The 57,671-nt window shown below is 43.8% G+C and carries 43 protein-coding genes (1 of these 43 only partly in view); 22 read left to right on the top strand and 21 right to left on the bottom strand.

Going from position 1 to position 57,671, the window contains the following annotated elements; all coding sequences use genetic code 11:
* Positions 1-477, bottom strand: partial view of a peptidylprolyl isomerase gene (locus tag ACRN9H_RS10525; protein ID WP_432313607.1) — the 5' portion only. 159 nt of this gene lie to the left of the window's left edge; 477 of the gene's 636 nt are visible here — the first part of the coding sequence; the start codon lies at positions 475-477; its stop codon lies off the left edge, out of view.
* Between the two features lie 549 nt (positions 478-1,026).
* Between ACRN9H_RS10525 and ACRN9H_RS10520 the strand changes: the two genes are divergently transcribed.
* From ACRN9H_RS10520 to ACRN9H_RS10510, 3 genes are all read left to right on the top strand, one after another.
* Complete coding sequence (locus ACRN9H_RS10520; RefSeq protein WP_432313606.1) at positions 1,027-4,077, top strand: EAL domain-containing protein; 3,051 nt, start codon at positions 1,027-1,029, stop codon at positions 4,075-4,077.
* A 139-nt stretch (positions 4,078-4,216) separates the two neighbouring features.
* Positions 4,217-5,635 (top strand): DEAD/DEAH box helicase, encoded by a 1,419-nt coding sequence (locus tag ACRN9H_RS10515; protein WP_432313605.1) that lies wholly within the window; start codon positions 4,217-4,219, stop codon positions 5,633-5,635.
* Positions 5,636-5,859: 224 nt separating this feature from the next.
* On the top strand, positions 5,860-6,966 hold the full coding sequence (locus ACRN9H_RS10510) for a CobW family GTP-binding protein (RefSeq protein WP_432313604.1): 1,107 nt from the start codon (positions 5,860-5,862) through the stop codon (positions 6,964-6,966).
* 66 nt (positions 6,967-7,032) lie between these two features.
* On the opposite strand, the gene ACRN9H_RS10505 is transcribed toward ACRN9H_RS10510, so the two are convergent.
* The gene (locus tag ACRN9H_RS10505) at positions 7,033-7,830 is read right to left on the bottom strand and encodes a substrate-binding periplasmic protein (protein WP_432313603.1); all 798 of its coding nucleotides are present in this window, start codon (positions 7,828-7,830) and stop codon (positions 7,033-7,035) included.
* Between the two features lie 358 nt (positions 7,831-8,188).
* Between ACRN9H_RS10505 and ACRN9H_RS10500 the strand changes: the two genes are divergently transcribed.
* Positions 8,189-8,707, top strand: coding sequence for a DUF3087 family protein (locus ACRN9H_RS10500; protein WP_432313602.1), 519 nt, complete (start codon positions 8,189-8,191; stop codon positions 8,705-8,707).
* A 104-nt stretch (positions 8,708-8,811) separates the two neighbouring features.
* Here the strand turns inward: ACRN9H_RS10500 and ACRN9H_RS10495 are convergent, their stop codons facing one another.
* Positions 8,812-10,353: an MFS transporter gene (locus tag ACRN9H_RS10495; RefSeq protein ID WP_432313601.1), complete on the bottom strand. Its 1,542-nt coding sequence runs from the start codon at positions 10,351-10,353 to the stop codon at positions 8,812-8,814.
* Between the two features lie 392 nt (positions 10,354-10,745).
* On the opposite strand from ACRN9H_RS10495, the gene ACRN9H_RS10490 reads away from it, so the two are divergent.
* The 4 genes from ACRN9H_RS10490 to ACRN9H_RS10475 all read left to right on the top strand — a co-directional run bounded on the left by ACRN9H_RS10490 (position 10,746) and on the right by ACRN9H_RS10475 (position 15,052).
* Positions 10,746-12,101 carry an MATE family efflux transporter gene (locus ACRN9H_RS10490; protein ID WP_432313600.1) on the top strand — a complete coding sequence of 452 codons (1,356 nt, stop codon included), beginning with the start codon at positions 10,746-10,748 and terminating at the stop codon, positions 12,099-12,101.
* Positions 12,102-12,368: 267 nt separating this feature from the next.
* Complete coding sequence (bdpA, locus tag ACRN9H_RS10485) at positions 12,369-13,880, top strand: BAR domain-like protein A BdpA (RefSeq protein ID WP_432313599.1); 1,512 nt, start codon at positions 12,369-12,371, stop codon at positions 13,878-13,880.
* A 209-nt stretch (positions 13,881-14,089) separates the two neighbouring features.
* The gene (locus ACRN9H_RS10480; protein ID WP_432313598.1) at positions 14,090-14,455 is read left to right on the top strand and encodes a glyoxalase superfamily protein; all 366 of its coding nucleotides are present in this window, start codon (positions 14,090-14,092) and stop codon (positions 14,453-14,455) included.
* 87 nt (positions 14,456-14,542) lie between these two features.
* Complete coding sequence (locus ACRN9H_RS10475) at positions 14,543-15,052, top strand: hypothetical protein (RefSeq protein ID WP_432313597.1); 510 nt, start codon at positions 14,543-14,545, stop codon at positions 15,050-15,052.
* Between the two features lie 380 nt (positions 15,053-15,432).
* Here ACRN9H_RS10475 and ACRN9H_RS10470 read toward each other — a convergent pair whose 3' ends face one another.
* The 7 genes from ACRN9H_RS10470 to nadK form a co-directional block, all read right to left on the bottom strand.
* Positions 15,433-16,611, bottom strand: a complete 1,179-nt coding sequence (locus tag ACRN9H_RS10470) for an AAA family ATPase (RefSeq protein ID WP_432313596.1) — start codon at positions 16,609-16,611, stop codon at positions 15,433-15,435.
* Between the two features lie 631 nt (positions 16,612-17,242).
* A complete protein-coding gene (locus ACRN9H_RS10465) occupies positions 17,243-17,812 on the bottom strand; it encodes a LutC/YkgG family protein (RefSeq protein ID WP_432313595.1) in 570 nt (189 codons plus the stop codon).
* Position 17,813: 1 nt separating this feature from the next.
* Positions 17,814-19,208 carry a lactate utilization protein B gene (locus ACRN9H_RS10460; RefSeq protein WP_432313594.1) on the bottom strand — a complete coding sequence of 465 codons (1,395 nt, stop codon included), beginning with the start codon at positions 19,206-19,208 and terminating at the stop codon, positions 17,814-17,816.
* Between the two features lie 10 nt (positions 19,209-19,218).
* On the bottom strand, positions 19,219-19,962 hold the full coding sequence (locus ACRN9H_RS10455) for a (Fe-S)-binding protein (protein ID WP_432313593.1): 744 nt from the start codon (positions 19,960-19,962) through the stop codon (positions 19,219-19,221).
* 307 nt (positions 19,963-20,269) lie between these two features.
* Complete coding sequence (locus tag ACRN9H_RS10450; RefSeq protein ID WP_432313592.1) at positions 20,270-23,074, bottom strand: FAD-binding and (Fe-S)-binding domain-containing protein; 2,805 nt, start codon at positions 23,072-23,074, stop codon at positions 20,270-20,272.
* A 64-nt stretch (positions 23,075-23,138) separates the two neighbouring features.
* Positions 23,139-24,782 (bottom strand): L-lactate permease, encoded by a 1,644-nt coding sequence (locus tag ACRN9H_RS10445; RefSeq protein ID WP_432313591.1) that lies wholly within the window; start codon positions 24,780-24,782, stop codon positions 23,139-23,141.
* A gap of 824 nt (positions 24,783-25,606) precedes the next feature.
* Positions 25,607-26,485 carry an NAD(+) kinase gene (nadK, locus tag ACRN9H_RS10440; RefSeq protein ID WP_432313590.1) on the bottom strand — a complete coding sequence of 293 codons (879 nt, stop codon included), beginning with the start codon at positions 26,483-26,485 and terminating at the stop codon, positions 25,607-25,609.
* A gap of 100 nt (positions 26,486-26,585) precedes the next feature.
* Here nadK and grpE point away from each other — a divergent pair, with 100 nt between their 5' ends.
* Positions 26,586-27,206: a nucleotide exchange factor GrpE gene (gene grpE / locus ACRN9H_RS10435; protein ID WP_432313589.1), complete on the top strand. Its 621-nt coding sequence runs from the start codon at positions 26,586-26,588 to the stop codon at positions 27,204-27,206.
* A gap of 170 nt (positions 27,207-27,376) precedes the next feature.
* On the opposite strand, the gene dxs is transcribed toward grpE, so the two are convergent.
* Genes dxs through xseB form a run of 3 tightly spaced genes read right to left on the bottom strand, consistent with a single transcriptional unit; the run spans position 27,377 to position 30,390 of the window.
* The gene (gene dxs / locus ACRN9H_RS10430; RefSeq protein ID WP_432313588.1) at positions 27,377-29,245 is read right to left on the bottom strand and encodes a 1-deoxy-D-xylulose-5-phosphate synthase; all 1,869 of its coding nucleotides are present in this window, start codon (positions 29,243-29,245) and stop codon (positions 27,377-27,379) included.
* A 21-nt stretch (positions 29,246-29,266) separates the two neighbouring features.
* On the bottom strand, positions 29,267-30,148 hold the full coding sequence (ispA, locus tag ACRN9H_RS10425) for a (2E,6E)-farnesyl diphosphate synthase (RefSeq protein WP_432313587.1): 882 nt from the start codon (positions 30,146-30,148) through the stop codon (positions 29,267-29,269).
* 2 nt (positions 30,149-30,150) lie between these two features.
* Positions 30,151-30,390, bottom strand: coding sequence for an exodeoxyribonuclease VII small subunit (xseB, locus tag ACRN9H_RS10420; RefSeq protein ID WP_263190129.1), 240 nt, complete (start codon positions 30,388-30,390; stop codon positions 30,151-30,153).
* A 315-nt stretch (positions 30,391-30,705) separates the two neighbouring features.
* Between xseB and pomA the strand changes: the two genes are divergently transcribed.
* From pomA to thiI, 3 genes are all read left to right on the top strand, one after another.
* A complete protein-coding gene (gene pomA / locus ACRN9H_RS10415; RefSeq protein WP_220773478.1) occupies positions 30,706-31,473 on the top strand; it encodes a flagellar motor protein PomA in 768 nt (255 codons plus the stop codon).
* A gap of 3 nt (positions 31,474-31,476) precedes the next feature.
* Positions 31,477-32,397 (top strand): flagellar motor protein MotB, encoded by a 921-nt coding sequence (locus ACRN9H_RS10410; RefSeq protein WP_220773477.1) that lies wholly within the window; start codon positions 31,477-31,479, stop codon positions 32,395-32,397.
* Positions 32,398-32,728: 331 nt separating this feature from the next.
* Positions 32,729-34,183 carry a tRNA uracil 4-sulfurtransferase ThiI gene (gene thiI / locus ACRN9H_RS10405; RefSeq protein WP_220773476.1) on the top strand — a complete coding sequence of 485 codons (1,455 nt, stop codon included), beginning with the start codon at positions 32,729-32,731 and terminating at the stop codon, positions 34,181-34,183.
* Between the two features lie 145 nt (positions 34,184-34,328).
* Here thiI and ACRN9H_RS10400 read toward each other — a convergent pair whose 3' ends face one another.
* The gene (locus ACRN9H_RS10400; protein ID WP_220773475.1) at positions 34,329-34,565 is read right to left on the bottom strand and encodes a hypothetical protein; all 237 of its coding nucleotides are present in this window, start codon (positions 34,563-34,565) and stop codon (positions 34,329-34,331) included.
* Positions 34,566-34,739: 174 nt separating this feature from the next.
* On the opposite strand from ACRN9H_RS10400, the gene ACRN9H_RS10395 reads away from it, so the two are divergent.
* From ACRN9H_RS10395 to rlmM, 4 genes are all read left to right on the top strand, one after another.
* Positions 34,740-35,651: a transcriptional regulator GcvA gene (locus ACRN9H_RS10395; RefSeq protein WP_248937968.1), complete on the top strand. Its 912-nt coding sequence runs from the start codon at positions 34,740-34,742 to the stop codon at positions 35,649-35,651.
* Positions 35,632-36,306: an alpha/beta fold hydrolase gene (locus ACRN9H_RS10390; protein WP_432305441.1), complete on the top strand. Its 675-nt coding sequence runs from the start codon at positions 35,632-35,634 to the stop codon at positions 36,304-36,306. The genes ACRN9H_RS10395 and ACRN9H_RS10390 overlap by 20 nt, the downstream gene beginning before the upstream one ends.
* Positions 36,307-36,334: 28 nt before the next feature.
* Positions 36,335-36,727: a DUF423 domain-containing protein gene (locus ACRN9H_RS10385; RefSeq protein ID WP_076496856.1), complete on the top strand. Its 393-nt coding sequence runs from the start codon at positions 36,335-36,337 to the stop codon at positions 36,725-36,727.
* A 179-nt stretch (positions 36,728-36,906) separates the two neighbouring features.
* A complete protein-coding gene (rlmM, locus tag ACRN9H_RS10380; RefSeq protein WP_220774303.1) occupies positions 36,907-37,992 on the top strand; it encodes a 23S rRNA (cytidine(2498)-2'-O)-methyltransferase RlmM in 1,086 nt (361 codons plus the stop codon).
* A 167-nt stretch (positions 37,993-38,159) separates the two neighbouring features.
* Here rlmM and ACRN9H_RS10375 read toward each other — a convergent pair whose 3' ends face one another.
* Complete coding sequence (locus ACRN9H_RS10375) at positions 38,160-39,167, bottom strand: isocitrate dehydrogenase (RefSeq protein ID WP_220774304.1); 1,008 nt, start codon at positions 39,165-39,167, stop codon at positions 38,160-38,162.
* 252 nt (positions 39,168-39,419) lie between these two features.
* Here ACRN9H_RS10375 and ACRN9H_RS10370 point away from each other — a divergent pair, with 252 nt between their 5' ends.
* Positions 39,420-42,254, top strand: coding sequence for a prolyl oligopeptidase family serine peptidase (locus ACRN9H_RS10370; RefSeq protein ID WP_432313586.1), 2,835 nt, complete (start codon positions 39,420-39,422; stop codon positions 42,252-42,254).
* 123 nt (positions 42,255-42,377) lie between these two features.
* Here the strand turns inward: ACRN9H_RS10370 and ACRN9H_RS10365 are convergent, their stop codons facing one another.
* The 5 genes from ACRN9H_RS10365 to ACRN9H_RS10345 all read right to left on the bottom strand — a co-directional run bounded on the left by ACRN9H_RS10365 (position 42,378) and on the right by ACRN9H_RS10345 (position 49,040).
* Positions 42,378-42,800 (bottom strand): DUF3192 domain-containing protein, encoded by a 423-nt coding sequence (locus ACRN9H_RS10365; protein ID WP_432313585.1) that lies wholly within the window; start codon positions 42,798-42,800, stop codon positions 42,378-42,380.
* A gap of 115 nt (positions 42,801-42,915) precedes the next feature.
* Entirely contained in the window at positions 42,916-43,698 is a 783-nt protein-coding gene (xni, locus tag ACRN9H_RS10360; protein WP_432313584.1) for a flap endonuclease Xni, read from the bottom strand.
* Positions 43,699-43,761: 63 nt separating this feature from the next.
* Entirely contained in the window at positions 43,762-45,117 is a 1,356-nt protein-coding gene (ppnN, locus tag ACRN9H_RS10355) for a nucleotide 5'-monophosphate nucleosidase PpnN (RefSeq protein ID WP_432313583.1), read from the bottom strand.
* Positions 45,118-45,173: 56 nt separating this feature from the next.
* Positions 45,174-46,730 carry a GGDEF domain-containing protein gene (locus tag ACRN9H_RS10350; protein WP_432313582.1) on the bottom strand — a complete coding sequence of 519 codons (1,557 nt, stop codon included), beginning with the start codon at positions 46,728-46,730 and terminating at the stop codon, positions 45,174-45,176.
* A gap of 153 nt (positions 46,731-46,883) precedes the next feature.
* Positions 46,884-49,040, bottom strand: coding sequence for a tetratricopeptide repeat protein (locus tag ACRN9H_RS10345; RefSeq protein ID WP_432313581.1), 2,157 nt, complete (start codon positions 49,038-49,040; stop codon positions 46,884-46,886).
* Positions 49,041-49,174: 134 nt separating this feature from the next.
* Between ACRN9H_RS10345 and ACRN9H_RS10340 the strand changes: the two genes are divergently transcribed.
* Positions 49,175-50,986, top strand: coding sequence for a M61 family metallopeptidase (locus tag ACRN9H_RS10340; RefSeq protein ID WP_432313580.1), 1,812 nt, complete (start codon positions 49,175-49,177; stop codon positions 50,984-50,986).
* A gap of 171 nt (positions 50,987-51,157) precedes the next feature.
* Here ACRN9H_RS10340 and rdgC read toward each other — a convergent pair whose 3' ends face one another.
* Entirely contained in the window at positions 51,158-52,072 is a 915-nt protein-coding gene (gene rdgC / locus ACRN9H_RS10335; RefSeq protein WP_113941038.1) for a recombination-associated protein RdgC, read from the bottom strand.
* Positions 52,073-52,363: 291 nt separating this feature from the next.
* On the opposite strand from rdgC, the gene ACRN9H_RS10330 reads away from it, so the two are divergent.
* From ACRN9H_RS10330 to ACRN9H_RS10315, 4 genes are all read left to right on the top strand, one after another.
* Complete coding sequence (locus ACRN9H_RS10330; RefSeq protein ID WP_432313579.1) at positions 52,364-53,332, top strand: porin; 969 nt, start codon at positions 52,364-52,366, stop codon at positions 53,330-53,332.
* Between the two features lie 186 nt (positions 53,333-53,518).
* Positions 53,519-54,208: a phosphate regulon transcriptional regulator PhoB gene (gene phoB, locus ACRN9H_RS10325; RefSeq protein WP_432313578.1), complete on the top strand. Its 690-nt coding sequence runs from the start codon at positions 53,519-53,521 to the stop codon at positions 54,206-54,208.
* Positions 54,209-54,289: 81 nt separating this feature from the next.
* Positions 54,290-55,594 carry a phosphate regulon sensor histidine kinase PhoR gene (gene phoR / locus ACRN9H_RS10320; protein ID WP_432313577.1) on the top strand — a complete coding sequence of 435 codons (1,305 nt, stop codon included), beginning with the start codon at positions 54,290-54,292 and terminating at the stop codon, positions 55,592-55,594.
* 222 nt (positions 55,595-55,816) lie between these two features.
* Positions 55,817-56,788: a PstS family phosphate ABC transporter substrate-binding protein gene (locus ACRN9H_RS10315; protein WP_432313576.1), complete on the top strand. Its 972-nt coding sequence runs from the start codon at positions 55,817-55,819 to the stop codon at positions 56,786-56,788.
* Positions 56,789-57,671: the final 883 nt, after the last annotated feature.

Here is a 57,671-nt window from a genome sequence, read left to right as displayed (position 1 = left end):
GCTAGTGGATGCATCCAATTGGGGATTATCTAACACATTGATATAGAACTGCGACGCTGCAGTATCTGGCGCTTGACTCCTTGCCATTGCGATAGTGCCGCGTTTATTGCTAATGCCCACAGCGGCTTCATTTTTAATTGAAGCACTGGTGGGTTTACTTTTAAGGCCTGTGGTAAAACCGCCACCTTGGATCATAAAGTTGTTGACCGTTCTATGGAATAAAGTGCCGTTATAGAAAGACTTATCAACATATTGTTTAAAATTTTTGCCTGTAATTGGCATATTCGTTAAGTCAATCGCGAGGGTGATATCGCCCTTCGTTGTTTTCATCAAATAACATACATCAGCAGATAATGCCGGTGGCGTCGGTGACGGTTTTGGGGGGACGGGATCGATGTTGTCATCAATGCTGCCATCACAACCTAGCAGTCCTAGACTTAAACTAGCAGTGAGTATTAATCCGGTAAACTTGTTCATCTCATATCCTTATTTATTTTGGTCATTTTTTACAATGTGGGCTGCGAGTATCAACTTGTTAGTACATCAGCAATATCGATAAAATTCAGATGTTGCGAGTATGTTTTTATTTTGTTTGTTTTTGGATGATGACAGAGGTGTAAGCTGTTATTCAAGATAAAAACACTTTTGATACAAAGTGTTGCATCAGTCTGCGTTCGTGATGAGATGAGGTGCTATTAAGTGAGATTGCAGACTTTGCCCTTATGGAGATGAAAATGGCTTTCATATGCCATTTAACGCTATAGGTTAATGATCATCTTGATTGATGGCTGCGCCGCTGTAGTCATTCAAGGTTTCTTATTAAAGCAAGTTCGAGCCGTGGGGGGATAGTGAGATTAAATATGATTAACGCTGCAGTAAATTTTGAGGTAACTAATAGAATTAGCGCATGATTTATAAGTGATTCTGCTACACTATCCAGTGAAATATTAAACCAGTAAAATATTAAATCAGTGAAATATTAAAATAGTATTAGCCCATTTATTTTTTGGAGTCGCTCTCTAGGTTATGGATAAAGATATTATCTTTCCGTTGGTACAAAATGCAGCTTTAATGCTGGCATTGGTATTTTTGTATGACGTGATCCCTAAAAAACAGCAGCGGCAACAGTATTATTTATTGTGGCGCATTGTGATAGGGCTGCTTATTGGCGGCATTGGCATCACAGTGATGAGTACATCTTGGGTATATCAACCTGACTTTGTGTTTGATACTCGCTCGGTTATTTTGTGTGTTTCAGGCCTTTTTTTTGGCGGTGTTCCGACCTTTGTTGCCATGGTGATAACAGTACTGTATCGCATCAGTATTGGTGGCACTGCGATGTGGCTCGGTATTGCTACTATCATTTCATCTGGCGTCATTGGAATACTATGGCGAAAATACAGCAAGCCTAAATTAGCCAACATTTCAGATTTTGAGATCCTTCTTTTCGCCTACATAGTCCATATCGTAATGTTATTGTTGTTGTTCTTCTTTTTATCCCGTACAACCGCCTTAGTCATACTCAGTAACGTCGCCTTACCGGTATTAACCATATGTCCCATCGCAACCTGGCTTCTTAGTCGTTTATTATCAAGGCGTTATGAGCTTGAGCGCGATGAGCAAATTCGCCTGCAAGATGATTTTTTATTTCGCAGTCAATTTAGCATTGGCAATATTGGTATTGCGATAACGGGTGTCAACCAGCAATTGATAAAAGTGAACCCCCGTCTGTGTCAAATGTTTAAATATTCTGAAGATGAATTACTGCAGATGACCTGGTCTGCCATTACTCATCCCGACGATTTAGAAGCTGACTTACTTAAATTTGAATTAATGCTTAATGGAAAAATTGACAGCTACGAGATGGGTAAACGTTTTATCAGTAAAGATGGCTCATGCGTTTATACCCATATGACCGTCTCCTGTAAGCGTGCTGACCATCAAGTGCTGTTAGTGATTGCCGGCTATTTAGATATCACGGCGCAAACCTTAGCCGATCAAGAAGTGCTTGCGAGTCGTGAGCAACTCGAGTTGGTGTTAAGCAGTAGTGAACTTGGGGTATGGGATTGGGATATTCGTAACGATCGTATTGAACGCAATACCCGCAGCGCCGATATTTTGGGCTGTGACATTGACATGCTTAATGCCAATAGCCGTCAATGGATAGATGCCATCGTCGCCGAAGATAGGCCTAAAGTATTGCACTCTATTGAAGCCCATATTCGTGGTGAAACAGCGCAACACAGGATGGAATATCGGCTTAATACCCTTAACCGTAATGTGCGTTGGATTTTAGACACTGGCAAAGTGGTGAGCCGCGACTCGCATAACAACGCTTTGCGGATGTGTGGCACTTATTCTGATATTACTGACGCTAAGCTGCTTGAAGAGTCTTTAAAACTGTCAGGGCTGGTATACGATAACAGCTCCGAGGCTATGAGTGTTCTTGATGAAAAAGGTCTGATCATTACCGTAAACGCCGCTTTTAGCGAGATGACAGGTTATGGTGCCGCCGAAGTTCTGGGCCAGCATATTCGATTATTGTATTGCGACCTTAATAGCCGTGATTTTTATACTCAAATGAATCATGAAATCCGTGACAGCGGCCAGTGGCAAGGCGAGGTGTTGCAGCGACGTAAGAGTGGCGAGGAATATGTTATTTGGCTCACCATTAATACGATTAATGATAAAGAAGGTAAGCCTTACCGACGTGTCGCCTTGTTCTCTGATATTACCGATAAGAAGCAAAATGAACATTTAATTTGGAAGCAGGCCAACTACGACACACTGACAGGCTTACCGAATCGACGTATGTTGTTGGAATATTTAAGTAGCGAAATTAAGCATTCAGACCGCAATCGTAACCATTTTGCTTTGCTATTTTTAGACTTAGATTTCTTTAAAGAAGTGAATGACACGCTAGGCCATGCCATGGGTGATTTGCTATTGATAGAAACCGCTAATCGGTTGAAATCCTGTGTCCGCGACACCGATGTGGTGGCACGTCTTGGTGGCGACGAATTTACGATAGTACTAAGTGCGATGAATGATCATTATGGTATTGAGCGCATTGCGGAAAATATTCTACGCCGCATTGCTGAGCCCTATGTGTTAGGGGAAGAAACTGCATTTATTAGTGTCAGTATTGGTATTACTTTATACCCAGATGATTCCAACAGTATTGAAGGGCTGCTCAAGCATGCCGATCAAGCTATGTATGCGGCGAAGGAGCAAGGACGTAATCGTTTCAATTACTTCACCCCATCAATGCAGGAATATGCCAAATACCGCATGCGCTTGATTCAAGATTTACGTCAAGCCGTCGCTAATAAAGAATTTGAACTGCATTATCAACCCATTGTTGCACTCGCAAGCGGTGAAGTGACTAAGGCTGAAGCCTTGATCCGCTGGCACCATCGCGAGCGTGGGGCGGTGCCGCCATCTGAATTTATTCCAGTAGCGGAGGATACGGGATTAATTATTGAAATAGGTAAATGGGTGTTTGAACAAGCGGCGCGCCAAAGCGCCGCTTGGCGCCATGATTTAGGCGTCGATATTCAAATTAGTGTGAACAAATCGCCGATTCAATTTCGCGATGAGGGCACGCAGCTCAATGATTGGCTGAAATTATTACAAGAGCTCAATATTACGGGAGCAGGCGTGTGCGTTGAAATCACCGAAGGTCTGTTATTGGATGCCAGTATGGGAGTCACCGAAAAGCTACTGGCCTATCGCGATGCGGGTGTGCAAGTGTCACTGGACGATTTTGGTACGGGTTATTCATCGCTAGCGTATTTGAAAAAGTTTGATATTGATTATCTTAAGATTGATCAATCCTTTACCCGTAATATTGATACTGATGAAAACGATCAAATACTGTGTGAAGCGATTATTGTCATGGCCCACAAGTTGGGAATTAAGGTGATAGCCGAGGGTGTTGAAACCGAAGCACAGCGCCAAGTGCTATTAGCGGCGGGTTGCGACTATGGCCAAGGTTATTTGTTCTCTAGGCCGATACCCGCGAGCGAATTTACTCAACAATATCTGCAGAGCCGCTCTGTTATTTCGGATCTTTGATTGCCGATGTCGGATGCGATATTAAGCCTAAGACGATAATTGCCTATAAAAACGCCGCGGATTTTGCTAGACTCCGCGGCCCCGCGTTGGGGCATTGTTACCTTGCATCAAAGTTTTACTACTTAGCTAAAGAGTCCCTATGAAATTTGAAACACTCGGTTTATCTTCCCCTATTTTGAATGCGATAACTGAGTGCGGCTATCAGCAACTCACTCAAGTGCAAGAGAAAGTGATCCCGCTTGCCTTTGAAGGTAAAGACATTATGGCCTGTGCCCAAACGGGTACTGGTAAAACAGCTTCCTTTGCTCTGCCTGTACTTGAAAAGCTGGCGGCTGAATCTTTAGCTAATGACAGCAATAACAAACCCATTTTACGTGCTTTGGTGATGACGCCAACTCGCGAGCTTGCGATTCAAGTTTGTGAAAATATCCAAAAATACAGCCAGTTTCTGCCACTGAAAACCCTCGCGGTTTATGGCGGCGCCAATATGAATCCCCAGCGTAAAGGGGTAGAGCAGGGCGTTGATATTTTGGTGGCGACACCAGGTCGTTTATTCGACATTATTGGCCAATTCCAGTTAGATTTGTCGAGCGTCACGACCTTAGTGATCGATGAAGCCGACCGCATGTTAGACATGGGTTTTGTGCGTGATATTGAAAAAGTGAAACGTTTAATTGCAGCGCAGCATCAAACCATGTTGTTTTCAGCGACCTATAGCGATGCGGTGAAATTACTCGCTGAGAAAATGCTGAATGAACCTCAGTGGGTGAATGTTGCCGATACGACAACGGCATCTACAGTAGTACAAGAAGTGTATCGTGTTGATAAACGTCGCAAGGCCGAGTTATTGTCTGAACTGGTAGGGCGCAACAATTGGCGTCAAGTGCTGGTATTTGCCAGCACTAAAGAAAGCGCCGAGCATTTATTACAAGAATTAAAGCTTGATGGCATAGCAGCAGGCGTATTCCACGGTGATAAAACCCAAGGGTCGCGTAATCGGGTATTGGAAGAATTTAAAACCGGTAAATTACGCGTGCTGGTGGCAACCGATGTGGCAGCTCGTGGTTTAGATATTCATGCCTTGCCTATGGTCATTAACCTTGAACTGCCGTTCCTTGCCGAAGATTATATCCACCGTATTGGCCGTACTGGTCGCGCGGGATTAACGGGGCGCGCTATTTCATTTGTAGCGCCTGCTGACGATGAGATGCTTGCTGAAATTGAAGCCTTAATAGAGCAAAAGCTGCCCGTGTCGGTACAACCCGGTTATGAAGAAGGCACGCCTTTGCCTGCCCGTTATCGTGACTTGCCCGCCGCGCCAATTAAACCAATTGGAAAATGGAGCCATAAAGCACCGCAGGATCGCACCATTGGTCAGTCCCGTCAGGGCAAGTACGCCAAAGGTAAGTCAGTAGACAGTAAAGCGGGCGACGACAAATATTCTAGCCGTGCTAAGCCAGTTTCTGGCTCAGGCAAACCGTTTAACGCCACTAAACCTAAGTCGAACTTAGTGAGCAATAAGTCTGGTTTTGGATCTCGGACCAATAAGTCAAAATAAGCTAGCACAACAATTAAGGCTAATAAGTGCAAAGTGCCTATTAGTTTAGCCGTCTAACGGTTGCCTAGTTTGTTGATTTAACTATTGAATAGTCAGTTGCATATTTTGCTACATAGCCTGTCGCTATTCTAAAAGCGCATCCTCACCGATGCGCTTTTTGTTGAGCTTCAAAGCCAATACTTCTACACTCGAGCGCCAAGCTTTCTATTCGAGCGAGTTTCCTTATGATTATCAAAGCGATTCCCACCAATATCATTACAGGTTTTTTAGGCGTAGGTAAAACCTCTTTGATTAAACAATTGCTGGCGACTAAACCCGCGGATGAGACTTGGGCTGTGCTGGTTAATGAGTTTGGTGAGGTCGGCATTGATGCGGGGTTACTTAATTCCTCTGATAACGGCATACAAATTCGTGAGGTTGCGGGTGGCTGTATGTGTTGTGCAGCGGGCGTACCGACGCAAGTCGCTATTAATCAATTGATTGCGAAAGCGAAACCTGACCGCTTATTGATTGAACCGACTGGGCTTGGCCATCCCAATGAAATTATTAAAGTGTTGAGTGCCGCTCATTATCAGAATGTGATTTCACTACGCAGCACCCTATGTTTAGTGGATGCGCGCAAAATTCATGATCCTCGCTATCGCGAACATGCTAATTTTATCCAACAACTGCAAGTGGCCGATGTGATTATCGCCACGAAATCCGATTTATATGATGCTGAAAATACCAAGTTACTCTATGAGTTGCAGACTTATTTAAGCCATATTGAACGCACTGATATTCCTGTGGTGAGCCACTCTAATCAACAGTCTTTACCTAGCGCTTTGCTGGACTATCTTAATCAACCAAGGCGCGTGTCACTCAATATAAATGGACATGCTAGCGCGGGCCTAAAGATGGGTAGTCTACCGACGACTCCCCCAAGCTTGTTTCGTGCTGATGGTTCGCGTTTGAGTGAGTTGAGCCTCTTTGCCGAAGGTGCAATCGAAGTCGCACTTGATTTTGATGATCGCGGTATAGTGCGAAAGCAGAATCAAGGGGAAGGTTATTTTAGCTGCGGCTGGGTGTTTGAACCGAGTCAAGAATTTGATTTTGATAAATTAATGGATTTTATTCAGCGGCAAGCTCAGTCATCCGACGTTGGGCAAGTGTTGCTTAGATTAAAGGCTGTGATGATCACTGCTGATGGAATTGCGGGGTTTAACTGGATTGACCATGAGTTTACTGTGGTTGAACTTGATGACACCTTAGATTCCAGACTAGAAATGATTACCATGGACGAAGTTAATTGGGACGAGATTGAGCTGCAGTTGATTGCTTGTCTTAGCTAACTGTCTTTTCCGCATTATCGTTTATCACACATGGAGCATTGGTAAGCCAAGGCCTGTAAGGCGGGGTTAATAAGGCGGGGTTAATAAGACCGGATCGTAAGGCAGGCTCACTCGATATTTTTGGCCGAGTGTAGTGAGCGTGCCATTTTGGATTATCTCCTCCAAGAAGCTGTTAAAACGAGTTCTTAGGGGATCAAATTGTCCCTGTTTAGGGAAGGCCATAAAGCCATCTTGTATATCAATAATGGGGAATATAGGTTCGATAGTATTCGAGATTTTTAGTTTCCATTGTTCTGTATTTGTATCGCGTTGATTCGTGGCGAGCAAATCGAGATCGCCCCGGGATAAACGCTCAATTCCACTCTTAAGATCGACAAACTCATTAATTGTTAGCATTTCGGTTTGTTCGGTAAATCTGGCGCCATAACTCCAGCCTTGCATTTTACCTATGCGTTGATTTTTGATGCTATGGTACTCACCATTCCAACTGTTTATCTTGTCCTTACGGGCATAAAACACGATTTCATCTCGAAAAAATGCTTTTTCGGAAAAGGCTAAAAGTGCTTCCCGTTCCTTAGAGTAATAAGGGCCAATAAGAATATCGGCTTGACCGTGCTCGACCATAGATTGCGCACGGCGCCAAGGAATAATTTGATAGTGAATGGTCACATTGGTTTGCTCAGCGAAGCGATTCAAAATATCGACACCTAAACCCGTATATTCGCCATTTGGCTGTAGTTCAAAAATTTGATTAAAGCTAGTGCCCACCGCGAGCAGCTCTTTGCTCTGCGTGGTAACGCAAAGGCTGCAGAGTAATATGAGTGTGAATAGTCCAATCTTTACAAAAGCTGTGCTTAATATCATCACTAATCCTTGTTCTATTGATGCATCAGTAAAAACACCGTCGCGAGTATTGAGCGCTTGCGTTAAGGTTAGTCCATTTTAGAGTGACTTACCTATACACGTAAAACTGCTATCTTATCTAAAAAAGTGAATGTCTTTGTTTATGATTTCAGAGAAATCAAGTCTATTTTATTGATATATAATGCTTTTAAATTAATTTAATCGTATGCGGTGTTTTAACTCTGGGTGGTAGTTGGCTTTAAAGGTCTATGTATGCAATTGGTTTAAATCAATTAAGGTCGAATAAAGGGGATTCGGGTATGATTTACCACTAATTATTGATACGCCTACTCAGGGCGGGCTATTCGAGCATAATGTGATGAAGCAGCAAGAAATAGATAAAACCCGATACCGTAAGAACATGAATTTATTGATTGTGATTTTAGTGCTCAGTTTAGTGGGACTTTCATTGGCTTTCGGGTCTGTATTGATAGCCCTTTTTGGAGCGGCACCCGTACCTGGCGAGCCGACGGGTAATTTTCATTTAAATCTTTTGGGGGTGATCTTAAGTGTGGGCTTGTGTGGTGCTGTGTTGCATCACTTTAAGGAGCGGCCTTTTTTTCGCGAGATTTATTACGTTTGGCGATTAAAGCAGTTACATAATCGTATTTATCGTAAATTAGTTAAAATTAAAGCTGCTGCGGCGACAAATGATGCCAATGCGTTGATTACGTTGCTATTTTATTACACTAGTTTAAGGCAAGTATATTTACTTGATGATAATACATTGACCTTGCCTGCGTTGACCCAAGATTTGAATCGTTTAAACGCCCAAATCGATAGTTTAGGCTTATTGCTCTCACCGGAACAATTTACCCCTGAAATGCTAAATTTATAACGCTAAAGTTTATAAAGCTAAGGTTTATAGTAAATCAAGACTAAAAGTGAGTATAAAAATACGCACTTTTAGTCTGATATTAGCGCTTTTCAACGGAAAATTTATTAGGCTGCTCGCTGGGCTTTTTGCAGTGTGAGTAGCCACTTACCATAAAGATAAATGCCGACTGCTGAGATAGTCCCTATGGCGGCGATGATATACCATGCCATGCCGATATTATGGCTGTGATACAAAAATTGGGTGAGTTGTTCGGCACTTTCCCCCGTAAAACTCACCAAGGTAGTGAAGGCTTCACCTTGGGGAATGGCGTTCACATCAACGGCATTCATGCCGCGCTCTAATAATAAATCCCGCGAAAACAGCTCCTTTGATGCATAAATCTCATACAGCTTAGGGCCAAAGTAGCCTTCTAAGCCCCAACCTATGCCTTGGGGTAACATCACAAATCCTAAATACATGGCTTTTTTCCCTTTAGGTGCAATATTACCCATGAACTCATTTTTCTTTGGGCTAATCATCATTTCGCCAAGAGAGAACATGGCAATCGCGAGCACAATAAACCAAGCGGTATGGAAAGCGCCAATAAACACAAACGCCAAAATACTCAGCAAACAGCCAATAAGCATGGCAGTAGTTATACGATATTTGGCTGTGAGCGCCGCAACAATAAAGCAACTTGTCATGATAAGGCCGGCATTAAGATTGAGCATGCCTTCGGGCATCACCTTAGTACCATCGTTATTTAGTCCAAGCCAAAATTGTAGAATACCGTTACTGGTACCTTCGGAGCCAAAGAGGGTAGTGACGATTACGCTGGTATCAACCCACTCAGAAATATGAATCGGCAGTACATCAAATAACGCGTTGAACAAAAACCAAAAGCCTGCAAATACCAACATATAGTAAATCACGATTGGCTTTTTCAGTTCATGCCAAGCATCGCGCCACAGAGCTTCTTGCTTGATTTCACCCGATTGAATTTGCTTATTGCGCGCCAACCGCTCAGCTTTGCCAGGCTCCGTGTAGGTCAGTAAAAATAAGAAGTTGAGTGAGATAATCGCAGCGCAGGCGAAGAACACATTGTCCCAAGAGAGTTGGCGCATATGCACGGCCACTAATGGCCCGAGAAAACCGCCAATATTAACGACTTGGTAAAAAATCCCCCACGCCATTGAAGTGTTATTACGTTGGGTAGACAGCACTAAGGTGCCTTGAATGCCGGGCTTAAATATTCCGGTACCGGTAGCAAGTAGCAAGGCTCCGACAAGAAATCCCCAGAAACTTGGGAAAAACGCCATCACTAAATAACCCAATATTTTAATAATGGTGGAGCCAAAAATGGTTTCTTTGTAGCCGACGCGATCAGACATACCACCGGTAAACACGGGGATAAAAGTTTGCATTATGGCCCAAAGGGAAATAATGATGCCGTAGTCACTTAGGCTGATGCCTAAGCCGCCCGCAGATTCGGGTGCTTTTGCATAAAGCCCTGCGCTGGCCTTAACACCGTAGTAGGCGATACGTTCAACGAGTTCCATACCGCCGACCAGCCAAAAAATATACCCTAAGCTGGTAATTGAGGCCCACATACCGAGTTGTTTAACTTCCTGCAGATCATTGTCTGCATTTGGACTATTTTGGCTCATGTCCTTCCCTTACTGTTTTTATAGGTGTTATTTTGTATTAACCCATTATTAATCAACTGATTAAATTTAACGTATTAATCGTTTTATCTCGATAAAATGCAAGAATGGGTATGCTTGAGTTGATACTTTACCTAATTTAGCTTTAAACACCAAAAAAGTAGCAAAAAATGATGAGTTACCCCATATCTGTTATTAAACTGTGTTTGGCTTGTGAGCTTGGCGGCAACTGCGCTATTTTCACTTAACCCATTGTGATAACTAATCTTTACGGCTCATTTTTCGACTTAACGGGCTTTGTGTTCCGAGTAGATTTAGGTACAATCCTCTGCCGCATTTTTGTTCGCCCGATCATTTTCCTGTGGCCCTTGCCTTTTATTTTGTGAGAAATACGAATGACAGCAACAACATCTAATCATGTTCCAGCGGATATGAGCTTGCTTGAAGAGCCGATTACTAAACTTTTTTGGCGCTATACCATACCCACCATTGCCTCTATGTTGGTGACGGGCGTGTATGTGACGATTGATGGTATTTTCGTTGGGCACTATTTGGGTGAAACGGGCCTAGCGGGGATGATGTTAGCATATCCTGTCGGCGCTATTTTGTATGCGATTGGCGCCATGATAGGCATGGGTAGCGCGGCATTAGTATCAATCAACCTTGGTCAAGGTCATGTCGCTAAAGCCCGTAAACTCATTGGTAATGCCTTTAGTTTATGTTTATTGGCTGGAGGTTTTTTTGCCCTTGTGGGTGGGATATTCTCGCGGGATATTTTAATCGCCCTCGGGGCGCAAGGTGAAATACTCGAAAATGCCAACCAATACCTATTCTGGTATTTCGCCCTGTGTCATTTCCCGATTATTTCAATGACCTTTACCACACTGTTGCGTAATGACGGCCGCCCCTCGATGGTGACTTGGGTGCTGGTTTTGGGCGGGGTATTAAACACTCTGTTAGATTGGCTGTTTATTGTGGTTTTCCCTTTTGGTTTAGCAGGCGCCGCGATTGCGACTATGCTGTCGCAGGCGGTGACGGGGCTGTTATGTTTGCAGCATTTTTTCGGCCCTCGCACTCAGCTTAAAATCAACCTTGAGCAGATGAAGCTCAAACTCGACAATTGCATCAACATTGCCCGCGTGGGTTTACCGAGCTTGTTGATGAACCTTTATCTATCGATAGTCTTAACCCTGCACAACATGGCTTTTTTATGGGTTGGCGGCCCCTTGCACGTGGCAGCTTATGGCGTGGTCAGTTATACCGAGGCGTTTTTCTATTTGATTTTTGAGGGAATAGCCCTTGGCACTCAACCTATTTATAGCTTTAACGCTGGAGCAGGGCGTTTTGACAGGGTTAAACAAGCGCGCAATATTGCCTTTGGTATGACGCTGCTCACTGCTGCTTTAGGCTTAGCACTGATTTATTCCCGCCCAGAGTGGTTAGTGTATTTGTTTGCTGGCGATAACCCTAACCTAACGCCCGTGGCGATTGAAGGTATGTACTGGTATTTCTGGGGCTTACCAATGGAAGGCTTGATTTTAGTCGGTGCGAGTTTCTTCCAAGCGATTAATTGTTCGAAACAAGCCTCTATGCTCACGGGCGCTAAGCTTATTTTGATTTCCGTTATCATCTACTGTTTTGCTTGGGCATTTGGCGTTATTGGTGTGTGGGTGTCGCTCGCGACTTGTAGCACTATCCTGACGATATGGATGTTTTACGCCATGAAACGAGTCGAGGCGCGGCTGCATTAATACGTCACTCTTATAGTTAAATATTTATCTTTTGCGCCAAACACGACTTAGCGCTAGCGTGGGATGGTGGCCTCTGGTACATTTCGCTGGTTTAATCAGCTATCAAAAATAACTCATTCAAGCGTATTGGCTTTTCGAGGCAATAGCCTTAGTAAAGGAGCTGGGTTCGCTGATAACCTTGGGTTAGTTTGACTGTTGATATAACTGGGTATTGAGCCGAAATGACTCGCTCGTTAATTTTAGTAATTTATGTTTTATGAGGCTATTATGCGCACCACTGCAGTCATTTCAATGCTGTTGCTTGGCGTGTTAACCACTGTGAATGCCAGCGCCAAAGAGAATGAGTTAGTGTTTGCCAGCGACTTTGAAGGCAATCGTTTATCTCAACCTTGGTCGTGGATCATGGGTTGTCAATTTGAAGGCGCTGAACCACACAGTGGTGAAAGTGCGCTGCTGTGCGCCGAAGGCAATAGCAGTATCGTCAGTAAGTACCCTATTTCTGAAGCGGGGCTATTAGAGTTTTGGGTCAAAACCCAAAATACTCAAACCCAGTATCGAATCAATGTATTAACTTCACCCGTATTAAAACTTGATGCCCAGTGGCAGCATGTTGCCTTAATTGATATCACACCGGGTGCTAATGAGTATTTGGCGCACCGCGTCTCTATTGACGACCCCAGCCGCCAGTATATTCGCCTCGACATTGAGGCCATTAATGGCCCCATCAGTCTGGACGATTTGAGCTTAGACAAAATTCGCCTCGATATGGCATTGCAAAAAAATGAGCAGAAAATTATCGGCGGAATTTTAGATAAACTCAAACAAGACAAAAACTACGACGTGCAGTCGGAGTCGTTCCGCACCTTAGGTAAAAACTACGCCGCCCAGCTTGAAAGCCAAAGACAATACCTTGAATACTCGAATGCTATTTATTCAAGTATCACTTTTGTGCTCGCGACATCTGAGCGCAATAAGATGTCTAACCCTATGGGATATAGCACCTTTAGGTCGGTATTGACCGACACTAAACGGGTGGCATCACCTATCCAGCAGGCGCGTTTAGGCTCTATGGTTAAACCCTTTGGGGACTTAGCCACAGCCACCTTAAACGTGGTCAGTGCTGGTGCTTATTCCGCCTTTGCTGAACCTTTTAAGTCATTTGTAGCGGCGACGTTTGATCGTTCCAACTATGACAATGGCGATTTGAGTCGCAGCGATCGAAAATTTGCTGAAGAAAATGGCCTGAAAATTTATCAGCAAGCCGAACGTTTTATGTCTGAAATCGAAAAAGAGCTGCAATTAGTCACTGCGCTAGATAATGACTTAGTTAACATGCAGAAGAATTTAGATGCGTTTCGCCGCGATCTTGATAAACACTTACGCAGTTATTTACAACATGCCAGCATTGCTCGTACGCCTGAAAATTACAGCAAAGTCATGAGTAAAGACGAGCAAACTCGTGCGCTGGTGATTGCCGAGGCGAGTGCCAATATCAGTGCTAAAGCTGAGGCGCTATTGGCTTCGAACAGCAATGCAGAGTTAGTGCAGTACATGATTAAAACCACTGAAAAGATTGATGAATTTCAAGAGTTCAAGGAGCGTTTTAATCAGATCACGTCGGCCATGCTGACCTTCTACGACAAATTTGAGCGCTCAATTGCCGCTGAGCAAAACCCCTTTACCGATCCTAGCGATCGCGCAGTGTGGGAGCAGCACGCCAAAAGCGCACGTAACTATATTCGTCAGTCGAAGGAAGCGTTTACCAAAGCGTTTATGTAGCGGATTGTTGTAGAAAAATCGACTGAGCTTTTTCATCGAAATGGCAGCGCAAGTCTTTTTCGCTGCCATTTTTTATATCCACAATTTACCAAAGCGCTCGTTTAATAAGCCATTTTAATCTGAGCGTGTTGTAGGCAAACCGAAAGTACATTATGTTGTCGATTTGGAATAGCCAGTTGTGTGGTTTTATCAGTGATGGAGTCGTTGTCATGGAGTTTCAGGCAATCCCTATTATGCGGATTTTTGATGAAGATAAAGCCAAAGCGTTTTATCTTGGCTTTCTTGGCATGGAATTAGATTGGGAACATCGTTTTGAAGAGGGTTACCCCATTTATATGCAAGTGTCGCTTGGCGATTTTGTTTTACATCTAAGTGAACATTCCGGTGATTGCATGCCAGGCAGTAAGGTTTTCGTTAATGTTAGCAACCTAGATAAGCTTTTTGCACAAATTACTGCAATGCCATACAAATATAATAAGCCAAGTATTGAAGAGGCTACTTGGGGTGCAAGGTGTTTCACTGTGACAGATCCATTTTCAAACAAGATATTGTTTAATGAATCATCAGATACATAACAAACAAATTTTATCGCCAGCGAAAAGCGCTGGCTGCGACGTCAACCCGCCGCTATACTTTTCGCGCTAAATCTGGGCGTTAAATATATGCATATCGAACGCACATTTTTCTATTACGAAAAAAGCAGAAAACAACAAGCCAAAGTGCTCGCTTTCAATATGCTGCTTTTGCCACTTATCCTTTGGCTTATTTTGATATTGATTTCAAAAAATGAACCTTTTTATAACGAATTCTTGTTTTATATAAAATATATTGTTGTGGGTTCAGAGCTTGTACTATTGTCGCTAGCAGCATGGTTACTTACTCATCCAGCAAGATTTTATATCAAGCTTACAAATTCTGAGTTCAGCTCATTTCATCCTACTTTTAAAGAATGGACGTTCACCGTAAATCCTCAAGAAATTATTGAAATTGAGCACAGTACAGATATAGGAGCAAACGCTAGCCTCATTTCAGTGAAAATGAATAATGGTTCATCAGTTTTATTGAGTCCAAACTATCCATATAAGCGAAATGAACTATACGATGCATTGCGATTAGTTAATCCAAATATAAAAATACCTAAGAACACTTGGTCATTTCCTTACAAAAGGTAAAGTAAAAAATAGCAATTATTGACTTGCCTAGCTTAAAAAGAGTATGTCTAGTCATGTCTTAAATACACCAATTTTTTAATGAGTTAGCTCATTTTTATGCATCAGCTTTAGCCCTTCAACTTTTGATGACTCTAATTTAAGCAATTTTAGCTCGTACAAGTTGTAGACAAACCCAAAGTGCATTATGTTGCTGATCTATAATGGATGACCTGATTTTTTATTTTTGTTTAAAAATTCTCAACTAAAAGTGTCCAATTTGGGGTGACCTGTACACAGTTAAAGGGTCTGAGGAAAGTTTACTCAGACCCTAATAAGTAATCGGTTAAAGCGGTGGCCAAATAGAGTTGACCGTTGAATGAGTTTATTTAGGAGGAAGAGGGTTACACTGGCTTATAACACACACCATATCTTAAGTTTGCTCTGCGATGGAGTTCATAGACTTCACAACCTAACAATGGCTCAGTTCTATTAAGAACGGCGCCAAAACGCTCAAAGTAGTCTTCATTAACTTGTTTTGCACTGATAAGTGGTACTTCAATATTGACATCTACACGACCTTTACGTATCAACGCTGGGTCAAGATTATCAGGATGATTTGTGGTCATTATTACAAGGCAGTCATCAAGAGGAATGATTCCGTCTAACGCGTTTAGAACGCCACCTAAAGTGAGTGGTGGGTTATCTGCATTACTTTCAGCAGTACGTGATACCGTAGCCTTTACACAGTCACAGTCCTCTATTAACAACATAGCTCCGGGCGGTACCTTTCTAATAGCCTTATGAATAGTGGCATCATTGACAGTCGATAGATTCAATATGTATAGATCGCGATGATACTCAACAGCTAAGGCTCTCGCTATACCCGTCTTACCCGTACCCGTTTTTCCATGTAACAGTATGGTTAGCTTACTGACAACCGATTTCCCTCTACTTGCGAAGTTATCAACTTCCCCCATCAACTTCTGCTTAAACCCTTCATCTAGCACTAATTCACTAAAACCCGATGATTTCAATGTGCCATAGCGACACCATTCGGTTTCTTCGAAAATATTAACTTTTGGCTCTGTAGAGATGTCTCCACGAGTATCTTCTAAAAAACTATATAGTTTATCTTTTGCCCACCATGGTGCATTTACAGTAATAGTATCGTATGCCATCGTACTATCGACCTTAGATCGGGTAGCCAACATGAAACAACCACCGTATTTAAACAGGTGCATACCATAGCCGATAGACTTAACACTGACACGCCCGTCGTAACTCACACTATAGTCATAGTACACAGCCTCAGAGATAGAGCGTGAAAAAAACGGAATAGTAGTATTACTGATCAAAAAGGACAGTTTATTGAATACCTCTGTGCGCGCCTGATGGCTATCGTCGATAGTGAGCCGCACAAACAGTAGGCTACTGAGCCAACTTAACAGCTTCGCGGGGACATCTTTTAGCATGTAGCCTACGAGTCCAATTAACGTTAATGTTAATACTCCAACAATGACAGCCGTCAACAAAGGATCGCCATTGGTGAGCGCCTTGATTTGTAGTAATACCTCGTTCATTTACTCACCTTTACTATAAATGCCTCATGGACATAATCGAGAATACTATCAACCGAGTCGAGGATACGACCAAGGCATCCTCAGTATGTGCGCTATCGCACGTGGTTAAAGCGACTTGATAAAGATCCCCTTCTTATCACTAACGATTGCCTTAGGTCGTAGCGATATCACACTTTAAATCAACATCTTAATATTAAATTTATATTTAAGCGCTCACTAACGTGCGCAAATAAATGTCAGAGATAGCGCCGTTCATCAAAGAGCAGGACGGGGCGACCCTGCATCTGCGGATTGACTTGAACAACATCCGTGTTTAACTGCTGCCCGTTCGCCATCTGATAGGCAGGACGCCTGAATGTCGTGCAATGCAGGGATACATGAGAACGACCATGGCTCTCGTTCATAAGTTTGTCGTTCATAAGCTTAGAGGTCCTAGGTTTCTATTCACCGAGTCGGCGAGCGAACGCCATGGCAAGCCTGTATCTGTAGGTGACATAACCCTTACAAATCAAATATCTCAAATATCGTTATGCTAAAGTTTAAATAAGAAAGCCGCCGATAAAGGGCGGCTTTCGTGTTTCGATTGTCCTGTAACCTTTGCGTTTTCTTGGTTACATTAAATCTCGAGGCATTAGAGCAAATACACGTTCAAGCTGCAGGCGCCGTGTGCGCCGACGACGAGGGCTTGTTCGATATCGGCGGTTTTTGATGGACCCGCGATAAACACCCCGAACTCCCCTGAGGCTAACGTGATTTCTTTAGCTGCCTGATGTAGGGTCGGCACAATCTTATTCGTTGGCAGGGCTAAGATCAGGTTTTCACAGATAAAAGGTGTCACTCTGTGGCCTAGATTCTTATTGTTAACCCAAATGGCACCGTTTTCGGCAACGCCAATGTCACCCGGGATCACTGCATAATCTATGTTTTTGAGCTCGTGGGCAGTGGGTGGCATTTCACGGTTTGCCGTGACACCCTCTACAAGGGAGATGACCTGTAACCCTTGGGCGATAAGTTCATCGACTTTGGCTTGCAGGGCGACTAGGCCACCTTCTTTATGCAGCGTACCCGCGACAGTATTGAGGTTGGTCTCGAACTGGCCGACGAGGTTTTCGAGCCTTGGCGTCACATCTATGCTCGGCATAGGATGATTTGTTAAGGCCGACAGTTTGAGCGCATTGAGAATTTCAAGTTTACTAGACATCTTATAGGCTCCTGTGTTTCTTAAACCAAGCTTCGAAGCTGGAGTTCGGGGCAACGGGCAGTTCACGGTATTTACCCCATGCACCGCTAAAGGGTTTTAACAGACTACCCGGTAGAATGCGCAGCGCAGTTCTCGCCACACTCATAGAGCAGTTCAGCATGGTTTCGCTTGCCATAAATTTACCCACTAATGGCATGTAACTGTTTTTGCCATAGGGGAGTTTTCCGGCTTCAGCCTTAAGGCGTCTGTGGTGGAAAATAATCTTATCGAGCGGCACCTTAGTTGGGCAGATATAGGTACAGCTACCACACAAGGTACAGGCCCAGGCAATCGAGTTAGTGTCATCAATCTTAGCGCCCACTGCGATACCAATTGGGCCAGGAATGGTGTAGTTATAGCTGTAACCGCCAGAGCGACGATACACAGGACAGGTATTGAGGCAACCACCACAACGGATACACTTCAATGATTCTGCAAGGATTTTATCTTTGAGCATCTCAGTGCGGCCATTGTCGACGATAATAATGTGCATCTCACCTTCGGGCTGTGGGCCACGGTAAAAGGCGCTATAAGTCGTGACAGGTTGACCCGTGGCATTGCGCGCCAGTGTGCGTAGCAAGACGGCTGCGCTATCGACATCTGGCACCACTTTTTCGATTCCCATTGAATGCAACTGCAACTTAGGCAAGTTAGCGCCCATGTCGGCGTTGCCTTCGTTGGTACAGACTACGACGGCGCCTTTATCGGCAATCGCCATGTTCACGCCTGTCATCGCTGCATCCGCGGTAAGGAACTTTTCACGCAAATGCGCGCGGGCAGCGCGGGTTAAATACAAGGGATCGGATGCCCCCGCTTTAGTGCCGAGTTTTTCATGGAAGAGGTCGCCGACTTCTTCCTTTTTCATATGGATAGCAGGCACGACTATGTGTGATGGTGGCATTTTGGCGAGCTGGATAATCCGCTCACCTAAGTCGGTATCGATGACTTCAATGCCACGTTGTTCTAAGTACGGATTGAGGTGGCATTCCTCGGTCAGCATAGACTTAGACTTCACCAACTTTTTGACGTTATGGCGCGATAAAATGTCATGCACGATGTGATTGTGCTCGGCGCCATCTTTGGCCCAATGGACTTGTATGCCATTGGCGATACAGTTTTGTTCAAAGGTTTCAAGATATTGAGCAAGATGGGTTAGCGTGTGGAGCTTAATTTCTGAGCCTAACTGACGCAGTTGCTCCCATTCTGGGATGCTACCCGCGGCGCGGTCGCGTTTTTCTCTGAGCATCCACAGCGCTTTTGAATGCCAGTCGACACGGGTTTCGTCGCGGCAAAAAATATCGGCTTTATGGGCATGGACCTGTGAGCCTTGAGCCCCGTGATTATGATTGTAAGCCATGGTGAGTCTCCTAGAGCGCGGCGTTCAGCACTTGCGCTATGTGGCGAATTTCAATCGGCAATTGCTGTCTGCGGATCATGCCATCGAGGTGCAACAGGCATGAGGGATCAAAACCCACCACATACTCAGCACCCGTTGCGGCATGGGCTTGGGCCTTGTCTTTGCCCATTTTGGCTGACACTGCGCCTTCATCGACGGCGAAGGTGCCACCAAAGCCGCAGCATTCGTCACGGCGGTCGGGATACACTATGTCTATGCTGGTAATATTAGCGAGCACGGCTTCGACTTTGTTGAATCTTGGCCCCATTTGCTCACTCGGAGTGGCGAGGTTCAACATGCGGATACCATGGCAACTCAGTTGCAGGCTGATCTTATGCGCGAAGGGCTTGGTAAAGGCGGGGATCGGCGCGATATCGTGTAAAAATTCGGTTAGCTCATAAAGTTTGTTGATCACAGTTTGTGCTTCTGGGCTGCTATCAAACTCGTGGAAGTTTTCTTTGGCGGCCACTAAACAAGAGGCGGCAGGACAAACAATGGCGTCGCATTCCACTCCCTTAAAGGCGTTGAGCAATTTAAGGGTGGTGCTGCGCGCTGCATCGAAGCAACCTGAGTTTGTCATCGGCTGACCACAACAGGTTTGACCCGCAGGTAGAATCACTTGGTGTCCGAGTTTCTCTAATAATTCTAAGGTGGCAATCGCGACCTCAGGCATCATTTGATTGACGAGACACGGGATGAAAAGGGCGATTTTCATGGTGTTTTCTCTTTCTTATTAGTGAACGACATTGCCTTGCTGCATGACCTAAAGTCCATACAGATTATAAGGTGGTTAATCCAATATAGGCGGTTCTTAACAGAATAAGTAGCGCTAATTTAGTAAATAATCTTGTTGATATTCTCATAAGTGAGAATATTTAAAGTGTTGATTTTATTGATTAAAATAATTTACTTTTTGATTTAAATTTATGTAAACAATTACGTTGTCAATAAATGAGAATAATGGGCTGATATGCCTAAACGAGGCAAAATATTGCCTCGTTTCCGGCGGTTGTTATCCTACATTAGCGGCTACACTCTTCGAGCAGATAAGCCAAGTGGCGATAGGAAATGCCGCTGTGTTGGGTCAAACCGACTTCGCACATACGGTTGGCGTAATAGCCTTCTTTAATCTCGACAGGGATCAGTTTTTTGATATTACGCAGTGCGCTGGCGTTGATTTCAGGCTTATACAAGCCTTTTTCACCCGCGTAACCGCAGCAGTCAATTCCCGCAGGTTTTAGCACTTGCGCAGAGCAGGCATCGGCGATTGCTTGCATCTTAGGTTCAAGTTTCATCTTGCGTGCGCTACAACCTAAGTGCAGTGCCACATTGACTTTTTTGCTGATATTGAGCTTAGTCAGTAGCTTGTCGTGCATAAACTCAACTAAGTCGATAATTTGTACTTTTGGATTACCCGACAAAGTGCGGTAGGTGCAAGACAAGGCATCGACGATCACCGGCAGCTTGCCACCATTGGTCATTTTGCTCACCGCATCGATAAGTTCTTGGCGTTTGGCATCGGCGTTTTTAAAGTCGCCCTTAGATTCCCACATCTGGCCGCAACATAAATCGCGGGTTTTTGCTGGCGTGATGACGTTATAGCCTGCGCGTTCTAGCAGCGTGACGACCACTTCTGGCAAAGTGCGGTTATCGGGATCTTTTGGCGTCGGACCAAAGGTTCTGCCGCCACAGGCTGGGAAGTAAACTACCGTTTCTTGGCCCACTTTTGCAGGTGATGGTGTTGGTAGTTTGCCGCCTTTCGGGAAATCTGGGTTCCAATAAGGCACTTCTTTAGAGATCAGGCGGCCGGTTTTCATCAGCGCACTGGTGATGCCATCGCCGGTGATCTTGTGGATCACGCCAAGCATGTCAAAACCTGAACTGATAACCTGGTTAACTGCGCCAAAGTGTTTGGCTTGGAAATCTAAGACTTTTTGTTCAGTCGTGCTGATGTACGGCGTGCGCAGTTTACGTACCAATTGGCCCATGCTGTTATCCACTGGACACGCAATGGTACAAAGCTGACACGCGGCGCAGGTATCAACTACATCGTATTTAGCGGCGGCGCGCATTTCGGCTGCTGCTGCTTTATCACCGGACTGCTCTAAGCGCTCGATTTCACGCAAGGTGGCAATACGTTGGCGCGGTGAGAAGTTAAGTGCCGATGTTGGACAGGTTTTTTCACAAAATCCACATTCAATACACTTATCTATAAAATCATCGACCACAGGGCAGGGCTTAATGTTTTTTACATGCACTGTGCTGTCATCGTTCAAGATAACGCCGGGGTTGAGCAAGCCTTGTGGGTCAAAAATATGCTTGATGCGCTTCATTAAGGTGTAGGCATCGGCGCCCCATTCCATTTCAACAAAGGGCGCTACCGCGCGGCCTGTGCCGTGTTCGGCTTTCATCGAACCGTCGTATTTATGGATCACCATTTCAGCGACATCTTGCATAAAGCCTTGGAAACGTTCGATATCGGCTTGCGATGCAAAAGTCGGCGTGATGATAAAATGGAAGTTACCCGCTAAGGCATGGCCGTAAATCACCCCTTCTGGGTAACCATGTTTGTTAAACAATGCGGTTAAATCCGCCGCCGCTTCGGCTAAATGCTCAACGTTAAAGGCGACGTCTTCAATAATAACTGAGCTGCCCTTAGGGCGCTCGCCGCCAATAATTGGGAACAAACCTGAGCGCATTGCCCAGTATTTGCTGTAAACACTGGCATCGCTACTGAAGGTAATGGGGCGTTCAGTTTTAAGATGTGCGAGTTTAGCTATAACATCTTGGGTATAACTTTCTAGTGTTTGTGCATCATTGGCGCGAGATTCAATCAGCAAAATGGCAGCGCCTTCTGGCAATGTGCTGAGCCAATCTGGCATGCCTTTTTTACCGGTAACGGCTTGGATAGATGCCCAGTCGAGTAATTCGGCGGCGGCAACACTGTGACCGATAATCGGTGGAATAGCGCTAGCGGCATCGACCATATTAAAGAATACTGCCATAGCAGAGGCTTTAAACTTGGCTTCATCGACTGTGTTGTAAGTGACTTCTTCAACAAAGGCTAGGGTACCTTCGGCGCCCACAATCAAGTGGTTGATGAGCTCGAATGGCTCTTCGAAATCAACCAAAGAGTTGATGCTGTAACCTGTGGTGTTTTTGATGGAATATTTTTTACGGATACGCTGGGTGAGGACTTCATTACTGCGAGTGAGTTTGGCTAATGCGGTCAATGAATCTAATAATTCGCCGTGGGATTGGCTAAAAGCCGCCTTGGATTTGTCGCAGCCAGTATTTAATTCAGTACCATCGGCAAACAGTAACTTAGCCGAGGCGATAGTTTGATAACTGTTTTGCGCCGTGCCGCAGCACATACCTGAGGCGTTGTTTGACACGATACCGCCCACCATTGCCGAGGCTAATGTGGCAGGATCGGGGCCAATTTTTTTGTCGAGTGGCCGCAATACGGCGTTGGCATCTGCGCCAATAACTGCCGCGCCGAGGGTGATTTTTTGACTGTCGGCGCTGACTTCAATTTGTCTAAAACCGTCGTGGCCTAACATCAGCAAAATGCCTTCACCAATGGCTTGGCCCGATAAACTGGTGCCTGCTGCGCGAAAGGTAACTGGCACCTTGTAGGCGCGGGCAACTGCAAGGGTGTGTTTTACTTGTGTAAGGTTATCTGCATGCACCACGATTTCAGGCACAATGCGAAAATAACTCGCATCGGTAGACCAAGCAAAGCGGCGGACAGGATCATTGGATACGGCAGATTCACCGTGCTGTTTAATCAGGTCCTGATATACAGCGGTATAATTAATGGACATAAGGTTACTCTCTTAACGCAATAAATGACCAAAGCCGCCGAAGCGGCCTTGGATTTCAGTGGGCTTAGAAGCCCCCCCATAGTGTGGCAATCGTACCGGCCAATAATGCATAACCAATGGCAACGGGCATTGTCTTACGAATAATCTCAGACTCTCGTCCTGCCATACCCACGACCGTTGCGGCCGCAACTACGTTCATTACACACATCATGTTGCCTGCGTTGGCACCTATGCCCTGTAGGGCTAGCACTAATGCGTGATTCATGCCGATATTATCGGCCACACTGTATTGTAGGCCTGAAAACATCATGTTGGAGAAGGTTGCAGAACCCGATAGAAAGGCGCCGAAAATACCGACAATAGGCGACATCCAAGCCCACACAGAGCCCATTGAGTGCGCCAGCATGTCGGCTAATGCAACTGGCATTGAGGCTAAGCCTGCTCCATTGACACCAGAGTTTAAGAATATTTTCACCATAGGCACTGACGCGCCGAGTGAAATAATGGTGGGTAACATGGATTTACATGACACACCTATCGTTTGTTTAATCGCAGGGCTTTTCATTCTGAACAGGAAGAAACCTAAGATACACACCACAATGAAGAAAATACCGGGTGCATATAAAGTGGCAAAACTGGCCTTAAGTTCAGTGCCCATTAGACCTGTCCAACTGATGTTAAAGCCTGATAACCATGCTTTTAACGGTGTAACTGTGCGTGATAACACCAGCAGCGCCGCCATAATGATATAAGGCGTCCAAGCGGCTATTTGTGAAAAACGGGCGGTTGTTTCAATTTTTACACCTTCTTGGGCATCATTCTCAGCAAAATCATTCCAAGGGGTTTTAGGCAGTAAATAACCTTTACGAGCAATAGGGATCACTATTGCCATACCGACTAAAGAACCTATAACCGAGGGGAATTCTGGGCCAGCAATATAGTTGATTATCCAAGCTGGGACGGTAAAGGCAAGGCCTGCAAAAATCGCAAACTTCCAAATCGCTAGGCCTTCTTTAAAGGATTTATTTCGACCAAAAAAGCCTGTTAACATAGCGACCATAACCAGTGGGATTAAAGAGCCAGTAATTAAGTCGATAGTGATCATGTGCATAGCGATAAACTGCGCGAAGTCAGCGTAGGTGCCGCCATGTTCAGCAATTTGTGCAGAGGCCATACTTACGCCACCTTGCATTAAGCCTTGCTCCATACCAAAGAGTACGGGTAAACCAATTGCGCCAAAAGACACACTCGCCGAGTCCGCAATTAGCGCGACCACAGCTGCGGCAATAGGGGGAACACCTAATAATACTAACAGCGGCGCACCAATCGCAGCGGGGGTACCAAAACCTGCGCTGCCTTCAATAAAGGCACCAAATAACCAACAAATGATGATGACTTGCACACGAGCATCGGCACTGATGTTAGTAAAACCTGCGCGGATAGTATCCATTGCCCCTGAATATTTCAGGGTGTTAAGTAAGAACACTGCGCCAAAAATAATAGTGAGTGGTGTAATTGCCGATAACAGTCCCTCAAGGACCGATGCCGCTAGTAATGTAGTATCCATTTGCCAGATAAACACAGCGGCGAGCGCAGTGACTAGCATTGAAATGGGCATCGCTTTTGATGCAGGCATTCTGAGTAACACTAAAAATAGCATTACGCTGATTACCGGCGTCAAGCTGGCGAGGAGTTGAAGTATTGTCATGCTTGCCTCTTCATCAAGTGGTCTGTCTTATTATTAATATTAGGGTTTCATCAGCTTTGATGTCGACTTTCCAGACCGATAAAACAGCAATTAATGTTGCAAGTTCTTATGGTCTCGACATTCTGTGTTGTGTACTAGACGTCTTTGTGAGTTTTACTAATATGATCTAGATCATTTTCACCGCTATATGAAATGCTAATTTACCGTGTTGCGGGATACTTCACTCAATAGATGCTGCTATATGTGAGCCTGGTCACTTAGATAGGTTGGCGCATGTCGACTTTGGTTATATCTATTTTTAATTACCATGATTTTTGTTATAAAAACTGACTTGTAACACGCGTATTTAGCTATAAATGCAATAAACCGATCTATTTATTTCATTAATGAGTGGTTTTGGTGTGTTAATTACACATTAAATATGTGATAGGTATCGCATATTTTAAGATTTTTAAATATAAAACCCTAATGGATTTGTTTTTAATTATTTGTTTTTAAATGTATTTTTATTTTTGTTGGTTGCTTTTGTTGTGTGATGTAGGTCACTTATTTAATGAGTGATACTTTGTTGTGATGAGCGTCACTTAATTAAATCTATATTATTTTGAAATTAAATTACCGTTAATTAAGTTATGTTTAGCTTTTTAATGAGTCACTAAACCCTATCAAGAATATGTCTAGCGCGAAATAAAACCTAGGGCGATAGAGTCATATTGATGCTAATGGGAATTGAATATTTGAATGTGGTAGAGGGAAGAATTTATATTAATAAAAAAAGAGACGGTATGTCTCTTTTAGAAGGGTATTAATAACATGATACTGACTTAAAATAATTTGCTGCCCCAGCCTAATTTGGTCCGCAGCACGTGGAAATAGTTGTGTCCTTTAGGATGAATAAGCCGTAAACGTTCTGAGCTGCGGCGCACTATGATTTCATCGCCCGGTAACACGGCTAAATGCACGTGGCCATCACAGCTGACTTCGAGGTTTTCACCATTCTCAGGTGAAACCACCATCTTAATGGTGCTGCAAGCATCAACCACAATCGGACGACAAGATAATGTGTGTGGAAACATAGGCACCAAGATCAGAGCTTGTAGATTAGGCGTAAGAATCGCACCTCCTGCAGAAAGCGCATAGGCCGTTGAGCCCGTTGGCGTGGACACTATCATGCCATCGGCACGTTGGCTGTACATGAATTGATCGTCAATATAGACTTCAAATTCAATCATGTGAGCAATTTTACCCGGGTGGAGTACTGCTTCATTCACAGCAGTGTTACTCGCTTTAAGCTCTCCGTTGCGATACACCTCAGCTTCAAGTAAGAACCTATGCTCGGTATCAAACTCTCCGTCGAGTACTTTGGCAAGAGCTTCTTCGAAGGTGTCGGGGGGTAAATCAGTTAAAAAGCCCAAATTACCGCGGTTGACGCCAATGACGCCTAAATCGAAACGGGCTAATACCCTTGCAGCACCGAGCATATTACCGTCTCCACCCACGACTATGGCTAAGTCGCAGCGCGCACCAATTTCGAGTAAATCAACGGCCTCTATGCTCGGTCCTAATTCGGCTGCAACACGCTCTTCAACTAATACCTCAAAGCCTTGCATTGTCAGCCAATAGTGCAGGCGTTTTAAGGTTTGGTTAGTCCCTTGATGATGAGGTTTGCCGATTAGGCCGATAGTGTGAAACTTTGTGGTCATATTTATGCTAGATCTGCCCTTAGGCCTTGAAACATCAAAATTGATCCCCATAATATGCCCAGAGTATTTCAGAAACAAAGCATTTTTAGCTGGAGTGAAAATGAGCAACGAATCGATTAAAGTAGAACAGGATCTGATCCAAGAGGGTGTAGAGTCTGAAGTATCTACCACAGAGGCAAGTCTTATCGATGAGCTTACCCAGGCAAATTTCCGCATTGAAGAGCTAGAACAGTTACTCGCTGAAGCTTTGGCGAAAGTTGAAGAACAGAAGGATTCAGTGATCCGCGCCGCCGCCGAGGTCGATAATATTCGTCGTCGCGCTGCAATGGATGTGGAAAAAGCGAATAAGTTTGCCTTGGAAAAGTTCGCGGGTGAACTTTTGCCAGTACTTGATAATATGGAACGCGCTTTAATGGGTACAAACCCAGAAGATGACGCGACGAAAGCGATTTATCAAGGCGTTGAGTTAACTCAAAAAAGCTTGCTTACTGCGGTGGCTAAATTTGGTGTTAAGCAAATTGACCCACAAGGTCAGTCATTTAACCCTGACCAACATCAAGCGATTGGCATGCAACCAAGCAGTGAATTCCCTGCTAACACTGTGATGTTGGTGATGCAAAAGGGTTATGAGCTGAACAGTCGCTTACTGCGCCCAGCGATGGTGATGGTGTCACAGGGTGGCCCTAACCAAGAAAGCGCAACGATAGATATCCAAGCTTAAGCTTTATTGGCTAGGCAGCTGTTATAAAGACAGCAATAAAAAAGGACTGCTATTGCAGTCCTTTTTTATGGGCGAAATATTATGAGAGTAGCTTACGTTTTACAAACTAGCACCTTACAAACTAATGTCTTACAAGAAAGCACCTCTGAAACTCGATAAACAAGCCCAGCCTATTGCGACAAATATGTATTAATTTGTGCCAGTATGCCTTCTGCATCCAGTTGTAAGTCGTGGATCACTTCTTCTGGCGAACCGTGCTTAATAAACTCGTCGGGCAAGCCGATTTGTAATACGGCCTTAGGCATTTTTAGCTTTTGTAGCAGCTCAAGTACCCCGGAGCCCGCACCACCCATGATGGCATTTTCTTCGATAGTCACCAGTACATCGTGGGTTTGCGCCATTTGTGTCACCAGTTCGACATCGAGTGGTTTCACAAAGCGCATATCGACGACTGTGGCATCAAGACTCTGGGCGGCGGTTAATGCCGACGCTAAGGTCGTACCAAAGTTGAGAATGGCAACGCGTTGACCAACACGTTTCACTACGCCTTTACCTATCGGTAAGGCTGTCATCGCTTCGACTTGGGTTTCACCTGTAGCAGAGCCTCTAGGATAGCGCACTGCACTTGGGCCAGCGTTATAGCAATAACCGGTATAGAGCATTTGGCGACATTCATTTTCGTCCGAAGGCGCCATAATGACCATGTTTGGTATGCAGCGCATAAAGCTTAAATCAAATGCGCCCTGATGGGTTGGCCCATCCGCACCGACAATACCGCCGCGATCAATGGCAAATAATACCGGTAATTGTTGCAGTGCCACATCATGAATCAGCTGATCATAGGCGCGTTGCAGGAATGTGGAGTAAATCGCCACTATCGGTTTGTAACCTTCGCAGGCAAAACCTGCCGCTAGGGTAACAGCATGCTGTTCGGCTATCGCAGCATCAAAATATTGTTTTGGGAAACGCTGGGAAAACTCCACCATGCCCGAACCTTCACGCATGGCTGGGGTAATCGCTAATACTTTTTCATCTTGCTCGGCGATGTCGCATAACCATTTACCAAACACTTGCGAAAAGGTCGGCAAACCAGGTTTTGTGGCCGGTTTTTTAAACTGTGTAGGATCAAACTTAGGCACAGCATGCCAACCGATAGGGTCTTTTTCTGCCGGTTCATAACCACGACCTTTCTTAGTCATGATGTGCAATACCTGTGGACCTTTAAGATTACGCATATTGCGCATGGTCTCGACCAGAGCATCAACATCGTGGCCATCGATTGGGCCAATATAATTGAAACCTAACTCTTCAAATAAAGTGCCAGGAACAACCATACCCTTAAGGTGTTCCTCTGTACGCTTCGCCATTTCTTTGATGACTGGCATGCCTTTTAACACTTTTTTACCGCCTTCGCGCAAAGTGGTGTAGAACCGGCCTGACATCAGTTGTGCTAAATGATTATTAAGAGCGCCCACATTTTCAGAAATCGACATTTCGTTGTCATTCAAAACAACAAGCATGTCATTGTGTAAGTCGCCTGCGTGATTCATGGCCTCAAACACCATACCGCCGGTCATCGCTCCATCACCGATTACGGCAACCACTTTACGACCTGCTTGCTCTTTTTCAGCGATAATGGCCATCGCCAGTGCTGCGCTGATTGAGGTACCTGAATGGCCAACACTGAAAGTGTCGTACTCACTTTCTTCGCGCCATGGGAAAGGATGTAGACCGTCTTTTTGCCGAATGGTCTGCATTTTATCGCGACGACCCGTGAGGATTTTATGGGGATAAGCCTGATGGCCCACATCCCAAATCAGCCTATCAAAAGGGGTGTTGTAGACATAGTGCAGCGCAACAGTGAGTTCCACTGTGCCGAGCCCAGAGGCAAAATGTCCGCTGGATATGCCAACAGACTTAAGAAGGAACTCGCGTAGTTCGTCGGCTACTTGTGGTAAAAGTGCCTGAGGAAGCTGGCGGAGTTCATTAGGGGTGTTGGCCTGTGCCAACACGGGAAACTGAGAAATGTCCAAACTCATAGCGAGATACTTCGACTCTTATTATATTCTTCGCTCAATGATATAGCGGGCGAAATCTGCAATTAACTGGCTATTGTAGGGCAATTTAGCCAGCACTGATAGTGCCTCTTGGATCAGTTGTTTGGCGGTGTCTTGTGCACCTTGTAGTCCAAGTAGTTGTGGAAAAGTACTCTTATTTGATTCTGTATCAGAGCCTTGCGGCTTACCTAGCTCTTCGGTAGTGGCTATGATGTCGAGAATATCGTCTTGTACTTGGAAGGCGAGCCCGATGGCGTGGGCAAAATCCATCATAGCAGTATAGTGAGCTTTAGGTGCGTTAGCGGCAATTAAAGCTAACTCAACGGCACAGCTGATAAGGGCGCCGGTTTTCATATTGTGTAGCTTAGTGAGCTCGTTAATATCAATATTTTTATTGGTCGAGGCTAAGTCTATTGCTTGACCACCGCACATACCACGATAACCGGAAGCTTTAGCTAATACTCTGACCATAGCAATATGTTGTTCACTACTGATGCCAGGCACGGCTTCGGTAATAATTTCAAATGCTAAGGTTTGCAGCGCATCTCCTGCTAAAATAGCGGTCGCTTCATCATAAGCGATATGCACTGTGGGCTGACCACGGCGCAGCTCATCATTATCCATGGCGGGTAAATCGTCATGAATAAGTGAATAAGCATGGATACATTCAATCGCAGCCGCGCACGCATCTAATTTCTCGAGCTCGACACTAAACATGCGACCGATACTGTAAACCAGGAATGGACGAATGCGTTTTCCACCCAATAAAGCCCCATAGGCCATGGCGGCTTTTAATTGTGGCGCAATATCTTCAAGCATACTAAAGCGCTGTTTTAATTGATGATCAATGCGTTGTTGATATTCTTGAATAGCACAGGTTAACATGCTTACTCGCCCTCAACGGCATAGGAAGACAGCGGCGCATTTTCATCTGGCTTCAATAAGATGGCAACTTTTTGTTGAGCGTGTTCGAGTTTAGCTTGACTGTTTCGAACCAGACTAATGCCACGTTCAAATTGTTTTAATGCATCATCGAGTGAGATATCGCCTTGCTCTAAATCGGCGACGATGCGCTCTAGCTCACCAAGGGATTCTTCGAAACTGAGATTTTCGGGTTTTTTAGCCACGTGTATATTTCCTTTAATTTAGCGGACACAAGGTATATCAGGGCGACACGAGGGTCAAATTCAGACAATAAATATTTGCTCAATAGCACGCTTTGTAACTGAATTTTTTCCAGAAAATATAAATAGTCGCTAAACTTGCTTAGTGTATGTCCGATAACTGACAATAGTATCATCATTTGTATCGTAATTTTGAACTCGATACACAAAGCTCGCACGTGGGCTTAGTCGGATTCTTTAACTCAGTCGGTTATCTGAGTGCCATTGCTTACTCGGGGTAAGTATGATGTTGTTTATGACAAAAATTGAGGAGCCGTCGTGGATTTAGCAACAATAATTGGAATAGTGGGTGCCTTTGTTTTTATTCTCGGCGCTATGGTGACCAGTGGCGGTTTAATGATTTTCGTTGATGTGCCCTCGATCCTTATTGTGTTTGGTGGGTCTTTCTTCGTAGTTATGATGAAGTTTAATCTTAAGCAATTTTTGGGTGCAGTAAAAATCGCAGCGAAAGCCTTTATATTTAAGATTGATAAACCTGAAGATTTAATTGAGCAAGCCGTCACGATGGCCGATGCGGCACGTAAAGGTGGCTTTTTAGCCTTAGAAGAAGCACAAATTACCAATAGTTTTATGCAAAAAGCCGTCGATATGCTTGTTGATGGTCACGATGGCGAAGTCGTCCGTGCAGCATTAGAGAAAGATATTTCCCTGACCGAAGAGCGTCATCGCACTGGGGTTGCCATATTTAGAGCCATTGGTGATGTTGGCCCAGCAATGGGGATGATAGGTACGCTCGTAGGTCTTGTTGCTATGCTGTCTAATATGTCGGATCCGAAATCGATTGGCCCCTCTATGGCGGTTGCGCTGTTAACCACATTATACGGTTCCATGATGGCAAATATGGTCGCTATTCCGGTTGCAGATAAATTATCGCTGCGAATGGGGGAAGAAATGCTTAATCGTAATTTGATTATGGATGCCGTACTTGCTATCCAAGATGGACAAAACCCCCGCGTAATTGAAGGTTTCTTAAAAAATTATTTAGCTGAAAAAAATCGTAAAATCGATACAACGGACGGAGAGTAGCCCATGGCTAAGTGCAACTGTCCACCGCCAGGAGCACCGGCCTGGTTGGCAACATTTGCCGACTTGATGTCGTTGTTGATGTGTTTCTTCGTCTTGTTATTGTCATTCTCTGAAATGGACGTGATGAAGTTTAAGCAGATCGCGGGCTCGATGAAATATGCTTTTGGCGTACAAAATAAAGTTGAACTGAAAGACATACCTAAAGGGACTTCGGTTATTGCATTAGAGTTTAGGCCCGGCCGTCCTGATCCCACGCCGATTGAGATTATCAATCAACAAACCAACGAAATGACTGAGCCCGTGCTGGATTATAAAGCGGGTGAAGACGATAGTTCTGGTGGCTCACAACAACAAGATGGTTCTCAGCGCGGTGGTGAGGCAAGTGCTACGACGCAAGATATTGCCAAGGCGGTTGAAGCTGAAGCAACCGCTGCACAGGACAAAATCAACGAGCAAGTTAAAAGAATGGCACTAGAGCTCAATAAAGAAATTATTGATGGTTCGATTGAAATTGAGTCTTTAGGTCAGCAGATTATTATCCGTATCCGTGAAAAGGGCTCGTTTGCCTCGGGATCAGGTTTTTTGCAACCTCGCTTTAAACCCGTAGTACGATCTGTGGGTGAGCTTTTAAAAGATGTGCCAGGTATTATTACCGTGTCAGGTTACACCGATGATATGCAAATTAGCGATGAGCTCTATAGCTCTAACTGGGATTTATCCAGTAAACGTGCGGTCGCCGTAGCCCATGAGTTATTGCAGGTTAAAGGTTTTGATTCGAAACGAATGAAAGTCGTAGGTATGGCCTCGAACAACCCGATAGTGCCAAACGATTCACCGGATGATCGTGCCCGTAACCGTAGGGTTGAAATTGCCATTGAGCAAGGTAAGGCGAAAGAATCGGAAGAAATCCAAATAGGAAAGTAACCGCTAATATACCTATTTACGTTTGTGCTAAAGCCGCGATAATATCGCGGCTTTTTTTATGCGCAAAATAGGTGTTTTTATCTTTTGGCGACGATTTTTAGGGCCAAAATAAAGTGGAATTCAGTTTATCCTATTGCAATAGAATGTTAATTTTGGAGAGTTTTCAGTGCTTAAATCGACTTAAATCCGGCTTAGTTTTAGGCTCGAAAATGTCTTAAATTGCGACGATGTAAGCATGCTGAAACTCGCATTTTTAGGTCGTTTGGGTATATAATCCTCCGATTATTATTTTAGCCAATTTTACTGTTTAAAAATTGCCCGCGGAAATCCCATGAAGTTTATTGTAAAGCTGTATCCAGAAATCATGATGAAGAGCAAACCGGTTCGTATGCGCTTCACCAAAATGCTCGAAACCAATATTCGTAATGTGCTGAAAAAAGTTGATGAAGACGCTAAGGTCCAACGTCAATGGGATCGCATTATGGTAATGGTACCTAAGGACAAACCTGAGTTAGCCCAAGCCTTTGGTGAGCGTCTGGCATGTATTCCGGGTATTGCACACGTTGTGCAAGTTGATGAATACAGCTTTGAATCTGTGGATGATATTTATCAGCAAGTTTTACCAGTTTATCGCGACCAACTTGCGGGCAAAACTTTTTGCGTGCGAGTGAAACGTTCTGGCGATCATGATTTTAAGTCGATTGAGGTTGAGCGTTATGTTGGTGGCGGCTTAAATCAGTTTACTGATGCTGTTGGCGTGCGTTTAAAAAATCCAGATATTACCGTTAACCTCGAAATTGACCGCGATAATCTGTACATGGTCACTAAGCGTATTGAAGGCTTAGGCGGTTTCCCAATGGCGACACAGGAAGATGTATTGTCATTGATTTCGGGTGGTTTTGATTCAGGGGTCTCTAGCTATCAATTTATCAAAAAAGGCGCTCGTACCCATTACTGCTTCTTTAATTTGGGCGGCGCTCAGCATGAAATTGGTGTTAAGCAAGTTGCCTACCATTTATGGAAAACCTACGGTGAATCGCATAAAGTTAAATTCATTTCAATCCCTTTTGAACCTGTTGTAGAACAGATTTTAGAGCGTATTGATAACGGTCAAATGGGTGTTGTGCTTAAGCGTATGATGATGCGCACTGCGGCGCGTATTGCTGAACGTATGGGCATTCAAGCACTGGTGACCGGTGAGAGCTTAGGCCAAGTGTCTAGCCAGACGTTAACCAACCTTAACGTGATTGACCGTTGTACAGAGCTGTTAATTTTACGTCCGCTGATAGCCATGGATAAGCAAGACATTATTAATGAGAGTCGCCGAATTGGTACTGAAGACTTTGCTAAATCGATGCCTGAATACTGCGGCGTTATTTCGCAAAAGCCTACGGTGAAGGCGGTACTCGCTAAAGTCGAAGCGGAAGAGAAAAAATTCTCAGAGGACTTGATTGATCAAATCATCGCTCAATCTGTCACTATCGATATCAGGGAAATAGCTGAACAAATGGATACTCAGATAACTGAGACTGAAACGGTTGCCAGTATTGATGCTAATGAAGTGGTTATTGATATTCGCGCTCCCGAAGAAGAAGAGCGTAAGCCGTTGCAAATTGAAGGGGTAGAGATCAAACAAATTCCTTTCTTCAAATTAGCGACTCAGTTTGCCGATCTCGATAAGCAAAAGACTTATTTATTGTATTGTGAGCGCGGGGTGATGAGTAAATTGCAGGCGCTGTATTTAATTGAGCAAGGTTACAGCAACGTGAAAGTATATCGCCCATAAAACTGTGTAGATGAGCTTATTGTGCGGAGAATGAACCGTAGCAGTAGGACTTTTAGTCCGATTAAACACAAAAAATAAAAAACCGCATATTAATGCGGTTTTTCTTTGGGTCACTTTTATAAAATAACCTGAAATTTGTTATCAACTAGTCGGCTTTAACAACTTGCGGGGTGGGAATCGCATCATCTTCAGCAATCAACAGGGTGGCTTCTTGCAGTAGTTCTTGATGCATTTTATCCATCGCGGCACTTAAGTCTGCAGTAATACTTGTTTGTAAGTCGCTAGTATCGATGACGATTTCATCAACGAGCACATTAGCATTGGCATTAAAACTGAGTGCTGAGATAAAGACTAACGCAAACGCCGATTTTACATTGAACATAGTCGCCTCCGGGCTGACAAAATGACCTTGTCAGACATTCCCATCACCGATTCGAGATTGTCTAACGTGTGTTTCTCTGGCACAAAATTTAACCAAAATAGCTGGCCTTTACAAACGATTAAATGTAACAATAAGGATTAGAAAAACTAATTAAAAAATGAGATAGAGATCACGATGTCAAGACGATTACCACCGCTGAACGCGGTTAAAGCATTTGAAGCCGCGGCGCGGCACTTGAGTTTTACCCGAGCGGCGGAAGAATTGTTCGTTACCCAAGCTGCGGTAAGTCATCAAATTAAGGCATTAGAAGATTTCCTCGGATTAAAATTATTTCGCCGAAAAAACCGTTCTTTATTATTAACCGAAGAAGGGCAGAGTTACTTTCTTGACATCAAAGATGTCTTTATTCAACTCGCCGATGCCACTGACCGACTATTAGCCCGCAGTGCTGTAGGCTCGCTCACTGTGAGTATGTCACCGAGTTTCGCTATCCAGTGGTTAGTGCCTCGTTTAGCCAAGTTCAGTGAAAAAAATCCTGATATTGATGTACGCATTAAAGCGGTCGATAGTGAGTCGAGTTCTTTAACGGACGACGTCGATGTCGCCATCTATTATGGTTTAGGCAGTTGGCCTGGTCTGCGCGCTGATAAGCTCAGAAACGAAGTGCTTATTCCAGTGTGTTCACCCATGTTACTCAATGGTACAAAGCCACTATCACAACCGAGCGATTTGAAATATCACACACTCTTACATGACATGAACCGTCACGATTGGCAGGCATGGTTTCGGCAGTGTGGGATTACTGATATTAATGTGAACCAGGGGCCGATATTCAGTCATTCATCTTTGGTATTACAGGCCGCAGCCCATGGTCAAGGTGTGGCATTAGGCTATAGCGTACTAGCACGTCCCGATATTAAAGCGGGGCGACTTGTGTGTCCATTTGAAGAAGTATTGGTGAGTAAGGATGCATACTACTTAGTTTGCCATCAAAACCATGCTGAGCTGGGTAAAGTAGTGGCGTTTCGTGAATGGATGTTAGATATGTTTGCCGAGGAGTCACGTAGTGAGTTGTTGCCCGGATAAGCCCAGTTATATCGTAGACGGGCTGCCTGCAAGTAGCTTGATTTTATTTGCCCATGGCGCAGGGGCTAACATGGACTCAGATTTTATGCAGGCGATGTCGGCGGGGCTTGTAGCTAAGGGTTTTCAAGTCATGCGCTTTAATTTTCCCTATATGCAGACGAATGCTGTTGACGGTAAAAGACGTCCACCGGACCGTACACCTAAATTACTCACTTGTTTGACACAGATGCTCGATATTGCTCAATCATTGCCAGCAGTTGAGCGTGTGATACTGATGGGGAAATCTATGGGCGGACGCATGGCGGCGCTATTAGCGTGTGATCCTGTATTAGCCGCGCATATCGATAGAGTGATTTGTTTAGGTTATCCCTTTGTACCGCTTAAAGGCGGCGATCCTAGGTTGGAGCCGTTGAATGAATGCCAAGTTCCTGTATTAGTCGTGCAGGGCGAGCGGGATAAGTTTGGTGGCAAAGAGCAAATACCGAACTGGCCGTTGAAACCCGAGATTAAACTCGCTTGGTTAACTGATGGTGATCATAGTTTTACTCCAAGAAAGTCGTCAGGTACTACAGAAGCCGCAAATCTTGCACGTGCCATTGATTTATCGAGTGATTTCATTGGTGAGCAGAATGTTGCTTGCATAAATATTGAATGAATTAAGTCTATTTCAGCAGGAGTGTTAAATGCGTAAAGGTTTATTATTACTTGCCGCCATGAGCGGATTTTTAGCGGTTGCTTTAGGCGCTTTTGGTGCCCATGGCCTTAAGGCTGTAGCACCACCAGACTTAATTGAAGTGTTTAACTTAGGTGTGCAATATCATTTCTATCATACTTTTGCCTTGGTTATGGTCGCGTTTTCGGGCCAATGGTTGACGTCACGTTTGTTGGACTGGGCGGCATACCTATTTATTGTGGGTATTATGCTATTTTCTGGTTCGTTATATGGATTGGCACTTATCGGCACTAAATGGCTTGGGCCCATTACTCCAATTGGTGGCGGGTGTTTTCTACTCGGTTGGTTGTTATTTGCTGCGGCGGTATGGCGTCATAAAGTGGTGGATGGTCATGAATCTTAATACAAAATAATAAATCCCGTTTTAAAGCTTGAAAATTAGCTTAAACGTTTTAATCGGTAAGATACCTACGCCCTGTTTGCATTGACGGCAAATAGGGCATTTTTTTACTTAAATTGTTATACTGGCGCCCAAATTGATAGTCAGCCAGAACTTTGGCTTGGATTTCTCAGGGATCCCCCATGAAAAACCTATTTTTATTTTGCCGTGCTGGCTTTGAAAAAGAATGCGCGGCAGAAATTCAGCAACGCGCCGCAGAGCTTAATGTGGGCGGCTTTGTTAAAGCGAACAATAATGACGCTTATGTGGTATTCCAAGGCTTTGAAGACGATGCAGCTGAGGCGTTAGTTAAGCAATTACCACTCGCTTCATTAATTTTTGCTCGCCAAATGTTTGCCGCCAGCGATTTATTAGTCGATTTGCCAGAAAATGACAGAGTGACGCCAATCGTTGCCGCCTTAAGCGATGTCAGTAAAGCGGGTGAATTACGCGTTGAAACGCCAGACACTAACGAGGCCAAAGAGTTATCGGCTTTTTGTCGTAAGTTCACCGTACCGTTACGCCAGCATTTGAAAAAGGCGGGTAGTTTGCTCGCCCAAGAAAATCCAAAACGTCCAATTATCCATGTGTGTTTTGTGGGGCCGGGTCGTGCTTATGTGGGATATTCTTATAGTAATAATAGCTCTCCCCATTTTATGGGTATTCCACGCCTAAGAATGGCGGCAGATGCACCGAGTCGTTCTAGCTTAAAGCTTGATGAGGCCTTTGGTCAGTTCGTGCCCAAAGAAGAGCAAGAAGAGCGAATTCGCAGTGGTATGAACTCAGTCGATTTAGGCGCGTGTCCTGGCGGTTGGACTTATCAACTTGTGCGTCGCGGTATGTTTGTCTCTGCGGTAGATAATGGCCCTATGGATGAGAAGTTAATGCAAACGGGGCAGGTGAAACATTTCCGTGAAGACGGTTTTCGTTTTGAGCCACAGCGCAAGAATATCTATTGGTTAGTGTGCGACATGGTTGAAAAACCCGCGCGCGTAGCCGAGTTGATTGAAGCATGGGCGATTAATGGCTGGTTTAAGGAAGCAATCTTTAACCTTAAATTACCGATGAAGAGTCGTTATAAAGAAGTCATTGCGATTCTTGAAACTATGCAGACTATTTTAAAAGAAAATGGTGTTACCGATTTTAAAGTACAGTGTAAGCATCTTTACCATGACCGAGATGAAGTGACTGTGCATTTATGGCTGCGTCCAAATACTGCATGGAATTAACCCCTGCGATTATCTTGCACTAAATTGACGCAGGTTTTAAAAGTGACATAACAAAAAGCCCCAAAGGAAACTTTGGGGCTTTTTAGTGTCTGTTCATTTGAGTTTTAAACCGAAGCTTAAGATTGAACAAGCCCGTTATAGATTAGTCTGTAACGCACTAGACATTATTACAGACGCTCAAGTACCGCTTGAGTGAAATCAGTCGTGCCGTGTGTACCACCTAAATCGTGAGTTGTACGGTCGCCTTCTGCAATCACTGCCGATACGGCTTTACGGATTTGCTCTGCTTTGTCAGCCATGCCTAAGTATTCCAGCATTTGGATAGACGCTAAAATGACTGAGGTTGGGTTTGCGAGATTTTTGCCAGCGATATCAGGTGCACTACCGTGAACGGCTTCAAAAATTGCTGCGTCACGGCCAATGTTTGCACCGGGTGCCATGCCTAAACCGCCGACTAAACCTGCACACAGATCCGATAAAATGTCACCAAACAGGTTAGTTGTGACGATCACATCGAAGTTTTCTGGGTTCATAACTAACTTCATACACGTTGCATCGACAATCATTTCTTCTGTTTTGATGTCAGGGTAACGTAGGCTTACTTCACGGGCCACTTTCAGAAATAAACCTGAGGTTGACTTCATGATGTTAGCTTTATGAACGATAGTGACTTTTTTACGGTTTTCTTTACGAGCCAGCTCATAAGCGAAAGTGGCGATTTGCTCAGCACCTTGACGCGTAATAACACTGGTCGCTTCAGCCGTTAATCCATCTTCAGACACTTTTTGACCGAAACCTGAATACATGCCTTCGGTGTTTTCACGGACTGTGATGATATCGATATTTTCGTAACGAGCCTTGGTGCCTTTGAAAGATAACACTGGGCGCACGTTAGCATAGAGACCGAATTTTTTACGCAAAGTGACGTTGATTGAAGTAAAACCTTCACCCACAGGCGTTGTTAGCGGACCTTTTAGTGTTATGCGGTTTTTTTCAATCAGATCCAGCGTGCGCTGCGGCAGTAACTCACCTTGTTTTTCAAGTGCTGTAAGGCCGGCATCGGCAAATTCATATTCAAAATCACAGCCTACTTTATCAAGAATTTGTAAGGCTGAATCAATGATACTTGGGCCAATTCCATCACCTGGAATTACGGTTATCGTTCTTTTTGACATGGAGAAGTCCTTCCACGGTTCGTGGTTACTGCAATTGTCTGCCCCAGGTTAACTGGATGACAGGACTATGAAATGGGTATTTTTTCTGCGCATTATTTTACCCACCTTTGATCAAACTTCACAGGGAATAGTGAGTAATATCACGATTTTTTATATGGTATAACTTGTAAAAAGACAAGCTTCTCACCATGATGGAAACCCAATGGTTAAAAAGTCTACTTTAGTCTAACAAATATATAAAAGAGGAAGACATTGAAGTTAATATCTATTACATCTGCGATGCTATTGTCTATCGGGATATTGCCGCCAGTACTAGCGGGAAATAGTACTAAGCCGCTTACCTTAACTGACATTATGCATTTTGAATCCCTCGGTAAACCGGTTATTTCAGATAAAGGACAGGTTATCGCGGTTGAGTCATCGCCTGATCGTGGCAATAGCCATGTCATTGTAAAAAATATCTTGTCGCAACTAGCCTATCAAGTTGCTGGTGGCTCAGATCCGCAAGTGAGTCATGATGGTCGTTATGTTGCTGTGGCGGTCAAACCGAGTTTACTCACGCTTGAAACGAGTGATGCTAAAGCGAAGAAAAAGCTTAAATCTGCCATGGTATTACTTGATACCCAGACGGGCACACAAACTCGCTTTGAGCGCGTGCAAGAATTTACCTTTAGTGACGAAGGTAAACATCTGGCTATTTGGTTTGAAGCCGACGAAGAGTCCAAAAAAGAAGTTGAGCCAAAAGTTGTAGAAACATTAGTCGAAGTCGGCACAGCAAGCACAGCAAAACCGGCGAAACCAAAGGTGGACAAGTTTGACCAAGGCCGTCGTTTTACTTTGCTCAGCTTAGAAAATCAAACTCAGCAAATCGATATTGAGCAGGTTACCGGTTATGTATTTGATAAAGGTAACCGCAGGCTGGCATTAGCGGTAAATGATATTGCCAATAAGCAACATCAGTTGCAGTTAGTAGATTTAAATACTAATAAAAAAACAGTTGTCTTTGACTCACCTAGCCAACAAGTTGGGGCTTTGGCATTGGCTAAAAATGGCCGTTGGCTGGCGTTTACTCAAGGTAAAGACAGTGAGTTACCCTATGGTCGCAGCTATCAGTTATCCTTAGTCGATTTATCATCGGGCAAAATCAATAAAACTCCAGAGTCGCCCGAATGGAAGCTCAATCGTTATACTCATTTAAGCTTTTCATTGGACAGCGAACGGCTGTTCTTCGGCCGTGTGCCAGAGGTGAGTCAGCAGCTGAGTTTGCAGAAAATCACCGAAGAAAAAGATTTATTTGATGCCGATATTGTCACCGCGCAGCGTGGACTTAAGGTGTGGCATGGTGATGACCCACGTATTAAACCCCATGAAATCAAGCAATATGAAGACGAGCAAAAGCGCAGCTATCTTGCGGTATTGCATTTAGGCTCCAATAACCTAGTGCAACTTGGTGATAAAACCGTGCCGGATGTGACGATTTCACAGCACAAACGTTTTATGTTAGCCAGTTCCGATTTGCCCTATCGCAAGATGGCAACTTGGGCTGGGTTTTATCAAGACTATTATCTGGTTGATATTAATACTGGCCTCAAGGTACCATTTTTGACCCAGCAGCCAAGTGATGCTGAGCCAAGCTTATCGGGTAATGGTAAGTATGTTGTCTATTATCAGCAGGGTAATGTGTATCTTTATGATATTGCACAGGCGCAACGTTCCAACTTAACCAGATCTTTAAAGGTCAGTTTTGCCGATGAAGATCACGATTATCCTTCTAGCGCGCCGGGATATGGGTTTGGTCCTTGGCTTAAGGATGACGCCGGGATATTGGTTTATGACAAATACGATGTTTGGCAATTTAATACCGAATCTAAAGCCGGTTTTACCTTAACAGAGGGCAAAGGTCGTGCTCAGAAAATCCAATATCGACTAGCGGGCTTAGTCGATAAGCCCGACGAGCCGACTGAGCTTGCCTACAACGCAACCATTTTACTTCATGGTTATAGTGATAAAACCAAAGCTGATGGGTTTTACCAAGCAAGATTGGGCGAGGCGGGCGTTAAGACACTGATGCAAGGCGAGTATAAGCTGACCGTATTAGGCCGCAGTCACGATGCTGATACGATAGTGTTTTCTAAGGAGCGTTTTGACGTATTCCCCGATTTGTATACGGCGAGTTATAGCGCGCCGCAAAATGCAGTTAAGCAGACCGATTTAGATAAGCAGCGCCAAGCGTTTAATTGGAGCCAAGCTGAGTTAGTTCACTGGACCAATGGCGATGGTAAGCCGTTAGATGGTGTGCTGATTAAGCCGACTAATTATCAAGCGGGTAAGCGCGTTCCTGTATTGGTTTATTACTATCGCTTTATGACCGATAGACTGCATGCGTTTCCGCAAATGAACATCAACCACCGACCTAATTTTGCTTGGTATATCAATAATGGCTATGCGGTGTTCCTACCTGATATCCGTTTTGAGATTGGCTACCCTGGGGCAAGTTCAGTACAGGCGCTGACATCTGGCGTGCAAAAACTCATTGATATGGGCGTTGCCGATCCCGATGCCATTGGCCTGCAAGGTCATTCTTGGAGTGGTTACCAAACAGCGTTTGCCATTACCCAAACTAAGATGTTTAAGGCGGCAGTAGCCGGTGCTCCAGTATCGAACATGACCAGCGCTTACAGCGGTATTCGCCATGGGACGGGAGTGGCGCGTCAGTTCCAGTACGAAACGGGCCAGAGTCGTATTGGTGCCAGTTTGTTTGCTGCACTGCAGAAATACATTGAAAACTCACCGGTATTTTACGCTGACCGTATTCAAACGCCTTTAATGATTATGTTTGGTGATAAAGACGATGCAGTGCCTTGGGAACAAGGTGTTGAAATGTACTTAGCCATGCGCCGCGCGGGTAAAGATGTGGTGTTCTTACAATACGAGGACGAGCCACATCATTTGAAAAAATACCCTAATAAGCTCGATTACAGCATTCGTATGATGCAGTATTTTGACCATTATCTGAAGGGGACACCTGCGCCCGCATGGCTCAGTAAAGGTGAAGCTTACGTCGAGTACAAACCCGATGATGAATAAGCCGCCCGCTGACATTTACCGAGTTTATAAGTGAGTTGCTATATCGCTACTAAGTGACTTCTCGATTGTGAATACAAAAACGCCACCTATTCGGTGGTGTTTTTATGTTTTTGTTCGCTGTGTTTATTCGTTAGTCAAGATGTTGTTGGGTGAGCTGATCGTCGTGTCTGTGCCCACATCAAAATATTGCTTATAGGTATCTTGGCCCCAAGCGATTAATTTATCATTTTCAAAAATGAGTGGCGTGCATTCTTCTTTTGTCGTCACTCCATCTGATTTGCCATGATGGGTGCGATAAAACATTACCTGTAACTTAGTTTCTTTTAGTGCTTTTGCCTCGGAAAAGTCGGCTTTACCCAGCAAATTTTTTACTGAGATAATATCTTGCCCTAGAGTTAAATCGCTCATTTTTTGGCTGTTGTATACCTGTCTATCTTCCCAATTCATATCATCGGGTGTCGGCTCATAAACCAGTACAACTACAGCAACAAAGGCAACATAAGCGGCAAAAATACTACCGATAATGATCGATATTTTTGATTTCATTTTATCGTTATTTCCTTATCTCATTCGATGAGTGATTTAAGCTCGTCCATAAAATACGTTGTTACTGTTCTTAGGTAAATGCATTTGTTGTAACTGAGTTAACAGAAGTCTAGTCTTAATTGCTGGGGTTTTCAGGCGGGGAATAAATAACACGAAAGTCTTTTAAATTAATATTAAGCGGTAAGTCCGTTTGTAGTTGCGCTAACTTATAGCTCAGTCTAGCCATCTCTTTTCCTTCGGCGAGTTTTTTCGCCTGCTTAGCGCCTAAGTTTGATAATGATGAAAACAACGTGGGTAGAGTTCTGAAGGTTTTCAATAATTCGGCTGCAGATTTAGGGCCAATACCGGCAATCCCAGGGATTTTATTACCACTATCACCTGCGAGCGCCATTAAATCTAGAAACTGACTACGTTCGACACCAAACTTGTGCTCAAGCGCGGCGATATCAAGGTATTGCTGATTAAAATGATCCCACTGAGTGATATGGCGATGGTTGAGTTGGCTAAAACCTTTATCGGTGGACACAATAATCGCTTCACCTTGGGCTTTAGCCATTTTTATTGCCAGTGTTGCAATCACATCATCAACTTCTGCAGCGGCGTAAATTGAGCCTATATTTAACGCACTTAAGTGCGCTTGCAGCGCCGCCAAACCCATTGCCAACGGTTCAGGCATAGGTTTTCGGCCTTTCTTATAATCGGGGTAAAGTTGTTTGCGCCAGGAGATTTCATCACCATCCCACACCATAGCCACATGCGTTGGGCGATGGACTCGCAGCAGTTTAGAGCACGCCAGACTTACGCGCTCCGTCAAACTTTGCATATCAGTGTCATCTGGGATCGCCGCATAGATGCGGCGAACCAAGTTGAGAGCATCGATGATTAAAAACTTGTTCATGGTGATGTGCTTATTTCACTCGCGACTTTATTTTATTGTTTATTCAATGGTGTATTTTACGGCTTATTTGACTATCTGGTAACAAGGAACATAGGCACTGCCGGGAAGTTTCATTCTTTGTTGTTGTACAAATGCACTCAAGAGTTTATCCATCATGTCCATGAGTTTCGGATCGCCTTTCAATTGGAAAGGGCCATCGCGCTCAATCTGTTTGATAGTGTCCGATTTAACGTTACCCGCCACTATACCCGAAAACGCTTTACGAAGATTGGCTGCAAGTTTTGCTTTATCAGTTTGAAAGTGTAAGTCTAAATTTGCCATCACTTGATGACTTGGGATGAAAGGCAATTGAAATTCTGCCTCAATTTTTAATGCCCACTGATATTGATAAGCATCGCCGGTTGAGCGGCGATAAGCTTTGACTTGCTCCATGCCTTTTTTCATCATACGCGCCACTTCAGTGGGATTGTCTATAATGATTTGGTACTTCTTCTGCGCCTCAGACCCTAAGATTGAGCCGATAAACTCATCAATTTTAATGAAGTAATCAGCACTTTCTAAGGGTCCGGTGAGTATCAGCGGATACGGAGTGTCTTGATTATCTTCATTTAGTAAAATACCCAATATATAGAGCAATTCTTCAGCCGTGCCAGCGCCACCGGGGAAAATAATAATACCGTGGCCTAAGCGTACAAAAGCTTCTAGGCGTTTTTCTATATCGGGTAAAATCACCAGTTCATTGACGATTTGATTGGGTGGCTCAGCGGCAATGATACTTGGTTCAGTCAAACCTATATAACGCGCATTTTTAATCCGTTGCTTAGCATGGCCGATTGCCGCACCTTTCATTGGGCCCTCCATCGCACCGGGGCCGCAGCCGGTACAAATGTCGAGTTCCCTTAAACCAAGCTGATAACCTACTTCACGGGTGTATTGATATTCGATGGCATTAATACTGTGTCCGCCCCAACAGACGACCACATTGGGATCTTTCATGGGGGCAATGGCACGTGCGTTTCGCAGAATATCGAAAACTACATTAGTAATGTGGTGAGCATTGGTTAGGTTGATGTGCTCTAGTGCGCTATATCTATCGCTAATATAAAGGATGTCGCGTAAGACAGAGAAAAGATGCTCTTGAATGCCGGTGATAATTTGGCCATCAACAAAGGCTTGTTCGGGGGGATTAACTAGCTCTAATTTAACACCGCGTTCTCTTTGTAATACATGGATGTCGAAATCGTGATATTGCTCAAACAGGGCTTTAGAGTTATCTGTTTTTAAACCAGCGGCAAGTACCGCTAATGAGCAGCTGCGATATAGCTGGTATAACGGGCTTTGGGCACTTTTTTTGAGTCGATCTACTTCCAGTTGTGAAAGCTGATCCATACTGCCTTTAGGGCTGACTTTTACTATCATTTACCACTCCTTCGTGTTGACAGGAGTGATAAGGGAAAACGTATAGTGAGGCTTAATTATACGTCAATCACAACCCTGTCTCTGCTTTCGTGTTTTGCTTTATAGAGCGCTGCATCGGCACGTTCGAAGGTCTCATGTATAAGCTCGCTTCCTATCACTTGTGCAGCACCTATAGACACTGTAACCGTAATTCTCTGATTCTTAAATTTAAATGGTATATTTTTTACTTTTTCACGCACTCTGTTTAAAAGTTGAGCAATATCAGCTGGAGCGACATCAGGCAAGAGCAGTACAAACTCTTCACCGCCATAACGAGCCACAAACTCAGTGTTACGTAGTGAGTTTTTTAATGCCATTGCAATGACCTGCAGGGTTTTATCACCTGTGCTATGACCAAAGCTGTCATTAATGGCTTTAAAATGATCTATATCAGCAATCGCTACCCATAACGGTGTTTTATGGCGCTGATAGTTACGATATTCCATATCCATGCGTTCTTCTAAGGCAGCACGGTTAGGCAATTGAGTTAAGCTATCGAGCAAATTAAGTTTCTGTTGTTCGAATAAACGCTCTTTATAGGTGTTTGCCTCATAACTTAATTCATTGAGCTCTTTACGCATGGTCTCCATTGATTTAAGTAACAGTGCTTGATCTCTTTGTTCTAAGGCTTCTTTACGGGACAATGTTGAACGGATAGAAACCAACTGAGTTGTCAGCTGGGCTTTCAGTGCAACGATATCGTTAGACTCAATAATGAATTCACCGACGTTATCGACGTAGGTGTTAATCTCCCGATTAAGTTGTGTTTTGAGTTGGAAGCTACGTTGATTGCGATTGTAGGATTCACTGACCACTTCACGTACTGCCGCTAACGCATCATTGAGTGCAAATAAAAACTCTTGTGATGCTGACTTTTCACGGGCAATGTTATCGAGTAACAAAGCTAAAATGGTGTGGTATGCATCGAGTAAAGTATCAATTTCAATTTCAGAGGCAAGTATTTCTTTAATCACTAATACTTGTTCACGCTGATCTTTGCGAAACTCTATTTCTGAAATCATTTGTGCTAGCTCATGGGCTAGCTGCCGGTGTTTTGGCTGCACATCAAGTTGTTCAGACTCACCAAATTGTTGTTGTAATATCGTTTCGTAGAAACCAATAATCTGTTTAACTTTAGGAATATATTCCCACAGTGTATGAAAAGGCTTATCTAGATCTTGCTTGAAATATTTGATTTCTTTTTTGAGCTGTTCGGGGGCCGAATTAACGCGTTGAAGCTGACGGATAACACGAGCCAAACATGACCGACTCTCTTCGAGTTGTATCATGGCATGATAATATTGGCCTTTTAGCAGACGTTCGACATCCACTAATTCAGGTAACGCCTCATCGACTCGTTCAAACGTATTTAAGTTATGACGAAGTTTGGCAAGTTTATTATCCAGCTCAAGATTTTGCCCTTTGCAGGCGAGACTTAAGTGACCAATAAATTGCAGTAGTATTTGTAACTTTGCCTGTCTATCTTCATTCACTTCATCAAGGGCAAGTTTTGCCGAATGAAGTTTCTGTTGCAGCAAAGCAAGTTGTGAAACCGTAGCGCCTGAATCCTTCATCCTGAGTATTGTCCTAACTCTATAAGGCTAAAAAACATGACGATCCTTTGTCTTGAGATTAGCGGTTAACTCATATGCTACTAATGTTATAACACGAGGCGTAGAGTGCAAATGCGATTTAACGATGACTCTGTGATTAATTACTGATATTGATCAAATATTTTCCAGTAATTGTCGGTTTTGGTTGTTTTCCCAGCAAGGCCAGCGAATATCCTCTTTAGTCCCGTTGGTTTCTAATCTTATTAAGCCCCGTTCGATACCTTTTTCAAGGTGTAAAAATAGCGGATTTGCAAATAAGCTCAAAGGTACAAAGTCGAGCGCTCTGAAGGCGACATAATAGTCATTATCTCCTTCTAAACTGCAAGCACATGCGAGAGCCATTTGTACCGCTTCAAATTTTAGCTTAGCCGCCATTTTGATTTCTGATTTGGCCAAAAAGGGTAAATGTGCAAAACCTAGGCGCAAAGGTTGCTTTATTTGCTGTTGATCAAGTGTATGCCGTATTTGCTCAATAACTTGCATGGGCTCTATCGCTTGCTTGAACCTAATGGCAAATACGCCTTGGCGAATTACATAAACCGGAGTATCTAATGCTTCAGCTAATAGTTTGGTAAATTGTACGGTCACGGTATTGCTAAAGTATTGACCATAGTCTAAATCGGTCGTGAGCAGTGTGGGAAAAGCAATTAATCCTAATGCTGCAGTGGGTTCTTGATGATGGCTCAAATGGGCCAATAACGCCGTATAGCCTAAATGATGCGTAAAAGGGTCTTGCAAAGTTAATTGAGTTAACGCTGTGTTTTCAGCCGTAATCTTGCGTCTATGATGTAGTGCAAAGCCAATGAAGACCAATAAAATACCAATGACAATACTACTTATTAGCAGTAACATCTTGATGTTACTGCTTTCTTTTTCTGCCAGCGTCAGCTTTCCTTGCAGCATGTTGAGCTCTAGTTTGAGTTGCTGCTCTGCAAGGGCTGAGGCCGGTGCGGGAGTGTCTTTATCTGCTTCATCGACTGTTTTACCTAACTCAATAATACGGTTTTGGGCGTCGATAGTTTGCGTTAACTCACCCAGCTTTTGAGCTGCGAAGGCGATAAGCGTCAATGCAGACTTTTGTTCATCGATGAGTTTTATATCGACGGCTAAGGTTAATGCGGCCTTCGCATGGTTCATCATCAGTGGCCAATCTTGATTGTTTTGCGCGATTTCGCCAATGAGCAGTTCGTTATAAACCAGATAGTGATAACTTTGTTTTTCTTTGAATATTTGGTTAGACATCAGTAAATATTTAAGGGCGTTAACATTGTCATTAATATTTGAGTAAGCTTGCCCTAAATTATGGAAGTTGAGCCCTTGAGCGATATAGTTACCGCGTTTGGCATCTAATTGCTGAGCATTAAGGTAATAATCGATCGCTTTATTCCAATCTCCTTGCTTACCATAGACTATAGCGATGACGGTCATACAGCTTGAAAGATAAGTATCATTACCCATTTTTTTAAAGCCTGCTGCGGCTTCGTGGGCATTTTTAAGAGCTTCATCCCACTGCTCTAAATCGCGATATACCTTTGATAGCTGCAGTTGAAGATGGGTTTTCATCAACGGATAGTTAGCGCTGTTTGAAATACGAACCGCCTCACTATAATGCTGCAATGATTTAGTCAGTTGCTGATTAAAATGGTAATAAAACCCAAGCCTTGCTTCAGCCGCAGCGATTAAGTAATCGTTTCTGAGCTTGTAAGCAATGTCGCGGTAAGTATGAAAATGCATCAAGGCGGGCACTTCTTGGCGGATTAATAAATGTAATGCACCTAAGTGTTCGTAAATATTATGTTTTAAAATTAGTGTATTAACGTCATAACTGTCGTTAATACGGGTCAGAGCTTGGTTGTACTGACCGATTGCTTCTTGATATTTTTGTTCCGCACGGCCAAGGTAGCGACCATATAACATTGCCACGGCAGCTTGCTCATAGGGTGATTGTGCTGCTTTTGTTAGCAATTCAATGATATTTTTGGCGTCTTTTATACCGCCGTTGGTTTTGACGTTATGCTCCATATTTAGTCGAGCAAGCAAATACAATATATGCTCAAAATCGGCAGTACTATAGCCTTGTTCTTTGGCTACACGTTCAAATTGCTCACGGTTTTGAAAAATAATGGGAAAGGAAATCGATTGGCTCAGCACGTTATACATTTGCTGTGGTGTTTCCCTTAACTCAACTTCATCAGCTTCGAAATCTCTGCTTTGTACGCTAAATGAAAGCGACAGTAATAAAGTCAATAAAATAACCGTGAGTTTTTGCATTTGAGCCGTAGTTCCTCATTCCTCAAGTCAAGGAGCTTATTTTGTTAGCTTTTGTTAGCGCCTAATGAGGATGCTACATCGACTTGTTATACTTGGGAAAATTATAAGAAGCATAATAACAGAAGGAAGCAAGAGTGGAAGCTAGCAGATTATCTATATTGGTATTAAGTGCGTTATTTTCAGGCCAAGTCTTGGCCGATGTGAAATATCAAATCGAGCTCGTTAAACCCGAGCATCATATTGCCCAAGTGAGTGTCACTTTTCCTGAGGTGAATACCACCGATTTTACGGTGAATCTGCCAGTGTGGCGGACGGGCAAATATCAAGTATTGCCTTTGGCCGATGGTGTGCGTTTATTTAGCGCTAAAGACAGCCAAGGCGATGAACTGCCTTGGAGACGCACGGCAAGTGGAGAGTGGCTAGTTGCGCTCAAGCAGCCAACCCGCGTGACCATTAGTTATCAATTGTATGCCAATGAATTAGGCCAAAGAGTGCGCCATATAGATGCGAGCCACGCTTTTTTAGATGCCAGCGGCGTATTTATGTATAGCCCGCAATTTCGCGCGGAGCCCATTTCCGTTCAATTAAATGTGCCTGAAACTTGGCAAAGTTACTCTGGGATGTCATCGGGTAAGGCCGCTCATTCCTTTATTGCCCCTAATTATGATGTGTTGATCGACTCCCCGATTGAAACTGGTGTGAGTACCCATAAACAATTTAGTGCTAATGGTAAAAACTATGAATTGGTGTTTTGGGGGGAGGGGAATTATGACGTCGAAAAAATCGTTAAGGATTTAACCGCCTTAAGCGGTCAAGCCAAGGTGATTTGGGATGATTATCCTTTTGATCGTTACATGTATATGGTGCATGCAACGAGTGGCGCCAGTGGCGCGACAGAACATATAAACTCTACTGTTATCCAATTACCGCGTTTTAGTTTCCGTGAGCGCAAAGATTACCTGCGCTTTATCGGTACAGCATCCCATGAGTTTATTCATACTTGGAACGTGAAAGCGTATCGCCCTGCGGGGCTCGTGCCTTACGATTATCAGCATGAAAATATGACCGAATTATTGTGGATGGCTGAGGGCTCCACTAGCTATTTCCAAGGCCAGCTACTGCTACGTGCAGGGGTGATGACGCCTAAAGAGTTCCTCGAAGACTTAGCTATACGTGTTGAAAAAAACCAACTCAATCCAGGGCGCGAAACTCAATCTGTAGCCGAGGCAAGTGCTGGAGAGTGGAGTCGCACGGGCGGCGATTATGCCATTAACCACAGTGTGAATATCTATTCTGAGGGTTACTTAACTTCTTTAGCGTTAGATTTCTCGCTGCTACAAGATACAACACTTAAGTATTCATACCGCGATGTGCATCGCCGTTTATATCAAGAACACCGTGTGCCAAAGGGCTATGGTGTTAGCGATGTGCAGCATATCCTCAAGGATTTATCCGGCAAAGATTATGCGCCTTGGTGGCAGGCACACGTAAATAGCCCAATGAGTTTAGATTTCCCGGCGCTGTTATCGCAGGCAGGATTAGTGATGTCCTATGACAAAGATTCAAAAGCTGAAGCCTTTGCGGGCATGACCTTGAGCAGTTCCCATGGCTCTTTAGTGTTAGACCAAGTGTTGCGTAATGGTCCTGCTTGGCAAGCGGGTATAGTTGCGGGGGATGAAGTATTAGCCATTAATGGTCTCAAGGTGACTGCTGCGGGTTTTGATAAGCGCATCAAGGACTTTAAGGTTGGCGATAGTGTAGAGGTGACATTATTTAGCAACGATAAAATCAAGCAAGTACAGCTCATCTTTGGCGAGCAACAAAGCGGTAAGCTAGTGCTCAAGGGGGATGCAAAAGCGACTAAACAGCAAAAAGCTTTCTTCAAGACTTGGTTAGGCATTGATTGGCCGTTTGACAATAAAGGCGAGTTAGCGACTAAAGCTTAATGTGGTTAGGGCTTCATATTTAGTATCTAAATGCCTTTGTCTTAAAGCCACCTAAAGTGAAATCGTCATAAAAAAGGCACAACCATTATTTTGATGGAGGCGCCTTTTCTTATCTTGTACGACTCAGTCTAACAAGCGAGTTGCAGATCTCGTCTGCTTAACGAGTTTTGCTTAAACTTGTGCGTCTTCGAGTCCACCAAGGGCGGCCACGAGTGCATGCATCAAGGCGACTAATTCGCTGCCCATTAGGGCAAAGTCTGCATCTAAACGGGCCATAGGATCGTCAGTGCCGACTTCATCGTTCCCAGCTCTAAATTCTTCAGAGAATTTAAGGCGTTTCACGCTGGCATCCGATTGCAATAATAGTGCAATCGATTGGCCGAAATGCAGCGCTAACTTGTGTACTTGCTTACCCGTTGCTAAGTGAGCTAACACTTCGTCTTCTTTCAAATCCTGCTGCTTAAAGCGTACAATTCCGCCTTCATCAGCTTCAGATTTGAGCTCGGCTTCGTCTTGCATTTCAAAGGGTAATGGCGCGCTGCCAAGTTTTAACCATTCAGTTAAATTGGATTCGACTGGCGCTTTAAAACTCAGTGGGATCACAGGTAAACTGCCGAGAGCTTTACGTAATAACGCTAATAACTCTTCGGCCTTAGTGGCACTTGAACTATCAACGAGGATCATTTCTAGCTCAGGCAAAATCAAGGCGTGGGTTTGGCTTCGGCGCGAAAAAGCGCGTGGCAGCAGGCTAGTGATGATTTCATCTTTTAGCGCATCTTTTTCTTTTTTCGCCAGTTTACGATTTTCTTCATCTTCAATAAGAGCTACTTTTTCTTCTAAGGCTTCTTTGATGACTTGGCCTGGCAGAATTTTCTCTTCTTTAGTCACGCAGATCAGATGGCGATTGTCTGCGCTATGGACCAAAGAACTGCCTTTTTTGCCTAACGCATTTGAGAAACCAAATTTACTGACATCTTGGCTTGAGCAGGGGGAGAACGTGAAATCGGCCAACGCAGTTTCTAGCGCTTCGGTTTCGACGGCAAAAGGTTTATTGAAACGATAAAGAGTAAGATTTTTAAACCACATAAGAGGCGCTCATTGAAAATTAAAGTGGCAGTTTACGGCATAGTTTGGGCGGGGTAAACCTGTGTTCAATAGCTGATTTTTAACTGAAGATCAGAATTCATTAAACTGTAACATAATAATTAGCTTAGCTGCAGCCTGCATTTTCACTGGGTTTTGTGCCTGGCTTCGCGTCAGCTTTTTTGCGCGCCAACGTTAATGGTCACAATTGAAATAAAATTGAAACACATTCATTGCACACTTTCGGTCGTTCCAAACCAATAACCAAGACGAACATAACGTCGAAAGGATTAAATGATGAACGTTTTTTGTAAAACTCTACTTGCTTCTGCGCTAGCTTCTGCAACTCTGGCTTCAGCTAATGCCGCTGAGCCACTGACTGTTTATGGTAAGTTGAATGTCACTGCTCAATCAAATGATGAGAAAGGTGATGCTACAACAACTATTCAAAGTAATGCTTCTCGTTTTGGTGTGAAGGGTGATTTTGCGCTATCTAGCTCGCTGGAAGCCTTCTACACAGTGGAATATCAAGTTGATACAGGTGCAGCATCAAGCGATAACTTTACTGCACGTAACCAATTTGTTGGTTTGAAAGGCGCATTTGGTTCGTTCTCTGTGGGTCGTAATGATACCTTGTTGAAAATTTCTCAAGGTGATGTTGATCAGTTTAACGACCTTTCAGGTGACTTAGGTAAGCTGTTCAAGGGTGAAGTTCGCGCTGCTCAAACGGCAACTTACCTTACGCCTTCCTTTGGTGATTTTGTATTCGGTGTTACCTATGTTGCCGAAGGAAATGATGTAAAAGGTCAATTTGCTCAAGATGGTTTTAGCTTAGCGGCCATGTATGGTGATGCGAAACTGAAGAAAACACCCGTTTATGCATCTCTTGCCTATGACTCAGATGTGTCTGGATATGAGATTGTTCGTGCCAGCTTACAAGCTAAGTTAGCCGGTATTAAACTGGGTGGTATGTACCAGCAACAAGAGCAAACCTATAAATATGATTCTGCAACGTCGATGCCAGTTGAAGTCACTGCAGAAAGTGCTAACGGCTATCTATTAAGCGCTGCCTATGATATCGATGCTGTTACTTTAAAAGCTCAGTTCCAAGACATGGAAGACCTTGGTGATTCATGGTCGGTAGGTGCAGACTACAGCTTAGGTAAGCCAACTAAACTATTCGCTTTCTACACGAACCGTTCGTTAGAAGCGTCTACAGATGATGACAAATACATTGGTGTTGGCTTAGAACACAAATTCTAAATCCAGCATTAAAACTCAATTAAGGAGGCATATAGCCTCCTTTTTTATTGCTATAAACAAACAGTTATATAAACTTATTATTACAAATATTACTACTATATGGCTCAAGCGGCGTGCTTATTCATAAATCTGTAATAAAAATGACTAATAATAGCTGTGTTGACATTCACTGACAGAAAATCACTTATGACTGCAAGGATATTGATAGTAGAAGACGAGTTAGCCATCCGCGAGATGCTGACTTTTGTAATGGAACAGCATGGGTTTACAACCTCTGCGGCGGAAGATTTTGATTCGGCCATTGCGCTGCTAAAGGAGCCTTACCCCGATCTGATTTTATTGGATTGGATGTTTCCTGGCGGAAGTGGTATTCAATTGGCGAAACGCTTAAAGCAAGATGAGTTTACGCGCCAAATTCCGATCATTATGTTAACCGCCCGCGGTGAAGAGGAAGATAAAGTCAAAGGCCTCGAAGTTGGCGCCGATGATTACATCACTAAACCTTTTTCCCCTAAAGAGCTGGTCGCACGTATTAAGGCCGTATTGCGTCGCAGTGCGCCGACTCGTTTAGAGGACACTATCGATGTGCAGGGATTGATGCTTGATCCTGTGAGCCACAGGGTGAGTGTGGGTGAGGTGGTATTAGATATGGGCCCAACCGAATTTCGTTTATTACACTTTTTTATGACCCATCCTGAACGTGTCTACAGCCGCGAACAATTGCTCGATAATGTATGGGGCACTAACGTGTATGTTGAAGACAGAACCGTGGATGTGCATATTAGGCGGCTGCGCAAAGCAGTTGAAGAATACGGACATGACCGCTTGATCCAGACAGTTCGTGGTGCTGGTTATCGTTTTTCTACGCGCATCTAGTACCGAATAAGTGATTGGTACAAGTTAGTTTTTACGCTATCTTGTGCTCCTCTTATTTAGATAAGATGTTTGGGTTTATTTATGTCTAACGCTTATTCTGGGTACCGGTTGTTTACGCGCTTAGCCGTGTTCTTACTGCTTTGTGCATTTATCGGTTTATTGATAGGTAAGCCCCTCTGGATGCTTATTATCGGCATGCTAGGATTAATTATCTGGCATTATCGGCAGCTATCCCGGCTTAACTTTTGGTTATGGCAAGATAGAAAACTCACACCGCCGCAGGGCAGTGGGAGCTGGGAAGGGGTGTTTAACGGCATTTATCGGCTTCAAGGGAAAAATCGTCGACGAGTTGGTCAACTCGCCACATTACTGGCGCGATTTCGCCAAGGTGCAGAAGCCCTGCCCGATGCCGCTGTGGTGCTTGATTCAGAGCATAATATCTTATGGTGCAATAAGTTAGCGCAACTCATTCTCGGTTTTGTGTGGCCACAGGATAATGGTCAGCGCATTGATAACTTGATCCGTCATCCTGACTTTTCCGCTTATATTAAAACTGCACAATACCAAGAGCCACTGGAGTTGCCCTCTCCTGTGTCTGAAAGACGATTACTCGAAATTCGTATTATGGCTTATGGCGATAGGCAATTACTTCTCATTGCTCGGGATATTACCCGCATACGTCAGCTTGAAGGCATGCGTAAAGAGTTTGTCGCCAATGTGTCACATGAGCTAAAAACGCCGCTGACTGTGCTGCAGGGTTACCTTGAAATGATGCAGAGCATGGAAGAGGCCGATTCACTGAATATTAAGCCGTTGATATTAATGCAGCAGCAGACAAAGCGTATGCAATCAATGGTTGAACAGCTTTTAGTACTATCGCGGATTGAAGATGCGGCGGATATTAATCTTGAAAATACGGTTAATATGAATCAGTTAATCGAGGTGCTTAAGGAGGAAGCAAAAGCATTGGCACAAGACAGATACGAGCTAAGTTTCTATTGTGAGCCGGGTCTTAATCCCCACGGGAATGAATTACAACTGAGAAGTGCTTGTTCTAATTTGATTTCTAATGCCATTCGTTACACTGAACCCGGCGGTAAAATCACCGTGCAGTGGCGCAGTGTTGCAACCGGAGGGCTCTTTAGTGTCACCGATACCGGTGAAGGTATCGCCGCCCAGCACACAGGACGATTAACTGAGCGCTTTTATCGGGTAGACAGTGCACGCTCAAGGCAAACGGGTGGTAGTGGTTTAGGGCTTTCGATAGTTAAACATGCGCTGAGTCATCATCATAGTGAACTCAATATCCAGAGTGAGGTAGGTAAGGGCAGCATTTTTAGTTTTGTGATCCCGCAGCATCTTATCGAACGTAAAAAAATAAAATAGCTGATTTGGTATTATCAATATTTGCTATAAAAACAGGCGATTAGAGCCTGTTTTTTCGTTTTCAGACATTATGTTCAATAAATGACAACAAAAAGCGAAAAAGATTACATTGTCATCTAAGTGTCACATCACAGACATAGAATTGTCATTGTAGCGATTGATACTGGCTGCGTCTGAAGAAACTTAAGTTACAAATTAGTTAGCTTATTACTGGAGCACATAATGAAACTGAAAAAACTTGTCGGCGCAATGGCCTTTACAGCCGCGGGTGTATTCTCTGCCACTGCGATGGCATCGGTAGATGCATCTTTGCCAACTTATGAAAAAGCCAGTGGTGTGTCAGGCAATTTATCATCGGTAGGCTCAGATACCTTAGCCAACATGATGACACTGTGGGCTGAAGAGTTTAAGCATATTTATCCTAACGTGAATATTCAAATTCAGGCGGCGGGTTCTTCCACTGCGCCACCGGCATTAACTGAAGGCACCTCACAATTTGGCCCAATGAGCCGTAAGATGAAGCCTAATGAAATAGAAGCGTTTGAAAAGCATTACGGCTATAAGCCTACTGCTATTCGTGTTGCTATCGATGCTTTAGCTGTTTTCGTACACAAAGACAATCCAATAAAAGGATTAAGCCTTGAGCAAGTTGATGGTATTTTTTCATCTACGCACAAGTGTGGTAGCAGCGATATCCAACGTTGGGGTGATTTAGGCTTAGACGGTAACTGGTCTGCGAAAGACGTTCAACTTTACGGTCGTAACTCAGTATCGGGCACTTACGGTTACTTTAAAGAGCACGCGCTTTGTAAAGGTGACTTTAAAGCTAACGTAAATGAGCAACCGGGTTCAGCCTCTGTGGTGCAATCAGTATCTCAATCTTTGAATGCCATTGGTTACTCTGGAATTGGTTATAAAACGGCCGGTGTTAAAGCGGTTGCGATTGCTAAAAAAGGTAACGAGTTTATTGAAGCAACGGCTGAAAATGCGGCTAACGGTACTTATCCGCTATCACGTTACTTATATGTTTACGTGAACAAGCAACCAAACAAAGACTTAGCACCAATGGAAAAAGAATTCCTACGTTATGTTTTGTCTAAGCAAGGTCAGCAAGTGGTTGAGAAAGATGGCTATGTGACCGTGCCTAAGAGCGTCGTTGCCAAAGATTTAGAACAAGTCGGTATCAGTTTGTAAACTAAAGCGCCTGATAATTAAGGATCTCCTCGGAGATCCTTTTTTGTTTTAGTGATAAGTAACCTTAACTCGGGATAAGCTCTGTGTCTCTACAGGTTATTTTCCCCTTTATCTACGTTAACTTTGCTACTAACTAATAGCCTGCTATTAGGCACGCAAACTTGCCTTGATAACGGAAAAACAACCTCTTTAGAGTTAATTTTGTGGATAAGGTAATAAGATTAATCAGTTACCACTGCCACTATCCCGAGTTCAGGTTAAGTAAAATATTTTATCTAAGTTAAGCGTGCTGGCATTTTAGTTTTTTTACCGCGACTAAGCTTCGATCATTAAACAGCAATACGGTGAGATAAAAGGCATAAAAAAAGCAACCTAAATAGGTTGCTGTAAATTCCAAATCGGAATCTTGGGATGGTCGCGCTAGAAACCATCTAAAGGAGAATGATGATGAACACAAACAATCATTGCAAAAATTCGGTTCACAATATCAGACTCAAGATGATTAAATTAGTTCAGCGAAACTGCGAAATATTTTAAATAAATTTTTTTTAACATTAGCTCGAATACATGATTAGCCATGTTGCGCATATTTATTGGCATTAACTGTGACAGTGACGGTTGCGAATGCAGATCCCATGGGCTAACAATAGAACACCGTTTAGCAATCGCATTAGCATACTAATGGTTACAAAAAAGTCACCTGCAACATGTCGATAACAGCATAAAAAGCGTGATTGTCATTTGCTTCTGAGTAAATTTGCCGTTGATAATGTGATTTTGACATCAATCATTAAAGGCTGCGTCATAACAAGTCGGCGCTGCAATTCAGAACTTAGTTATCGAGGCGACAGTGGTCCAATCAACAAACAGTCAGTTAAAGCTA

It is taken from the genome of Shewanella sp. MF08487, from assembly GCF_050848685.1.
Classification (GTDB): domain Bacteria; phylum Pseudomonadota; class Gammaproteobacteria; order Enterobacterales; family Shewanellaceae; genus Shewanella; species Shewanella glacialipiscicola.
Note: the sequence above shows the minus strand (reverse complement) of the source record. Positions and strands in the feature narration are given on the sequence as shown.

Excerpts from the sequence above, each read along its gene's own strand:
- ACRN9H_RS10520 (WP_432313606.1), top strand. The coding sequence starts at position 1,027 with ATGGATAAAGATATTATCTTTCCGTTGGTACAAAATGCAGCTTTAATG.
- ACRN9H_RS10515 (WP_432313605.1), top strand. The coding sequence starts at position 4,217 with ATGAAATTTGAAACACTCGGTTTATCTTCCCCTATTTTGAATGCGATA.
- ACRN9H_RS10510 (WP_432313604.1), top strand. The coding sequence starts at position 5,860 with ATGATTATCAAAGCGATTCCCACCAATATCATTACAGGTTTTTTAGGC.
- ACRN9H_RS10505 (WP_432313603.1), bottom strand. The coding sequence starts at position 7,830 with ATGATATTAAGCACAGCTTTTGTAAAGATTGGACTATTCACACTCATA.
- ACRN9H_RS10500 (WP_432313602.1), top strand. The coding sequence starts at position 8,189 with ATGAAGCAGCAAGAAATAGATAAAACCCGATACCGTAAGAACATGAAT.
- ACRN9H_RS10495 (WP_432313601.1), bottom strand. The coding sequence starts at position 10,353 with ATGAGCCAAAATAGTCCAAATGCAGACAATGATCTGCAGGAAGTTAAA.
- ACRN9H_RS10490 (WP_432313600.1), top strand. The coding sequence starts at position 10,746 with ATGACAGCAACAACATCTAATCATGTTCCAGCGGATATGAGCTTGCTT.
- bdpA (WP_432313599.1), top strand. The coding sequence starts at position 12,369 with ATGCGCACCACTGCAGTCATTTCAATGCTGTTGCTTGGCGTGTTAACC.
- ACRN9H_RS10480 (WP_432313598.1), top strand. The coding sequence starts at position 14,090 with ATGGAGTTTCAGGCAATCCCTATTATGCGGATTTTTGATGAAGATAAA.
- ACRN9H_RS10475 (WP_432313597.1), top strand. The coding sequence starts at position 14,543 with ATGCATATCGAACGCACATTTTTCTATTACGAAAAAAGCAGAAAACAA.
- ACRN9H_RS10470 (WP_432313596.1), bottom strand. The coding sequence starts at position 16,611 with ATGAACGAGGTATTACTACAAATCAAGGCGCTCACCAATGGCGATCCT.
- ACRN9H_RS10465 (WP_432313595.1), bottom strand. The coding sequence starts at position 17,812 with ATGTCTAGTAAACTTGAAATTCTCAATGCGCTCAAACTGTCGGCCTTA.
- ACRN9H_RS10460 (WP_432313594.1), bottom strand. The coding sequence starts at position 19,208 with ATGGCTTACAATCATAATCACGGGGCTCAAGGCTCACAGGTCCATGCC.
- ACRN9H_RS10455 (WP_432313593.1), bottom strand. The coding sequence starts at position 19,962 with ATGAAAATCGCCCTTTTCATCCCGTGTCTCGTCAATCAAATGATGCCT.
- ACRN9H_RS10450 (WP_432313592.1), bottom strand. The coding sequence starts at position 23,074 with ATGTCCATTAATTATACCGCTGTATATCAGGACCTGATTAAACAGCAC.
- ACRN9H_RS10445 (WP_432313591.1), bottom strand. The coding sequence starts at position 24,782 with ATGACAATACTTCAACTCCTCGCCAGCTTGACGCCGGTAATCAGCGTA.
- nadK (WP_432313590.1), bottom strand. The coding sequence starts at position 26,485 with ATGACCACAAAGTTTCACACTATCGGCCTAATCGGCAAACCTCATCAT.
- grpE (WP_432313589.1), top strand. The coding sequence starts at position 26,586 with ATGAGCAACGAATCGATTAAAGTAGAACAGGATCTGATCCAAGAGGGT.
- dxs (WP_432313588.1), bottom strand. The coding sequence starts at position 29,245 with ATGAGTTTGGACATTTCTCAGTTTCCCGTGTTGGCACAGGCCAACACC.
- ispA (WP_432313587.1), bottom strand. The coding sequence starts at position 30,148 with ATGTTAACCTGTGCTATTCAAGAATATCAACAACGCATTGATCATCAA.
- ACRN9H_RS10410 (WP_220773477.1), top strand. The coding sequence starts at position 31,477 with ATGGCTAAGTGCAACTGTCCACCGCCAGGAGCACCGGCCTGGTTGGCA.
- thiI (WP_220773476.1), top strand. The coding sequence starts at position 32,729 with ATGAAGTTTATTGTAAAGCTGTATCCAGAAATCATGATGAAGAGCAAA.
- ACRN9H_RS10400 (WP_220773475.1), bottom strand. The coding sequence starts at position 34,565 with ATGTTCAATGTAAAATCGGCGTTTGCGTTAGTCTTTATCTCAGCACTC.
- ACRN9H_RS10395 (WP_248937968.1), top strand. The coding sequence starts at position 34,740 with ATGTCAAGACGATTACCACCGCTGAACGCGGTTAAAGCATTTGAAGCC.
- ACRN9H_RS10385 (WP_076496856.1), top strand. The coding sequence starts at position 36,335 with ATGCGTAAAGGTTTATTATTACTTGCCGCCATGAGCGGATTTTTAGCG.
- rlmM (WP_220774303.1), top strand. The coding sequence starts at position 36,907 with ATGAAAAACCTATTTTTATTTTGCCGTGCTGGCTTTGAAAAAGAATGC.
- ACRN9H_RS10375 (WP_220774304.1), bottom strand. The coding sequence starts at position 39,167 with ATGTCAAAAAGAACGATAACCGTAATTCCAGGTGATGGAATTGGCCCA.
- ACRN9H_RS10365 (WP_432313585.1), bottom strand. The coding sequence starts at position 42,800 with ATGAAATCAAAAATATCGATCATTATCGGTAGTATTTTTGCCGCTTAT.
- xni (WP_432313584.1), bottom strand. The coding sequence starts at position 43,698 with ATGAACAAGTTTTTAATCATCGATGCTCTCAACTTGGTTCGCCGCATC.
- ppnN (WP_432313583.1), bottom strand. The coding sequence starts at position 45,117 with ATGATAGTAAAAGTCAGCCCTAAAGGCAGTATGGATCAGCTTTCACAA.
- ACRN9H_RS10350 (WP_432313582.1), bottom strand. The coding sequence starts at position 46,730 with ATGAAGGATTCAGGCGCTACGGTTTCACAACTTGCTTTGCTGCAACAG.
- ACRN9H_RS10345 (WP_432313581.1), bottom strand. The coding sequence starts at position 49,040 with ATGCAAAAACTCACGGTTATTTTATTGACTTTATTACTGTCGCTTTCA.
- rdgC (WP_113941038.1), bottom strand. The coding sequence starts at position 52,072 with ATGTGGTTTAAAAATCTTACTCTTTATCGTTTCAATAAACCTTTTGCC.
- ACRN9H_RS10330 (WP_432313579.1), top strand. The coding sequence starts at position 52,364 with ATGATGAACGTTTTTTGTAAAACTCTACTTGCTTCTGCGCTAGCTTCT.
- phoB (WP_432313578.1), top strand. The coding sequence starts at position 53,519 with ATGACTGCAAGGATATTGATAGTAGAAGACGAGTTAGCCATCCGCGAG.
- phoR (WP_432313577.1), top strand. The coding sequence starts at position 54,290 with ATGTCTAACGCTTATTCTGGGTACCGGTTGTTTACGCGCTTAGCCGTG.
- ACRN9H_RS10315 (WP_432313576.1), top strand. The coding sequence starts at position 55,817 with ATGAAACTGAAAAAACTTGTCGGCGCAATGGCCTTTACAGCCGCGGGT.